This window comes from Hydrogenophaga sp. (genome assembly GCF_018780385.1).
Classification (GTDB): domain Bacteria; phylum Pseudomonadota; class Gammaproteobacteria; order Burkholderiales; family Burkholderiaceae_C; genus Hydrogenophaga.
The window spans coordinates 1-49,960 of sequence record NZ_JADMJO010000006.1; the positions used below are offsets into that span (position 1 = coordinate 1).

The following is a 49,960-nucleotide window of genomic DNA, read 5'->3' on the forward strand; positions in this document are numbered from 1 at the left end:
ACGATCCTGGCCCGTACAAGTTCCCCGAAGGCACTGTTGCGCACGAATGGACCGGCGCACCGTTGCCCGCTGTCAGACCCAAAGCGGGTGCAGACACGACACCCGCCGCCGCCAACGCGGTCAAACCCAGTGGCTCATCCATGAAGCACTGATCAAGTCACTCACTTCTTGCCCTTCTCACCCAACCCGACCGTTCGACAAGGAACCTTCACATGCACATCACCAAAACCCTGATCGTGTCCGCCATGCTTGCAGCCTCTGCGGCCTCTTTTGCTCATGGCGACAAGGAGCACGCCAAAGGAGCCGCGCCCATGAAAATGGAGCAAAAGGAATGGGGCATCGGCGGCCACTCGAACGCCGTCAAGCGCACCGTGGAAATCCGCATGACCGACAACATGCGCTTCACGCCCGATCTCGTTGAGGTCAAGCAAGGCGAGACGATCCGATTCGTGCACGTCAACAACGGCAAGGTGATGCACGAGTTCGTCTTGGGAACCAGGAAAGAACTCGATGAGCACGCTGCGCTGATGAAGAAGTTTCCCAACATGGAACACGACGAACCCTACATGGCGCACGTTGGTGCAGGCAAAAAGGGCGAGATCGTCTGGAACTTCAACAAGGTCGGTGAGTTTGACTTCGCCTGCCTGCTCCCTGGCCACTACGAAGCTGGCATGGTCGGCAAGATCAAGGTCGTCGCCAAATAAGCATCTTCGTTGACAACATCTCAATCAAGGAAACACATCATGAACAAATATGCCCAAACCGCATCGCGACTTCTCGCGGCAGCAGCGCTCTCTCTGTCCTTGCCTTTGCTGGCACAGGCGACCATGGACCACAGCAAACCAGGCATGGACCCCGGCAAGATGGGCATGACGGCCGCACCCGGCATGACCGACGGCGAAATTCGCAAGATCGACAAGGAAAACGGCAAGGTCACGATCAAGCACGGCGAAATCAAGCACATGGACATGCCCCCGATGTCCATGGTGTTCAATGTCAAGGACAAAGCCATGCTCGACAAGGTTCAGGTGGGCGAGAAGATCCAGTTCATCGTGATTCAAGACGCCGGCAAGATGGTGGTCACTGACATCAAAGCGATGAAGTGATTCGACCAGGCTGACCCACTGGGTCGGTTGTGGTGAAGGGATCGGTTGTCTTGACCGATCCCTGTTTTTCTTCTATGTCGCTCACCCTTACCGGCAAGTCACCTGAAATGAAATCCATGGCCAAGCAGACAACTGGGTGGCAGGGTCGACTCGAACGCCGACCGCGACAAGGTCTCCTGACTTTGCGCTGACCGAGATGTAATGCATACGCAAGCTGCCGGTCAGGGGTGCCTCGCTACATTGAACTTGTACTTCGTACCGCATTGATTCACTCGAACAATGTGATTTGTTCTCAAAGGAGACCCCATGATTCGCAAGCTCAGCATCCTCGTCCTCTCAATGGCCGCACTGGCACCAGCATTCGCGATGGACGCCGCAAGGTCCGAGGCCAAGCAGGTCATCGCACTGCAAATCGGTGAGACGCTCTACGTCTTCAAGGACGGTCTGATGGCAAAGGAAAGCAAGTTCGGAAGCGTGATCCACCTCAGCAAGGGTGAAGTCGTCCAGACCACCGACGGCAAAAGCATCATGACAATGGGCAACGAAGTCGCGCGGCTGAATGCCCTGTTGAACAAGAGCCACGGGAACTGATCCCTGGATAGACCCTGAAAGGGCGGAGTCCGTATGGAAACGGACCGCACAGACCCTCTCTCCTTGGCTGGCGAGAGGGTTTTTTGTTTGGGCTGAAATCGACCAAGCAGGCTGCGCTTGGGTCACTTTTGAGCATCGAGGCAAATGGGTGTCAGCGCGGGACCGCGTGCCCATGTGTCATGGCGTGATGCTGACGCCGTTGGGGGCCTTGCCCACCCGGATAGTCTCGCGCCGGCCACTGCGGAAGAAGTCTCTGCGGGTGGCTCGGGTGCAAGGTATTGCAGCGGGTTCGCAGCAAACTTGCCCTGGCACTTGGCGCTGCAGAAATAGAAGGAGCGTCCCTCATGGGTCAACATGTGACCAGACTGCGCCGTGACGGTTGGCCTATTTCCTGTCTCTCTGGGTACGTCCAAAGTCGTGCGAATGGCGGCCATGCGCTCCGTGGCCGTTCCGGTGCATCAAGTGCATCAGCGGACACGCGAGCAAGAGCAGATAAGGCCAGTACCCCAGGACATGACCCCAGTGCTCTCGCAGGAGGTAGAAGCCGGCGATCAGGGCGACCGTGGTCAGCGCCATGCCGGCCGGGCGACGCCAGAACGATGGCTCGCTGGATTCGTTGTTGGAAGGGTTCATTGCCTCGCTCCTTCAGAGTTGCCTGAGAAGGGTGTGTGAGAAGGTCGTGCCCGGGGGAATCGATGTGCAGTTCAATCGCACCCGGGTTGAGCGGCGATGGCTTGTCACTTGCTGGCGGGAGAGGTGGCTGCACCCGGCATGCGCTGCATCATCATTTCCATCATGGTCTGCATCATGTCCATGCGCGCCTCCATCATCTGATGGCGCTTGGCCATTTCCATGGGCATCTCCTTCATGCCCGACATCCCTGACATGCCCCCCATTCCCTTCATGTCATTCATCGTCGCCATGCCTTCTTGCATGGTTTTCATGTGTTCGTTCATCAGGGCCTGCCGCTCGGCTGGCGTCTTGGCATTCATCATCTTGTCGTGCATGGCCTGCATGTCCCTCATGCGGTTTTGCATGGCGGCAGGTGCTGTGGACGATGCCGCCGCGGCTTGATGGGCGTTGTGTTCGTCAGCTTTGGCTGTCGACGTTGCGCCGGCTCCTGGCGCGCTCGGGTTTGCGCATGCCGTCAGCAAGAAGGCGGTGGAGATCGCAAGAATGGTGTGGAGGGTTTTCATGGTGGTGTTCTGTGAATGAATAAGAGATCCGCCGCGGGCGGCGACAAGGTGGCGGAAGCCAAAAACGGTACGGGGGGCCATCTGGCCCGACCAGAGTGCAGACGCACTCTTCGCAATGGACTGCGATGCGGTCTACAACGTCAACCGATGGGGTCGGGCCGCGATGGGCAAAGTCAGGTGCACGGGACTGGTGGCCTGCACCCGGACTTGAACGGCGATTGCCGAGGTCATGGATAGCCCCCATACCTGGTGCAGCATGCCCACCAACCCTGGACTGACATGGGCGATGGGCTGATCCACTTTGGTGATGGCCAGAGAGGCCTCATCGCAAAACTTCAAGCATCCGGCATCACCGGGATCGGCTTGTTGGCCATGATGGGTTTGGGCGACGGGTACCTCGTGGGGCATCGCCGTGAACGAAGAGTGACTGCCGCCGTTTGGTTCGCTCAACAGGCATGCGTTGGCCACCCCTGCGCCCAACGCAAACATCCACACCGCCAGAATCATCCAGATGGTATGGCGCAGCGAACGTCGGTGCAGGTGCATGTCAATCGGGCGAACAGTGGCAACGATCCAAGGCTAAACCTGGGCGCTTGAACAGCCTTGACGCAGATCAAGAAAGCAGGTCAAGAGAGACGATTCCAGGTTGAAACAGTGTGCGACCGCGCTCGGTGACGGTCGGTTCGTCTCCGAACAGAACGGATTGCTGCAGCAAAAATGACGCTTGGTCCCCTCAGTGCACGTCATGGTGAACGTGCACGCCGCGCATCCAGGCCATGAGGTCGATGGAGCTGGAGGTGCGGGCGCCAGTCACGTCGGCCTGGGCTCTGAATTTCCTGAGCTGTGGCTTTTGCACGGGCTGGTGCTTGGCCGGACTGCCGCGCGAGAGTTTTTCCAGGATGGCGCAGTGGGGCTGGTCGTTACCGCGGCAGGCCTTCACCAGCACCGAAAGTCCGGCCATCATCTGCTCGATTTCGCGGTGCTTTTCTTCCAGATCCGCCAGGTGGCGCTGCGCCACGGCCTTGACTTCGCGGCTCGTGCGCTGCGAATCGCTCCACAGGCCGATGAGCTCAGCGATCTGGGCCACCGAAAACCCGAGCTGGCGCGACTGCCGGACAAACCTCAACACCGAGACTTCGCGATCGCCATAGAGGCGGTAACCCGATCCGCTGCGCTGGGCTTCGGGCAGCAGACCAATCTGTTCATAGTGACGAATCATCTTGGCAGAGACGCCTGCGGCGGCGGCCGCTTCACCAATGTTCATGAGGGTGGTCATGGTGTGCTCCATGGGTTGAATGACTGCATGGATGGGAGGATGTAGCTTGTCATGGTGGGAAGGTCAAGGCCCTCACCGTGAGGGCCTTGACGTACGTGGATCAGAGGGGTGAATAACCGGCGTCAGCGAGCGCTTCGACCAAGGCTTCGCGGTCTTCACCGCTTTTCACGCTGACCAAGCGCCGTGGTAGATCGACCTGGATCTCGCAGGATGGATCAACCCGCTTGAGGGTGACATTCACCTTGGAGGCGCAATGGCCGCAGGTCATGTCGGGGAGGTGGAATTCGTGCATGGATGGCTCCGAAAAGGGTTGAGGGAATCTGCACTTTGGGCATTGCCACGGTGGCAATGTCAAGTTGCATCTACCGTTGCGCTTGCCACCGCGGGAAGGCCAACCATTCGCTCCTCCCTCAATCTCTGGAGCCCTTCATGAACACCGCCACCTTGTCGCTCATCGAGCATCAGTTTCCCATCGAAGGCATGACCTGCGCCTCATGCGCAGGCCGCGTTGAAAAGGCCTTGAAGGCCGTGGCCGGCGTTGAGGAGGTCAGCGTCAACCTGACCACCGAACGAGCCACGGTGAACGCAGCCTCTTCCACACTGGCTGCCAGCCTGGTGGCTGCGGTCCAAAAGGCCGGCTACAGCGTGGGCAAAGAGCCCAACGCGGAGCCGGGTGCCCAGCCCGCAAAAAGCAAGGGAGAACCCTGGTGGCCGGTGGTGCTGGCCGCCGCGTTGTCGCTGCCCCTGGTGCTGCCCATGTTTGCCATGCTGTTTGGCGTGGATTGGACGATCAATGGCTGGTTGCAACTCGCACTGGCCACACCCGTCCAGTTCTGGCTGGGCGCGCGCTTCTACCGCGCTGGCTGGAAGGCCGTGCGCGCCGGCGCGGGCAACATGGACCTGCTGGTGGCCCTGGGCACCAGCGCGGGCTACGGCCTGAGTGTGTATCTGCTGTTCAGGCATTCCGAGCACGGGACACCGCACCTGTACTTCGAGGCCTCGGCCGTGATCCTCACGCTGGTGCTGCTGGGCAAGTGGCTGGAGTCGCGCGCCAAGCGTCAGACCACCGCTGCGATCGCAGCGCTCAACGCCCTCAAGCCCGAGGTGGCGCGCGTGCGCATGCCCTATGGCGACGTGGACGTCGCCATATCACACGTAAAAGTGGGTGACACCGTGGTGATTCGCCCAGGTGAGCGCATTCCGGTGGATGGTGTGATCACCATCGGCTCAAGCCAGGTGGACGAATCGCTGATCACAGGCGAGAGCCTGCCGGTGGCCAAGCACGCGGGGAACAAGGTCACCGGCGGCGCCGTCAATGCCGAGGGTTTGCTGCTTGTGGAGACCACTGCTGTGGGCGCCGAGTCGACACTCTCGCGCATCGTTCGCATGGTCGAGTCGGCCCAGGCCAAGAAGGCCCCGATTCAGCGCATCGTGGACCGCGTGAGTGCTGTCTTCGTGCCCGTGGTTCTGCTGATCGCCGCGCTCACGCTGCTGGGCTGGGGCTTGGCCACCGGCAACTGGGAGCAGGCCATTTTGAACGCTGTGGCGGTGCTGGTAATCGCCTGTCCGTGTGCGTTGGGCCTGGCCACCCCCACCGCCATCATGGCCGGCACCGGGGTGGCCGCGCGCCAGGGCATCCTGATCAAGGACGCCGAAGCACTGGAGGTCGCGCACCGCATCGACACCGTCGCGTTCGACAAGACGGGCACGCTCACCGAAGGCAAGCCCACGCTGGTTGCGGCAGTGGCTGTCCCCGGTCACGACAACCACTTGCTGTCCTGGAGTGCAGCCATCCAGGCGGGCAGCGAACACCCCTTGGCACGCGCCGTGATGAATGCTGCGGAGCATGCTGGCCTGGCCCTGCTCTCCGCCGCCAAGGTGAGTGCCGTTCCCGGGCGCGGGATGTCGGCTGAGGTTCAAGGTCGTGCCTTGCGTCTCGGAAGCTCGCGTTACATGCAGGAATTGGGCGTGGACACATCGGTCCTGGCCAAGCCAGCGCGCCAGCTCGAAGACGACGGACGCACGGTGTCGTGGCTCGCTGATGTGACGGATTCACCTGTGCTGGTGGGCATGCTGGCCTTTGGCGATGCGCCCAAGGCCAGCGCCATCGCCGCCATCCAGAGCCTGCGGGCCTTGGGGATTCGCACGGTGATGGTCACCGGCGACAACATGGGCAGCGCAATCGCGGTGGGGAGCGTGCTGGGCATCGACCACATTGAGGCTCAGGTATTGCCAGCGGACAAGGCGGCCATCATGGACCGGCTCAAAGAGGGTGGCCGCTCGGTGGCGATGGTGGGTGACGGCATCAACGACGCACCTGCGCTGGCCTCGGCCGACGTGGGCATTGCCATGTCGACAGGCACCGACGTCGCCATGCAAGCGGCCGGAATCACGTTGATGCGGGGAGACCCTGCGCTGGTGGCCGACGCGATCGACATCTCGCGCCGCACCTACCGCAAGATCCGCCAGAACCTGTTCTGGGCTTTTGCCTACAACGTGATCGGCATCCCGCTGGCCGTGGCCGGCCTGCTCAACCCGGTGGTGGCCGGTGCTGCCATGGCGTTGAGCAGCGTGAGCGTGGTGAGCAATGCGCTGCTGCTTCGCGGGTGGCGGAGGAAAAACTGACGCTCATATGGGCAATGGCTGCGATGATTTTGGCCGTTGCAAAAACCCAACTCTCGTGAAAGCCACCGACTGGTTTATCCCTCGGTTAATCCTAGGAGAGCCGCAAAGAAAAACGGGTTAGCTCAGAACTGAGCTAACCCGTTGATTTTTTTGGTCGGCGTGGCGGGATTCGAACTCGCGACCCCTTGCACCCCATGCAAGTGCGCTACCAGGCTGCGCTACACGCCGACAAGCCTCGAATTATAGCTGTCAAAGAGGGCGTTTCAGGCCGCGTGACGAAGAAGCTCGCGTATTTCAAGCAGCTCGCGGCGCACCTCGTGAACCAGCAGCCCCGTGCCTGCAATCACTTCGTGAGCGCGCTCGTGTGACACGGTTGGGGCTTCGTCGTGGATCACCGCATCAAGATCGATCACGTCGATCGCTTCGTCCTCATCGTCACCACGGCGCTTTTCGCGCTCGGCCTGCACGAGTTCCTGCAACTTGTTGCGGGCACCGCTGATGGTGAAACCCTGGTCGTACAGCAGCTCACGGATGCGGCGGATCATGAGCACCTCGTGGTGCTGGTAGTAGCGCCGGTTGCCCCGCCGCTTCATGGGCCGCAGCTGCGTGAACTCCTGCTCCCAGTAACGCAGCACGTGCGGCTTGACACCACACAGTTCGCCCACTTCACCGATGGTGAAGTAGCGTTTGGCTGGAATGGGAGGGAGCGTTTTTTCCATGAAAATCAAGGCGGTACAGACCGAAGCTTGAATTTACTCTAACAAGCATGGCCGTGCGCAGGGGAAGGAGGATTTCTGTGGGAAATGTTGCAAACGCCACCGAGGTCAGAGCAGTTTGACCGTTCAGAGCCGTTAGCCGACCGTCTGGCACCGAGCGAGAAAGCCCTCCGGGCTTGACCTCAAAGGCGCAGCCGGATCAGTTTGAAAGCAGACTGTGGCCGGGTTCAACCACCGATGACGGCGGTCTGCACCTGTTCCTTGAGCTTGGGGCTGGCGTGGAACGTCACCACGCGACGGGCTTCGATAGCCACCGGCTCCCCGGTGCGCGGATTGCGACCAGGACGCGGAGCCTTGGTGCGGATCTGGAAATTGCCGAAGCCCGAGATCTTGACGTCCGTGCCCTCGACCAGGCTGTCGGTGACCAGATCGAAGAAGGCATCGATCATGTCTTTGGACTCCCGCTTGTTCAGACCGATCTGGTCAAACAGCATCTCGGCCAATTGGGCTTTGGTCAGTGCCGGTGTTTCCAGGCTTTCAACAGCGAGTTCCATGCGGGGCTTCTCCATCCTCGATCGATCAGGCGCGCAGCCGGGCGGCCACACGCGTTTGCAGGGATTCAAGGGCCGCTTTCACGGTGGCCTCGATTTCTTCGTCGGTCAGTGTAGCGTCGTCACGGTTGAGCACGAGTCGGACCGCCAGGCTTTTTTCGTCGGGCGCCAACGAGCCCGGCGCAGCGGCTTCCGACTGCTTCTTGGGACGGTAGACATCAAACAGCACCACGTCGCGCAGCCAGGCGCTGGCAGGCGCACGGATCGCATCGACCACGGCCGCGTGACTCACGCTTTCCTTCACCACAATCGCCAGGTCGCGCTCAACCGCCTGGTGGCGGCTCACGGCCTGATAGACCGGCACGTCCCGTCCCAACACTGCGTCCAGCTCCAGTTCGAACAACACGGGCGCCTGCGCGAGGTCATACGACTGGCGCCAACGGGGGTGCAACTCGCCCACATAACCAATGCAGCGGCCCTGCAGCCAGACGCTGGCGCAACGGCCGGGGTGCATGGCGGGATGCTCGCCAGCCTGGAACTCGGGCTTCATGGGTGCAAGCAAGGCCTGCACGTCGCCCTTGGCATCAAAGAAATCGGCCACCCGCTCGGCTGTGCCCCATTGCAGTGTGTCCACCGAACCAAAGCTCAGTCCAGCCACGCGCATGGGCTGGTGAAAACCAGCAACGCTGGTGTCGCTGTCGAGCACGGAGGCATCCTTGCGGAACACACGTCCCAATTCAAACAGACGCACGCGCTCGGCACGGCGGTCGAGGTTGAACTTGAGTACCGACACCAGACTTCCGATCAGGGACGAACGCATCACGCTCATCTGGCTGGCAATCGGGTTGAGCAGGCGGATCGGATCGGCGTTGCCAGCGAGTTCGCGCTCCCAGCGTTCTTCCACGAAGCTGAAGTTGATGGTTTCCTGGTAGCCGAGCTGGGCAAGCAGGCGGCGCACCGCGAACGGTCCACGCTTGGCTTCAGGCCGAATCTTGGCGGTGATCGGTGCCAGCGGCGGCGTCTCGGGCAGCTGGTTGTAGCCCACCACACGCGCGACCTCTTCGATCAGGTCTTCCTCGATCTGGATGTCGAAACGGTAAGCAGGTGGCGTGACCGTGATGGTGCCGTCGCCCTCTTCCAACGCCAACCCCAGCCGGCGCAAGGCGCCTGCGCATTGCGCCTGCGTGAGTGGCATGCCGATGACCTTGTTCGCACGCGCCACGCGCAGCGTCACTGCCTTGGGCACCGGCAGATTGACCACGTGGTCATCCATCGGCCCCACCTGACCACCGCAGATGTCCAGCACCAATTGAGTGATGTGCTCAATGTGTTCGATGGTGGTGGATGGATCCACGCCGCGCTCGAAACGGTGTCCGGCGTCGGTCGAAAAGTTGTAGCGGCGCGAACGGCCTGCAATCGCCTTGGGCCACCAGAAGGCTGCCTCGATGTAGATGTTTTGCGTGTCGTCGGACACGGCGGTTGCGTCGCCGCCCATGATGCCGGCCAGCGATTCAACGGCTTGGTTGTCGGCGATCACACCCACTTGTGCATCCACCGAGACGGTGTTGCCGTTGAGCAGCTTCAGTGTCTCGCCCTCGCGCCCCCAACGCACCTCCAGGCCACCGTGGATCTTGTCGAGATCGAAGATGTGCGAGGGCCGACCCAACTCGAACATCACGTAGTTGGAGATGTCCACCAGCGGCGAAACACTGCGCTGACCACAACGCGCGAGACGCTCGACCATCCACGCGGGTGTGGCAGCGCGGGTGTTGACGCCACGCACAACTCGGCCCGTGAAGCGACCGCACAGGTCGGGCGCGCTCACCGTCACCGGCAGGCGGTCGTGCAGTGACACGGCTGCGGCTGCAAACGTGGGCTCGATCAAGGGCGCGCCGGTGAGCGCGGACACCTCGCGCGCGATGCCGTACACGCTCAGGCAATGGGCGAGGTTGGGCGTGAGCTTGAGGGTGAACAACATGTCGTCGAGCAGCAATTGCTCGCGGATGTTGCGGCCCACCACCGCGTCGGCCGGCAGTTCCAGCAAACCACCGTGGTCTTCGCTCAGCTTGAGTTCGCGCGCCGAGCACAACATGCCCTGACTCTCAACGCCGCGCAGTTGCCCCAGTTTGATCAGAAACGGCTTGCCGTCTTCACCCGGCGGCAACTCGGCACCCACCAGGGCGCAAGGCACCTTGATGCCCGCCCGTGCATTGGGCGCACCACACACGATGTTGAGCAAACTGCCCTGCCCCACGTCTACCTGGCACACGCGCAGGCGGTCGGCATTCGGGTGTTGCTCTGCGGACTTGATTTCGCCCACGACGATGTGGGAGAACGGCGGCGCCACCGGCTGCAGCTCTTCCACCTCCAGACCGGCCATGGTCAGGGTGTCGGCCAACTGCTGGCTGGTCAGGGGCGGATTGCAAAAGGCACGAAGCCAGGATTCGGGGAATTGCATGTCGGTATCTCGGCGCGGTGGATCAGCGGAACTGGGCGAGGAAACGGACGTCGCCGTCGAAGAACAGACGCAGGTCGTTCACGCCGTAGCGCAGCATGGTCAGACGATCCGGGCCCATGCCGAAGGCAAAGCCGATGTACTTCTCCGGGTCCAGGCCCATGTTGCGCACAACGTTCGGGTGCACTTGGCCAGACCCCGCCACTTCGAGCCAGCGGTCGGCCAGCGGCCCGCTCTGGAACTGGATGTCGATCTCCGCGCTGGGCTCGGTGAACGGGAAGAAGCTGGGGCGAAAGCGCAGCACCAGGTCATTCGATTCGAAGAAGGTGCGGCAGAAATCGGTGAAGACGAACTTCAGATCCTTGAAGCTCACGTTCTCACCGACCCACAGGCCTTCGCACTGGTGGAACATCGGCGAATGCGTGGCGTCGCTGTCCACGCGGTAGGTGCGCCCGGGCGCAATCACGCGGATCTCGGGCATGGGCAGGCCTGCATCCAGCGCAGCGCGGTGGCGCTTGACGTGCTGCACCGCATGGCGGATTTGCATCGGGCTGGTGTGGGTGCGCAGCAGGTTGGGCGCTTTTTCGCTGCCACCTTCCACGTAGAAGGTGTCGTGCATCGAACGCGCCGGATGGTCCTCGGGCGTGTTGAGCGCGGTGAAATTGAACCAGTCGGATTCGATCTCGGGGCCCTCGGCCACTTCGAAACCCATGGAACCAAAGATCGCCTCAATGCGCTCCAGCGTGAGGCTCACCGGGTGCAGGCCGCCCGGTCCGCGTTGGCGGCCTGGCAGGGTCACATCGAGCGCCTCGGCCTTGAGCTGGATTTGCAACTCGGCATCGGCCAGCGCCTGGCGGCGCTCGGTCAGGGCTGTCTCGATAGCCTGTTTGGCGAGGTTGATCGCGGCGCCCCGGGTCTTTTTCTCGTCCACGAGCAAAGTGGCCATGCCCTTCATCAGCTCGGTGATGCGGCCCGACTTGCCCAGGTATTGGGCCTTGGCGTTTTCCAGATCGGCCGGGGTGGCGGCTTGCGCAAACCCTGCGCGGGCGCTGTCGACCAGTGCGTCCAACTCGTTCATGTGTGTACTTGAATCGTTGCAAACAAAAAAGGGGTTGAAGCCAGCGAGGGAGTTCCCTCAAGCTTCAACCCCTTTGAGCGACCGGAGATCACCGCGCTGACGCGGTGTCCCTGTCGTGAATCAAGCGGCCAGCTTGGCTTTGACTTGCTCCACGATGCTGCCAAAGGCAGCCGGGTCGTTCACGGCCAGATCGGCCAGAACCTTGCGGTCGATTTCGATCGAAGCTTTCTTCAGACCGTTGGCGAACTGGCTGTACGTCAAGCCGCATGCGCGAGCACCGGCGTTGATACGGGCAATCCACAACTGACGGAAGACGCGCTTCTTGGTGCGACGATCGCGGTAGGCGTATTGCCCAGCCTTCATCACCGCCTGTTTGGCGATGCGGAAGACGTTACCGCGGCGGCCGCGGAAACCTTTGGCCAGAGCCAGTACTTTTTTGTGTCGGGCGCGAGCCGTGACACCACGTTTGACGCGAGGCATGTGTATTCTCCTGTTCGTCGTTGATCAAATACCCATGCCGGGCAGCATCTGTGCCATGTGACCCATATTGGTCTCATGCACGGTGACTGCTCCACGCAGGTGGCGCTTGTTCTTGGTGGTCTTCTTGGTCAGGATGTGACGTTTGAAGGCTTGACCGCGCTTGACGGTGCCACCGGGACGAACGCGAAAACGCTTCTTCGCGCTGCTCTTGGTCTTCATTTTGGGCATCTTCATGCTCCTTTTCATTTGTGCTCGTGAGGCGCTGCGAACCTTCCGCAGACTTGTTGGCCCCGAGCCACTTTTATGGACAGCCTTTCAGCTCTCCGATTCGGCGCCTGGCTTTTCAGCCAGCGCCTCGGACCGGCAGGAGACTACCCTGCCCGTCCAATGCTGTTCTTCTCGCCGGCAGCCCTCAGGCCACCGATTTTCCCGCCTCAGGCACTGCTGCCACCTCGGCTGGTTTCGACGCGCCGCCACCGGTCTTCTTGCGACCGGGCGCGATCATCATGATCATCTGACGGCCTTCCAACTTGGGAAACTGCTCCACGATGATCGAATCGGCCAACTCGTCACGGATGCGGTTCAACAGGGCCAGACCCAGATCCTGGTGGGTGATTTCACGACCGCGAAACCGGAGTGTGATCTTGCACTTGTCACCATCGTCCAGAAAGCGCCGGATGTTGCGCATCTTGATGTTGTAGTCCCCGTCGTCGGTACCGGGTCGGAATTTGATTTCCTTGATCTCGATGACCGTTTGTTTGGCCTTGGCTTCCGCCGCCTTCTTCTGCTCCTGGTACTTGAACTTGCCGTAGTCCATCAGGCGACACACGGGAGGCACGGCTGTGGCCGCGATTTCAACCAGGTCCACGTCCAGTTCACCGGCCATGCGCAGCGCTTCTGACAGACTGACGATGCCGAGTGGCTCGTTTTCCGGGCCGTTGAGGCGAACCTCGGGGGCCATGATTTCACGGTTCAGTCGGTGTGCGCGCTCTTCACGTTGGCGGCGGTCGCGAAAGTTGGTAGCTATGGTGTGTTCCTTGATGTGGGCTGATCAGGTGAAAGGGCGGCCCCTCGGCCGCCCACATGCACATGAAGTGCGCCACGGCAGCGGGGGCATCAACCTGGATGTTTGAAATCAAACCTTGGATGAAACGTCTGCCGCAATGAGTTTGGAAAAGGCTTCCAGCGGCATGACACCGAGGTCTTTGTTACCCCGAGCCCGCACAGCCACGGCACCAGCTTCTTTCTCCTTGTCGCCCACGACAATGATAAAAGGCAGCTTTTGCAACGCGTGCTCTCGTATTTTATACGTTATTTTCTCGTTGCGCAGGTCTGTGATGACCCTAAGCCCTTGATTTTGCAATGATTTCGCGATTTCCCGACAGTAATCGGCCTGTGCATCGGTGATGTTGAGCACCGCCACCTGCACCGGCGACAGCCAGGTGGGCAACGCGCCGGCATGCTCTTCGATAAGAATGCCGATGAAACGCTCCAGGCTGCCGACGATGGCACGGTGCAGCATCACAGGGCGGTGGCGGGCGCCATCTTCACCCACGTATTCGGCGTCCAGGCGCTCGGGCATGGAGAAATCGACCTGCATGGTGCCGCACTGCCACTGGCGACCAATCGCGTCTTTCAGCGTGTACTCGATCTTCGGGCCATAGAAGGCGCCGTCGCCGGGCGAGATCTCGAATTCACAGCCCGAGGCACGCAGGCTTTCCATCAGCGCGTGCTCGGCCTTGTCCCAGACTTCGTCGGAACCGATGCGCGCATCTGGCCTTGTGGCCACCTTGTAGATGATGTTCTTGAAGCCGAAGTCGGCGTAGACCTTCTGCAGCAGCGCCGTGTAGGCCAGGCACTCGGGCAGGATCTGCTCTTCCGTGCAGAAGATGTGACCGTCGTCCTGCGTGAAGCCGCGCACGCGCATGATGCCGTGCAGGCCGCCGCTGGGCTCGTTGCGGTGGCACTGGCCGAACTCGCCATAGCGCAGCGGCAGGTCGCGGTAGCTCTTGATGCCCTGCTTGTAGATCAGGATGTGGCCCGGGCAGTTCATGGGCTTGAGGGCGTAGTCGCGCTTTTCACTCTCGGTGGTGAACATGTTGTCACGGTACTTGTCCCAGTGACCCGTTTTCTCCCACAGCGACTTGTCGATGATCTGCGGGCCCTTGACCTCCTGGTAGCCGTTGTCGCGGTAGACGCGCCGCATGTACTGCTCCACCTCCTGCCAGAGCGTCCAGCCCTTGGGGTGCCAGAACACCAAGCCGGGGGCGTGCTCGTCGATGTGGAACAGGTCGAGTTCACGGCCGAGCTTGCGGTGGTCGCGCTTCTCGGCCTCCTCGATCATCGTCAGATGCTGTTGCAGCTCTTCCTTGGTGGCCCAGGCCGTGCCGTAGATGCGCTGCAGCATCTCGTTGCGGTGGTCGCCGCGCCAGTAGGCTCCGGCCACTTTCATAAGCTTGAAGTGCTTGAGCTTGCCGGTGCTGGGCACGTGCGGGCCACGGCACAGGTCTTCGAAGGCGCCCTCACGGTAGAGGGACACGTCTTCGTTGCTCGGGATGCTGGCAATGATCTCGGCCTTGTAATGCTCGCCCATGCTTTTGAAATGCGCCACGGCTTCGTCGCGAGGCAACAAGCGGCGCACCACCGGCTCGTCTTTGTTGGCCAGCTCGGTCATGCGCTTCTCGATCGCCACCAGGTCATCTGGCGTGAAAGGCCGCTTGTACGAGAAGTCGTAGAAGAAGCCATGCTCGATCACCGGGCCAATGGTCACCTGCGCGTCCGGGAACAACTCCTTCACCGCATAGGCCAGCAGGTGGGCGGTGGAGTGGCGGATGACTTCCAGGCCGTCAGCATCCTTGGCGGTGACGATGGACAGTGGGCTGTCCTGCGTGATGAGGAAACTGGTGTCGACCACCTTGCCGTCGATCTTGCCAGCCAGCGCGGCCTTGGCCAGACCGCTGCCGATCGAGGCCGCGACGTCGGCTACGGTAACCGGGCCGGGAAATTCGCGTTGGGAACCGTCGGGGAGCGTGATGTGCAACATGGGGAGGTCCAGAAAACAAAAAAGCGCGGCAGGGGCCGCGCTGGTGTGGGTCAAAAGGGAATCGGGCAGGCGCGAACTGCAGGCCTCAAAGGGCCAGGGAGGACAACTCCTGAGTTCGCGGTGTCATAACCAGATTGCCTTTCTCGCTCTTGCTGTGTCAAACGACTTGAGATTTTCCCACAAAAAAGCCCGGGCGCGCCCGGGCTCCTGTCTCCTCGGCCTCTGCGGGCCCCCTTGAGCGTCAGATCAGTGGAACTGCTCTTCTTCGGTCGAGCCGGTCAGGGCCTTCACGCTGGAGGAGCCGCCCTGGATCACGGTGGTCACGTCGTCGAAGTAGCCGGCGCCGACTTCCTGCTGGTGCGACACGAAGGTGTAACCCTTGTCGCGTGCGGCGAATTCCGGCTCCTGCACCATGTTCGTGTAGTGCTTCATGCCTTCGCCGCGAGCGTAGGCGTGGGCGAACTGGAAGGTGTTGAACCAGTTGATGTGGATGCCGGCCAGCGTGATGAACTGGTACTTGTAGCCCAGCGCTGCCAGGTCTTCCTGGAACGAGGCGATCTGCTTGTCGTTGAGGTTCTTCTTCCAGTTGAACGATGGCGAGCAGTTGTACGACAGCAGCTTGCCGGGGCAAGCTGCCTGCACGGCCTGGGCGAATTCGCGGGCAAAGCCGATGTCGGGCACACCGGTCTCGCACCACACCAGGTCAGCGTAGGGCGCGTAAGCGATGCCACGGCTGATGGCTTGTTCCAGGCCGTTCTTGACGCGGTAGAAACCTTCCTGCGTGCGCTCGCCGGTCAGGAAGGGCTTGTCGTTGGCGTCGTGGTCACTGGTGATGAGGTTGGCGGCTTCGGCATCGGTGCGGGCCAGCACGATGGTGGAGACACCCATCACGTCGGCGGCGAAGCGCGCGGCGATGAGCTTTTCACAGGCCTCGTGGGTGGGCACGAGCACCTTGCCACCCATGTGGCCGCATTTCTTCACGGCGGCCAGCTGGTCTTCGAAGTGCACGCCAGCGGCACCGGCGGCGATCATGTTCTTCATCAGCTCGAAGGCGTTCAACACACCACCGAAACCAGCTTCGGCATCGGCCACGATCGGCAGAAAGTAATCGATGAACTCAGGGCTGCCCGGCTCGATGCCACGGCCCCACTGGATTTCGTCGGCACGCTTGAAGGTGTTGTTGATGCGGCGAACCATGGTGGGCACCGAGTCGTAGGCGTAGAGCGACTGGTCGGGGTACATGGTCTCGGAGGTGTTGCCGTCGGCGGCGACTTGCCAGCCCGACAGGTACACGGCTTCCAGACCAGCCTTGGCCTGCTGCATGGCCTGGCCGGCGGAGATGGCACCGAAGGCGTTCACGTAGCCCTTTTTGGAGCCGCCGTTGACCTTGTCCCACAGCTTCTCGGCACCGCGCTTGGCCAGCGTGTGCTCGATGTTCATGCTACCCCGCAGGCGCACGACGTCGGCGGCGGAGTAACCGCGCTTGACACCCTTCCAGCGTGGGTTGGTTGCCCAGTCTTTTTCCAGGGCTTCGATTTGTTGCTGGCGGCTCAGTTGCTCGGTCAGGGATTGAGGCATGGGGATACTCCGTGAGGTTGATGGAACAGGGTCGGCTTCGGGGTGGTGCAAGTTTGCTTGCAGAGCCGCAGCCAGTGCATTGACTTTAAGTCTTATAGAAGAGTTTTTGAAGCTCTTATGTCTTATATAAGAGAAAAACTTTTTCTTTGTTTATCAACGATATTTTTATAATTTTTCTCAATGCGGAATTATATTTCTTGTATTGAGGAATTTTTCCGCACCGCAGCAATCTTGAATTTCACAATAAGAAATTGCCAACTCTCATCCCGAAAAGTGGCGAAGCTGGGGCTTCGGGCATGATCCAGCCCACTTCCGAATCGATCGATCCAGTGAATCCCATCCCTCCCCTGAACCGCTGGTGGGCCTATGCCAGCCTCGCGCTGAGCATGTCACTTGTGGGCAGCTATGTCGCCCTGTCCAAGCCGCTGGTGCTTGTGTTTCCCATCTTCTTGCTCGCCTGGCTGCGGTTCGGCATTGGCGGACTGGCCATGGGGCGCTGGTTGAAGAAGCCGCCGGCCGAGCCGCCGATCACGCCGCACACGCGCTGGCTCCTGTTCCTTGAATCGTTCCTCGGCAACTTCCTCTTTTCCATCTGCATGCTGTTTGGCGTGAGCATGACCACGGCCGTGGCCGCCGGCGTGGTGATGTCGTCCATTCCGGCGGTGGTCGCGGTGCTGAGCTGGATCTTCCTGCGCGAGCGCATCGGCTGGCGCAGCGCAGCCGGTATCGCATGCGCGGCCATCGGCATTGGCCTGTTTTCGCTGCAGAAGGTTGACAGCGGTGTGGCGGTCGACAACAGCGGTCCGTTCGGCATCAGCCGAGCCCTCTTGGGCAATCTGCTGGTGTTCGCAGCGGTGGTGTGCGAAGCGTCTTACGTGGTGATCGGCAAGCGCCTCACCGAAGGCCTGGGCCCCAAACGCATATCGGCCATCATCAATTTGTGGGGCTTTGCACTGGTCACACCGTTCGGACTGTGGGCCGCGTGGTCGTTCGACTTCGGCACCGTGAGTTTGCCGATCTGGACCCTGCTGGTGTTCTACGCGCTGGCGGCCAGTGTGTGGACGGTGTGGCTCTGGATGACGGGCCTGAAGACCGTGCCGGCGTCTCAGGCGGGCGTGTTCACCGTGATGCTGCCGGTGAGCGCGGCGGCCATTGGCGTGCTGTTCATGGGCGAACGTCTCACCGCCATGCAGGTGGTTGCCTTTGGCATCGCCCTGCTCGGGCTCGTACTGGCCACTCTGCCCTCCCGGCGCCCGACACAGGCCTGAGTCACAGGCACCAGAGCCCGGTGGGCTGGGTGATGCCCATCCACAACGCCCACCCGGAGGTCACCGCCAGCGCCAGGCCGGCCAGCCGGATGCCCCAAGCGCCGGATCGCGCACCGTTCAGCCGCAGCAGCAGCCACGGAGCGGCGGTCAATGAGATCGAGGTGCCGATGGAAAACAACGCCATGATCGCCGCGCCCTCCAGCGCGTTGGCTGAGAGAGACGCCACCAGCAACGCCGAGTACAGCAAGCCGCAGGGCATCAGCGCCCAGGCCACGCCCAGCACCACCGGCGCGCGTTGGCCCATGGACATCAACACCGGACGTGCCTTGCGCCAGATGTTCTGACCCATGGTCTCGATCCAGGCCGGCTGGCGCGCGCGCCACAACAGCGTCATGCCCAGCAGCAAGGCCGCCACGTGGAACGAGGTCCACACCGGGCGGATCACCGTGGTGTTGGTGCCCAGCCAGGCCAAGCCTTGAACGGAGCCTGCAGCGAAAGCACCGAACAGCGCATAGCCGACCATGCGGCTGACCTGGAAGGTCCACAGGGCCTGTGTGCTGCGCACACCCGCGGCACGGCTGATGCCGGCGCAGGCCGCGCCGCACATGGCCACGCAGTGGGGGCCGCCCACCACGCCCATGAACAGGGCCGTGATCGCCATCGAGGTTTGCATGGGGCCAATGTAGTGCAGCTCAGATGATCCTGGAGAACCGCGCGCGGTCCTGGTCCACCCGCAGGTGTTTGTCGAACACCATGGCGATGGCACGCACCAGGTACCAGCCTGCCTCGGTCACCTGCAGCCCGGCCTCGTCCATGCGCACCAGCCCGTGCTCGGCCAAGCCCTCGAGGATCTCCAGCTCGGGCGCGAAATGGCTCCTGAAATCGATCAGGTGCCCGAGTTCGATCGACTCGAACTGCAGTTCGCCCTGGCACATCAAGGACATGATCACCGCGCGGCGCAGCAGGTCGTCGCGCGTGAGCGCCAGTCCGCGCACGATCGGCAGGCGGCCTTGGTCGAGCATGTCGCGGTACTCCTCCAGCGTCTTGGCATTCTGGCTGTAGGTGGCACCGATGCGGCCAATGGCCGAAACGCCGAGTGCGATCAGGTCGCAGTCGGGCTGGGTGCTGTAGCCCTGGAAGTTGCGGTGCAGCCGGCCCTGGCGCTTGGCCACGGCCAAGGCGTCGGTGGGCAGGGCAAAGTGGTCCATGCCCACGTACACGTAGCCAGCGTCCTGCAGGGCGTCGAGTGAAGCCGACAGCATGGACAGCTTGGCGCTGCCGCTGGGCAGCTCGGCAGCGATGATGCGCCGCTGCGGTTTGAAGCGCGAGGGCAGGTGCGCATAGGCGTAGAGCGCGATCCGGTCCGGGCGCAACTCATTGACCTGCGCGAGCGTGCGTGCAAAAGATTCGGGGGTCTGCAAAGGCAGGCCGTAGATCAGGTCGACATTGATCGATTCGAAGCCGATGCGCCGCGCCGCAGCCACCAAGGCGAACACCTGCTCTGCAGGCTGGATGCGGTGCACCGCCTTTTGCACAGTGGGGTCGAAATCCTGCACGCCGAAGCTCAGGCGGTTGAAGCCCAGACGGGCCAGCGTGCGCAACCGCTCTTCGGTCACGGTGCGCGGATCCACCTCGATCGAATACTCGCCGCCCGGCACCAGCGTGAAATGCGAGCGCAGCATGCTCATGAGGTCTTCAAGCTCGCTGTCCGACAGGAAGGTCGGCGTGCCGCCGCCCAGATGCAGCTGCGACACGTTCTGGCCCGAACCGACGTGTGCCACCTGCAGTTCCACCTCCAGCGCAAGGTAGCGCAGGTATTCGGCGGCTCGTTCGTGGTGCTTGGTGATCACCTTGTTGCAGGCGCAGTAATAGCAAACCGATTCGCAGAACGGAATGTGCACATACAGCGAGAGCGGCAACGCCATCGATCCCACCTTGCGCTGCTCAAGCGCCTGAACGTAGTCCTGCTCAGTGAAAGCTTCAACAAAGCGGTCGGCGGTGGGGTACGAGGTGTAGCGCGGTCCGGGGATGTCGAACCGGCGAAGCAAGTCATCGGAAATGGTGTGGCTCACAGGTGTCTCCCAATCAATGGGGCCACTGTGCAGCACCACAGCGCTGCAGCCCTTGATCTTCATCAACAGACGGCACGGCGAACGGCTCTTCTCCATGGACACCCCAGGGGGGTATGCTGTCACCTGTCACACATTCCCGGATTCTGTATGGATGCCCACACGATCAAAGTTGCCTGCTCCAGCTGCAACCTGCGCGAACTCTGTCTGCCCATGGGCTTGAACCCGGACGAGATGGACAAACTGGATCGCGTGATATCCACCCGCAAGCGCATCAAGCGCGGTCAACCGCTCTTCAACGTGGGTGACAAGTTCACCTCCCTCTACGCCGTGCGCTCGGGCTTTTTCAAGACCTGCGTGACCACCGCAGACGGCCGCGACCAGGTGACCGGCTTCCAGATGACGGGCGAGATCATCGGCATGGACGGCATCGTGAGCGACCACCACTCCTGCGACGCCATCGCGCTGGAAGACGCCGAGGTCTGCATCATGCCGTTCGATCAGGTCGAGGAGCTCTCGCGTGAATTCACCACGCTGCAGCACCACGTGCACAAGATCCTGAGCCGCGAGATCGTGCGCGAGCACGGCGTGATGCTGCTGTTGGGCAGCATGCGGGCCGAGGAACGGCTGGCTGCCTTCCTGCTCAACCTGGTGCAGCGCCTGCACGCGCGCGGCTTCTCACAATCCGAATTCGTGCTGCGCATGACGCGCGAGGAGATCGGCAGCTACCTGGGCATGAAACTGGAGACGGTGAGCCGCACGTTCTCCAAGTTCGTGGAGGACGGCATCATCGACGTGAAGCAGCGTTACGTGCACATCAAGAACGTCGACGCCCTCCGGCAGATCGTCAACCCTCAAACCTGTTCCTGAAGCCCCCACGCTGCGCCCCAAGGCGGATCCGTTCAAAGCTCCGACGGCGGCACGGCTAAAAGCGTGGTGAGCGCACTCGACGCCATCGTCAACCCCCAGAACACGAAAAACGCCAGCGTGTAGACCGCTTCACGCGAGAGCGCCAGCGGCGAGCCGAACCAGTGCAGGTCGCTCGGGTCCACCAGCGCAAACACGATCATCTCCAGCACGGCCGCCACCAGGAAGGCTGGCCATGCGATCCACATCAGGCGTTTTCCCCACATGGGCTGGTCTCCCTGTTGTTGTGGTGGCGGATCACTGGGCCGGGATGACCGGTGAAGCGGCGTTGTTGCGCGCCTGGTGGGCCGGCTGCAACTTGGCCAGCGCGTCGATGCGCGCCTGGCCTTGCAAGGCATGGGCGGCCTTGAAGTCGCGCTGGTAGTCGGCCTTGTTGAGCACCGGGTCGGCACCGTTGATGGCGAAGAAGGCGGCGGTGAGACTGGCTGCCACGCCCACCAGCGGCGCGCCCACCACCAGCCACATCTGCGGGGTGCGCCACCAGGCAGGGGCCGGGGCAGTCGTCATGGCATGGGATGAACTCATGGAAATCTCCTGAATAGGGGCTGGGTCAACGCGGCACGAGGAAGGCGGCCTTCTCGGTCACGCGGGCCACGTCGTCGCCGGTGGAACTGATGTTGAACTGGATCGGATGTGAGCCGCTCTCCGCCGTGCCGGGCGGGATCTGAACCCGCACCGCGGCCGAGCGCACCTCGGTGGGCAACACCTCGACCTCGGTCAGCGGGTCCAGCGTGATGCCCGGCAGGCCGGAGACGGTGATGGCGTAGCGCTGCGTCTTCTCGGTGGCGTTCATGATCTGCAGGCGGTACACGTTTTCGATGCGGCCCTGCTCCACCATGCGCGCCAGCGACCCGCGGTCACGCATCACGTCCACCCGCAGGGGCGTTCGCATGAACAGGCTCACACCCACCGCGGCGGTGATGGTCAACAGAATGGCCGAATACACCAGCACGCGCGGGCGCATCGCGCGCTTGAGCATCTGCTTCGTGTTCCAGCCCTGCTCCACGCCGTTCTGGGTTGAAAACTTGATGAGGCCGCGCGGGTAGTTCATCCTGTCCATCACGTCATCGCACACGTCAACACACGCTGCGCAACCAATGCACTCGTACTGCAGGCCCTTGCGGATGTCGATGCCGGTGGGGCAGACCTGCACACACAAGGTGCAGTCCACACACGAGCCCAGGCCCAGCGCCACCGGGTCGGCCTTCTTCGAGCGCGGACCACGCGGCTCGCCACGCTTCTCGTCGTAGGTCACGATCATCGTGTCCTTGTCGAACATCGCGCTCTGGAAACGCGCGTACGGGCACATGTATTTGCACACCTGCTCGCGCAGGAAGCCGGCGTTGCCGTAGGTGGCAAAGCCGTAGAAGAAGATCCAGAAGGTCTGCCAGGGACCGAGCGAGGCGGCCAGGGACAGGGCAGCGAGCTCGCGGATGGGCGTGAAGTAGCCGACAAAGGTGAAGCCGGTCCACAGCGCAAAGGTGATCCACAGCACCTGCTTGAGCACGCGTTTGCCGAGCTTGGAGGCCGACATGTTCGCCGCGTCCAGTCGCAGGCGGGCCGAGCGGTCGCCCTCCACCTTCTTCTCGATCCACAGGAAGATCTCGGTGTACACCGTCTGCGGGCAGGCAAAGCCGCACCACAGCCGCCCGGCCACCGCGGTGAACAGGAACAGCGAGAGCGCCGAGATGACCAGCAGGCCCGTGAGGTAAATGAAATCCTGCGGGTAAAGCACCAGACCGAAGATGTAGAAGCGCCGCACCTCCAGATCGAACAACACAGCCTGGCGCGCATTCCACTCCAGCCAGGGCAGACCGTAAAAAACGATCTGTGTTATCCACACCATGAGCCAGCGCCAGTTGGAAAACACACCCGAGACCGAGCGCGGATGGATCTTCTGGCTCGCCGCGTACAGCGACACCATCACATCGTCGTCTGCGGGCGCAGGCACGATGGGAATGACGGTGGCTGCGGGCTTGGCGGTGGACACGGGTGGATTCAACAGGACTCAGTTGGCCGCGCCAGGGGGCTTGTTGGACATGCCCCAGACATAGGCCGTCAGCACGTGAATCTGGTCGGCATTGAGCTTGCCCGCCTGCGCCGGCATCTGGTTGGTGAAACCATTGGTCACGGCGCGCGTGATGGCTTCTTCGCCCCAGCCGTGCAGCCAGATGCCATCGGTCAGGTTGGGTGCGCCCAGCGCGGTGTTGCCCTTGCCGTCGGCGCCATGGCAGGCGGCACAAACGGCAAACTTGGCGCGGCCTTGCGATGCGCGAATCGAGTCGTGCGGCGTGGCCGACAGGCTCAAGACGTAGTGGGCCACATTGCGAACGTCGTCGGGCGTGCCCACGGCAGCAGCCAAGGGGGGCATCATGCCGATGCGGCCCTGCGTGAGCGTGGTCTTGATGGCGGCGGGGTCCCCGCCGTGCAGCCAGTCACCGTCGGTGAGGTTGGGAAAGCTGCGGGCGCCACGCGCGTCCGAGCCGTGGCACTGCGCGCAGTTGTTCATGTACAGCCGCTCACCCACGGCCATGGCCGGCGCGTCACCCGACAGTTGCTCGGGCGAGAGGCCGTTGAATCGCGCGTAAATGGGGGCGATGTCCTGCTGAGCCTTGTCCACCTCGGCCTGGTGCTGGCCTTGCGACGTCCAGCCCAGCAGGCCTTGGTATTTGCCGAAGGTGGGGTACAGCACGCCGTAGACCAGCGCGAAGATCACCGTGATGATGAACAGGTAGACCCACCACCGTGGCAGCGGGTTGTTCATCTCTTGCAGGTCCTCGTCCCACACGTGGCCAGTGGTGTTGTCGGCCCGGGCCTTGACCTTGGTCGTGCCGCTGATCCACAGCAGGACCACGCAGGCCAGGATGCTGACCAGGGTCAGCCCGGCCACATACCAGGACCAGAATTCGCTGGTGAAATCACTCATGATGTTTCTCTTGTTCTGACGGGTTCGCGGGGTTCATTCATCCTGAAAAGGCAGCTGCGCTGCCTCATCGAAGCGGTCCTTGTTCCGCTTGGACCAGGCCCAGACCACGATGCCCAGGAAGGTCAGCATGCTGACCACGGTGACGATGCTGCGCAGGTCGTTGATGTCCATGGTGTCCTCCGTGGGGTTACTTGATCGCGGTGCCGAGCACCTGCAGATAGGCCACCAGCGCGTCGAGCTCGCTCTTGCCCTTCACGTCGGCAATGGAGGCTGCGATCTCTTCGTCGGTGTAGGGTGCGCCCAATGTGCGCAGCACTTCCATGCGTCGGGGAACACCCGCTTCGCTGACGGTCTTCTTCTCCAGCCACGGGTAGGCCGGCATGTTCGACTCGGGCACCAGATCGCGCGGATTGGTCAAGTGCACGCGGTGCCACTCGTCGCTGTAGCGCCCGCCCACTCGGTGCAGGTCGGGCCCGGTGCGCTTGCTGCCCCACTGGAAGGGCCGGTCGTACACGAACTCACCCGCCAGCGAGTAGTGGCCATAACGCAGCGTCTCGGCCTGCAGCGGACGGATCATCTGCGAGTGGCAGTTGTAGCAACCTTCCCGCACGTAGATGTCGCGCCCGACGATCTGCAGCGCGCTGTAAGGTTTGAGGCCCTCCACCGGCAGGGTCGTGGACTTCTGGAAGAACAGCGGAACGATTTCCACCAGTCCGCCGACCGCGATCACCAGCACGATGAGCACGATCATCAGGAAGTTGTTGGTCTCGATCCGCTCGTGCGTGAAACCTTGGGGCTTGTCTTGGTTGGCCATGGTGTTGTCCTCAGGCGTGAGCGGGGTTGAGCGCGGGAATGCGCACGTCCTGCGCCAACCCGGTCCTGACCGTCATGAACGTGTTCCACAGCATCACCACCATGCCGCCGAGGTACAGCAGACCACCCAGCAGGCGAATCACATAGAACGGGAAGGTGGCCTTGACCGACTCCACGAAGGTGTAGGTGAGACTGCCGTCGGGGTTGATCGAGCGCCACATCAGGCCCTGCATCACACCGGCGATCCACATGGCGGCGATGTAGAGCACGATGCCGATGGTGGCGACCCAGAAGTGCAGTTCGATCGCGGGCACCGAATACATCTTCTTCTGGCCGTACAGGCGCGGGATCAGGTAGTACATGGAACCCATGGTCACCAGACCGACCCAGCCCAGGGCGCCGGAGTGCACGTGGCCCACGGTCCAGTCGGTGTAGTGCGAGAGGGCGTTGACCGTCTTGATCGACATCATCGGACCCTCGAAGGTCGACATGCCGTAGAACGAGAGCGAGACGATCAGGAAGCGCAGGATGGGGTCGTCGCGCAGTTTGTGCCAGGCGCCCGAGAGCGTCATGATGCCGTTGATCATGCCGCCCCAGCTGGGCGCGAGCAGGATGAGCGAGAAGACCATGCCGACCGACTGTGTCCAGTCGGGCAGCGCGGTGTAGTGCAGGTGGTGCGGGCCGGCCCACATGTAGGTGAAGATCAGCGCCCAGAAGTGCACGATCGACAGGCGGTACGAGTACACCGGGCGCTCGGCCTGCTTGGGGATGAAGTAATACATCATCCCGAGGAAGCCGGCCGTGAGGAAGAAGCCCACCGCGTTGTGGCCGTACCACCACTGCACCATGGCGTCCTGCACGCCGGCGTAGGCCGAGTAGCTCTTGAACATGTCCACCGGCAAGGCAGCGGCGTTGACGATGTGCAGCATGGCCACGGCGAGGATGAAGGAGCCGAAGAACCAGTTGGCCACGTAGATATGACGCACCTTGCGCAAACCGATGGTGCCGAAGAACACCACCGCGTAGGCCACCCAGACCACCGCGATCAGGATGTCGATCGGCCATTCGAGTTCGGCGTATTCCTTGCCCTGCGTGAGGCCCAGTGGCAGCGTGATCGCGGCCAGCACGATCACCAGTTGCCAACCCCAGAAGGTGAAGGCCGCCAGGCCGTCGGAGAAGATTCGCGTCTGGCAGGTGCGCTGCACCACGTAATAGCTGGAGGCAAAGAGCCCGCAGCCGCCAAAGGCAAAGATCACCGCGTTGGTGTGCAGCGGCCGCAAGCGGCCGTAAGACAACCATTCAATGCCCAGATTGAGCTCGGGCCAGGTGAGCTGGGCGGCAATGATCACCCCCACCAGCATGCCCACCACCCCCCACACCACCGTCATGATGGCGAACTGCCGCACCACTTTGTCGTTGTAGACCGCCGACGGGCTGGCCTTGTTTGTCACGGACATACAGAACTCCTCGCAAATGTCACTGATGGAAGTGTCTTGCGCGCCAGAGCTCTGAGCCTTGACCTACATCAAGCGAGCTCAATCGCTTTTCAGGATCCGCTCACCTTCGCGCTCGATGTTGTCAAACTGCCCCGACTGCAAGGCCCACCAGAACACGCCGATGATTCCGAACACGAGCAGCACGGAGAGCGGAATCAGCAGATAGAGGATGTCCATGGGTGGTGGGCTCTCGGAATCGTTGGAAAGGTTCGGCTCATGCTACGCCGATGCGGGCGCGGCAACCGGGTTGGCTGGCGAGGAATCGGGGGTCTTTCCGGCCAGGCGCAGGGCGTTGCCGATCACCAGCAGCGAGCTGCCCGCCATGCCCAGGCCGGCCACCCACGGCGGCATCCAGCCCACCAGGGCCAGCGGCACGGCCACCACGTTGTAGGCCGCGGCCCAGATGAGGTTCTGCCGCACGACGCGCAGTGTGGCGCGCGCCTGCGTGAGCGTGTGCACCACGTCCATCACCCGCCCTCCCTGGATCACATAGTCCGACTGGGCCTGAGCGAGCGGCGCGGCCTGGCCCAGCGCAAACGAGGTGTCGGCGCGCGCGAGCACCGGGCCGTCGTTGAGGCCGTCACCCACCATGGCGATCGTCAAGCCCTGCGCTTGCAGGCGGGTCACTTCCACCAGCTTCTGCTCGGGTGTGGCGCCAGCGATCACATGGTCCACCCCCACCGCCTGGCCCACCGCCTCGGCGGCTGCTGCGCGGTCACCCGACAGCAGCCACGTGCGCACGCCCAGTGCGCGCAGTGCCTGCACCGCCTCGCGGGCGTCTTCGCGCAGCCCTTCTTCCAGCGTGAAGCTGGCCATCCAGCCAGCGTCGTCGCTCAGGTGGGCACGCGGTGCATCGTCCGGCGTGCCCGACGCGGGTGCGCCGCAGAACGTGGCCGAGCCCAGCCGCACGCCGGTGCCGTCGGCCAGACGGGCCTGCATGCCCTGCCCGGCCACTTCGGTCACATCCATCAGCGGCAGCCCCGACCCCTGGCTCGCCAGAGCACGAGAGACCGGGTGCAGCGAGCCCACCGCCAGAGCACCGGCCAGGGCCAGCGCCTGCTCGCGGCTCACGCCCGCCCGCGTGCTCACCTCACGCAACTCCAGCCGGTCGTGGGTCAGCGTGCCGGTCTTGTCGAAGACCACGGCGTTGACGCCGGCCAAAGTCTCGAACGCCTGTAGCCGGCGCACCAGCACGCCACGGCGCGCCAGCGCCCCGGCCGAACTCAGCATGGCCGCCGGTGTGGCCAGCGACAGCGCACACGGGCAGGTGACGATGAGCACCGCCACCGCCACGGCGAGTGCCCGCGTGTGATCGATCTGCCACCAATACACACCGGCCACGGCCGCTGCCAGCAACACCAGCAACAGAAATGGCGCGGCGACGCGGTCGGCCAGGATGGCCAGGCGCGGCTTCTCGGTGGAGGCCTGCTCCATCAGCTTGACGATCTGGGCAAAGCGCGTGTCGCGCCCCACCTGGGTCACGCGCATGCGCACCGGGCCACCCAGGTTGAAGCTGCCCGCCACCACGCCCTGCCCTTGCGCGCGGCTCAGCGGGCGTGACTCGCCGGTGAGCAGGGCCTCGTCCACCGTCGCGTGCTCGCTCAGCAGCTCACCGTCGGCCGGAAAAGCCTGCCCCGCCTGCACCCGCACGGCATCCCCCACCGCCAATCGGCGGATCGACACGGTCTCCAGTCCTTTCGCGGTTTCGCGCTCGCAGACCTCGGGCAGGCGGTTCATCAGGCTGTCGAGCGCGCCGGCCGTGCGGTCGCGTGCCTTGAATTCGAGGTACCGCCCGCCAAGCAGGAAGAACACGAACATGGTCAAGGAGTCGAACCAGACTTCCGCGCCCCAGGGGCCGGCTGGGTCAAAGGTGGCGGCCGAGCTCACCAGGAAGGTGACGAGAATGCCAATGGAAACTGGCGTGTCCATGCCCACGCGGCCATGTTTCAGGTCGCGCCAGGCGCTCTCGAAAAATGGACCGCTGGCGAAGAACACCACCGGCAGGCTGATCACCCAGCTCGCCCAGCGCAGCAGCTGGTCGATGTCGGCCGGGATCTCGCCCGGCTCGGTCACATACGCGGGCCATGCGTACATCATCACCTGCATCATGCAAAAGCCCGCCACGAACAGGCGCCACAAACCCTGGCGCGTCTCGCGCAGGCGTTCGCTGATGCCCAAAGCCTGTTGCATGGGCAACAAGCGGTAACCGCGCTCGCCCACCACCAGCGCCAAGGCCGACATGCGGGTGGCCTGTGGATCCCAGCGCAGTGTGAGCCGGCGCGTGGCCGCGTGCACGCGCGCCTGCACCACCCCCGGCAAGCCCTGCAGGGCCGACTCCACCGTGTCGGCGCAGGCCGCGCAATACATGCCCTGCACCATCAACACCGAGTCGGCCAGTTCGCCTTCGGCCTGCTCGATGCGCTGGGTGAAAGTCTCCTGCTCCACCGGGTCGTCGAGCACGGCGAAGTTGTCGGTGACGGTGAGCGCGCCGCGATGCTCGCCCAACCAACTGGCAGCAGGCGGGACAGGGGTGGGTTCGGCGAGCGTGGACCGCACCGGGAGCGTGGACACGGCCTGGTTCATGGCTGGAGGGTAAGCGGGGTGTTCTTTCATGGGCTTGATCCAAGTCAACCACGAAGCGTTCACCTGCGCTACCCTGCGGATTCGAACAACAACCTTGAAGGAGCAAGCCATGTACAAGCGCATCCTGGTGGCCACGGACGGCTCCAAACTCTCCAAGATGGCGGTGGAGCATGCCCTCACCCTGGCCGATCTCACCGGCGCCGAGGTCGTGGCCCTGAAGGTGATCCCCCGTTATCCACAAACCTATTTCGAAGGTGGCGTGGCGCTGGCAGCCGCGGAGATCGCGCGCATCGAAGCCCAGTGGAACGAGGAAGCCCTGGCCGTGGTGAACGCGGTGAAGTCGGCCGGGCAACTGCGCGAGGTGAAGGTCAAGCCGGTCACGGTGAAGTCGGACTTGATTGCCGAGGCCATCATCGCCACAGCCAAGCGCAGCAAATGCGACCTGATCGTGATGGCCTCGCACGGCCGCCGAGGCCTGAAGCGACTCTTGCTGGGCAGCGAGACCCAGCAGGTGCTGACACATTCGCACACGCCCGTTCTCGTGCTGCGATGACTTGACCTCGGCCTCACAGGCCTGAGAGGTCCGGTGTAGAGTGGGCGCGCATTCACGCCCACCCTCCATGCCGCCCTCACCTCAAGCCGCGCCGACCTTCGTCACCGGCTCCACGCTCAGACACGTCATCAACATGACCGCCACCGGCTCCATCGGGCTGGCGGCGGTTTTTTTCGTCGACGTGCTCAACCTCTTCTACATCGCGCAGCTCGGGCAGAAGGAACTGGCGGCGGCGGTGGGCTACGCGGGCACGCTGCTGTTCTTCCTCACCTCGCTGGCCATCGGCCTGTCGATTGCGGCCACGGCATTGGCCTCGCGTGCCCTGGGGCGCGGCGAACGCGAACAAGCGAAGCTGATCGCCGGGGCCTCGCTGGTGCTCATGGCGCTGTTCATGGGTGGCGCCGTTCTGCTGGTCTTCCCCTGGCTGGCCGAACTGCTCGCCCTGCTTGGCGCCACGGGCGACACCGCCTCGCTCGCGCTGCGTTTCACCCGCTGGGTGCTGCCCTCGGCCGTGCCACTGGGCTTGGGCATGTGTCTGGCGGCGCTGCTGCGTTCGCTGGGGGATGCACGCCGAGCCATGTTCGTCACGCTGGGCGCAGGCGCCGTCTCTGCCGTGCTCGACCCGTTGCTCATCCTGGTTGTGGGCTGGGGGCTGGATGGCGCGGCCGTGGCCACGGTGCTGGCGCGATGCTCCATGGTGGTCATTGGCGTGCAGGCGCTGCGGGTGCACGGTCTGTTTGCGTGGCCGAGTGCGCCAGTGCTGCGCGGCAGCCTGAAGCCTTTCCTGGCGATTGGTGTGCCGGCCGTGTTGACCCAGGTGGCCACACCGGTGGGCAACGCTTTCGTGACCGCGGCCATCGCACCGTTTGGCGACAACGCGGTGGCGGGCTGGGCGGTCATCGTGCGGTTGATCCCGGTGGCCTTCGTGGCCCTGTTTGCGCTCTCGGGTTCGGTGGGGCCCATCCTCGGGCAGAACCTCGGCGCGCGAAGGTTCGACCGCCTGCGCAGCACGGTGCGCGACAGCCTGAAGGTGACGCTGGTCTACGTGCTCGTGGTCTGGCTGCTCATGGCCGTGGGCAGCGGCTTCATTGCCGATGCGTTCGGTGCAGAGGGAGAGGCGCGCGAGCTCATCGTGTTCTTCTGCGTGTTCGTGGCCGGAAGTTTCTTCTTCAACGGCGCGCTGTTTGTGGCAAACGCGGCCTTCAACAACCTGGGCTTTGCCTTCTACTCCACCGCGCTCAACTGGGGCCGGGCCACGCTGGGTGTGGCGCCCTTCATCTGGATCGGCGCGCAGTGGTTTGGTGCGCGCGGTGTATTGGCGGGTTACGGCCTGGGTGTTGTGGTGTTTGGTTTGATGGGGGTGTGGTTGAGTCGGCGGGTGCTGAGGCGGTTGGAACGCGAAGCCTCTTCTTCAGTCGTTGTTTCCGGCTAACGGTGATTGCCTGCGCTTCGCAGACCAACGAGGTCGTCGGCAGCCGGGCTGACCGGAGCAACACAGGAAGAAACTCAGGCGAACAGACCTTTGTGCTGATCGCGAAGCAGATTCTTCTGCACCTTCCCCATGGTGTTGCGCGGCAACTCTCCCACCACAAAGCAGCGCTTGGGAATCTTGAAATTGGCCAGCCGCGACTTGAGTGAAGCCAGTACCTGAGCCGAGTCCACCTGCGCACCAGGCTTGGCAATCAGCAGCGCCACCCCCACCTCGCCAAAGTCCGGGTGCGGCACCCCGATCACCGCACTCTCGGCCACGCCGGGCATCTCGTTGATATAACCCTCGATCTCGGCCGGGTAGACGTTGTAGCCACCGGAAATGATGAGGTCTTTGCTGCGGCCGACGATGTTCACGTAACCACGCTCGTCGATGCGGCCCACATCGCCGGTCTTGAAGAAGCCGTCGGCGGTGAACTCCTCTGCCGTCTTCTCGGGCATGCGCCAGTAGCCCTTGAAAATGTTGGGGCCACGCACCTGGATACCACCGATCTCGCCCGGTTGCGCCGCTTGGCCATCGTCGCCCATCACGCGCAACTCCACGCCCGGCAACGGGAAGCCCACCGTGCCGCCGCGTCGTTCGGTGGCACCACCGTAGCGCGCGTCGGCGCTGCAGGGGTTGGAGGTCAACATCGCGGTCTCGCTCATGCCGTAACGCTCCAGGATGGTGTGACCCGTGCGGTCCTTCCATTCGTTGAAGGTCTCGATCAGCAGCGGCGCCGAGCCCGAGATGAACAAGCGCATGTGGGAGGCCTGCTGTTTGGAGAGCGTGGGCTCGGCCAGCATGCGCGTGTAGAGCGTGGGCACGCCCATGAACACCGTGGCTTCGGAAAACTTGTTGATAGCCAGTTTGGGGTCGAACTTCGACATCCAGAACATCTTGCTGCCGTTGATCAGCGCACCGTGCATGGCCACGAACAGGCCGTGCACGTGGAAGATCGGCAACGCGTGGATCAAGACGTCATCCGGGCGCCAGCCCCAGTAGGTCTTGAGCACCTCGGCGTTGCTGCGCAGGTTGCCGTGCGTGAGCATGGCGCCCTTGCTGCGCCCGGTGGTGCCGCTGGTGTAGAGGATGGCGGCGAGGTCTTCGTCGCGGCGCACGGCCGGCGTGTGCCTGTCGCTCATGTGGGACGCACGCTCCAGCAGGCTGCCGGTGCGGTCGTCACCCAGGGTGAACACATGGCGCGTGCCGGCGGTGAAGGCGATCTTGCTGACCCAGCCGAACTGGCCCGGGCTGCACACCACCACGGCGGGTTCAGCGTTGCCGATGAAGTACTCAATCTCCGCGCTCTGGTAGGCGGTGTTGAGCGGCAGGAACACGTGTCCCGCGCGCAGCGTGGCCAGGTACAGCACCAGCGCTTCGACCGACTTCTCCACCTGCACGGCCACGCGCGACTCGGGTGGCAGCGCCAGCGAATCCAGCAGGTTGGCCACCATGGCCGAGGCGCGGTCGAGGTCTCGCCAGGAGTAGTTCAGACCATCGTCGGTCTCGATCGCCACACGGTCGAGGTCCTGCGGAAAGGCCGCGCGCAGGGCAGCAAAGAGGTTGAGGTTGCTCATGTTCTGGTCAACAAAATGGTGTGACAAAAAAATCAGAAAGTCCGTCAGAAAACCGGCGAGCGCTTGGCGAGGAACGCTGCAATGCCTTCGCGGTGTTCGGCGCTGTCGGCATACCGGTAGGCGCCCTCGCCTTCGGCCGCCGTCGAGCCTTGTGTGGCTCGCAAGGCTTGCTTGTTCAGGCGCGCGGCCTGCGGCGACAGCGCGCTGATGCGCTGAGCGCGCGCCAGCACGGCGGTTGAGAGCGTGCCGTCAGGCAACACGGTGTTGAGGAAGCCACGCGCCTTCATCTCGGTCGCGTCGAACACCGCCGCCTCCAGCAACATCTCGCGCGCGGTGGCGGCGCCGGCCTCGCGGGCCACCAATGCGGCTTCGCGCGGCGCCATCGGAAAACCCAGCTTCGCGATGGGCGCACCAAAGCGCGCGCCGCTGGCCGCCACGCGGATGTCGCAGCAGCTCGCGATCTCAACACCCGCGCCCATGCAGTTGCCTTCAATCTGCGCCAGCAGCGGCACGTCACACGCCAGCATGGCGCCCAGGCCACCCCACACATCGTCTTCATGGAAGTCGCGCAAGGCGGCTTCAACGAAGCGAAAGCCGGGGTACTCGGCGATGTCACCGCCGGCGCAGAAGTGTCCGCCTTCGCCCACGACGATCACGCAGCGCACATCGGTGCGCGCCTGCAGGTCGACAAAGACCCATTTCAGTTCGCGCCACATCGCACGCGACATGGCGTTGAACTTGCCCGGATGGGACAGCGTCACCCGCGCCAGCGTGTGTTCGATGGCGAGGTGAACCCGGCCCGACATGCTCACGCTCAATCGAGCTTGGCGCCAGAGGCCTTGACCACCGCGGCCCACTTGCGGATCTCGCCCTTGATGAACGCGTCGAACTGTGGACCGCTCACGTTGGCGAACTCCGCGCCCTGACTGGCCCAGACGGCCTTGGCTTCGTCGGTGCTCACCGCCTTGCGAATCTCTTCGGTAGCGCGGGACTGCGCATCGGCCGGTGTGCCCTTGGGCGCCCACACGCCGTACCAGGTGGTCACGTTGTACTCGGGCAGCCCCAGTTCGGTCGCGCAGGGCACGTCACGAAAAGCCGGACTGCGCTTGTTGCCCGAGACCATCAGCGCCTTGATGCGACCGCCCTTGATGTGGCCAGCCGAGGAGCCCAGACCATCGAACATCATGTCCACCTGGCCGGCAATGAGGTCGTTGAGCGCCGGGCCTGCGCCGCGGTAGGGAATGTGCGTGATGAAGGTTTTGGACTGTTGCTTGAACAGCTCACCCGCAAGGTGGTGCGAGGTACCGCCTCCGGCTGAGCCGTAGTTCAACTTGCCTGGGTTGGCCTTGACCTGCGCCAGGAACTCCTTGAAGCCAGCGCCCGGGATGTTCTTGGGGTTGACCACCAGCACCTGCGGCACGCTGGCCACCAGGATCAGCGGGACCAGGTCCGTCTCGATGTTGTAGTCCAACTTGGGGTACATGCTGGGCGCGATGGTGTGGTGCACCGCGCCCATGAACAGCGTGTAGCCATCAGGCACGGCCTTGGCCGCGATGCCCGCGCCCAGCGTGCCGCCAGCGCCTCCACGGTTGTCGATCACCAGGCTCTTGCCCGAGAGGCGCGTGAACTGCGCCGCCATGGGGCGGGCAAACGCGTCGGTGCCGCCACCGGCGGGGAACGGCACGATCATGGTCACCGGCTTGGTCGGCCAGGTGGACTGGGCGTACCCGGTGGTGCTGTAAACGGCAGCACCCGCGACGGCCGCTCGCAGGATGTCCCGGCGGTTCAAGTTTTCGGTCATGTTTTGTCTCCTGTGGTTATGAAAAAGCAGCGTCAAAGGTACAGGTCTTCGATCGCTGGGGCTATCGGGATCTTTCCCTGCGCGAGCCAGGCGCGGTGTTTCTCCAGGCGTTTGAGGTCATAGAGGTAATTGACCATCAAGCCATACGATTGTTTGGTGCCTTTGTTCGACGGATCGCCCGCCCAGTTCAGTCGCTCCACACGGGCACCGTTGCCCAGGTGGAAACGCGCCACCGGGTCCAGCGGCTTGCCGCCCTGCATCTCGTTGCCCAGATAGCGCGCAGCCCAGCCCAGCAGCGCCTTGCGCTCGGGCGCGGCCTCGGAAAGGTCTTCCAGGTTCTCCCAGCTTTTGAGCAATTCGGCCGGTGCATTCTTGTTCAGCCAGGCGCGCAAACCCGGTATGGGCGAGAGCGTGACGAACACCTTGAGCTTGGGAAATTCCTGGTGCAGCGTCTCGACCACGCGCTTGATCAGCGAGTCGCCAAAGCTCACGCCACGCAGCCCGTTCTGGGTGTTGCTGATCGAATAGAAGATGGCTGTGTTGGCCTTGGCAATGTCGACCGGATCGGCCTCCTCGTCCAGCAGCGGCGTGATGCAGTCGGCGATCTCGTTCATGAGCGCCACTTCCACGAAGATCAGCGGCTCTTCAGGCAGGCGCGGGTGAAAGAAACCGTAGCAGCGGCGGTCGCCGTCGAGCCGGTTCTTCACATCGGCCCAGCTGCGAATGTCGTGCACGGCTTCGTACTTGATGAGCTTTTCCACCAGCGAGGCCGGCGAATCCCAGCTGATGCGGCGCAGCTCCAGAAATCCCACGTCGAACCAGGTGGAGAACATGTATTCCATCTCCACGTCGAGTGCGAGCAAGCGCTTGTCGCCCTTGAGGTGAGACTGCATCTCGGCACGCAGATCGACCAGAAAACGGATGCCCTCGGGGTGCGCGCTGAAGCGCTGCAATATGCGCCGACGGGGGGACACCGTGGCCCGGCGGTACAGCACCTCGGCAGCGGCCTCGTCTGGCGTGCCCACTGCGGCTGCAAACTGGGTCTGGGCGGCCTTGATCTGCTCGACGTCGGCCACGAACTGCTCGCTCATGAGCAGCCACAGGTCGCGCCGTTGCGGCGGTGTGGCCTTGGCGTACCAGGCCATCAGGTCTTGAGCGCGGCGCCCGCCCTCCACCTCGCTCAGAAGCGGATCGACGATGCCCTTGAGCTGGTCGAGCAGGTGGCGCAACTGGCGCGGCGACATCGCCTCGTCGTCATGGCGCAGCGCTCCCTTCAGGCGCTCCTGGGTCGACCGCACGCCCGCCTTGGCGCCCGGACGCAACATGGAAGCGCCTTTTTCCAACCATTCAGCGGTGTTCATGCCGTGATCCTCGAAGTGTTGCTGCGCGCAAGTTCGCGCAGGGCCACGCGTTGGCGCGTGAGGTGGGTGCGCATGGCGGCCTCGGCGCCTTCGGCATCGCGCGCCTTGAGCGCGGCAAACACCGCCATGTGCTCGGACAGACTCTGGTCCAACCGGCCCGGCGCGTGCAGTTGCTGCAGGCGCGCGAGCTTGACGATCTTGCGCAGGTCACCGATCACCTGGGCCAGCCAGCGGTTGTTGGCCAGGGTGATGATGGCTTCGTGGATGGCGAAGTTGGCCTGGTAGTAATCGTTGATGCGGCGCGCCTTGGCGCAGCGGTTCAGGCGGTCGTGCATCTGCTCCAGCGTCACCAGATCGGCGTCGGTGGCGTTGCTCGCGGCCTCGAATGCGCAACGGCCTTCGAGCAGGGCGATGACGGGAAAGATCTCGTCGAGGTCGCGCTCGGTGATCTGGTTGACGAAACATCCCCGCCGTGGCTCGTGGCGCACCAGGCCTTCGGCGGCCAGCACCTTGAGCGCCTCGCGCAGAGGCGTGCGTGAGATCGCCCATTCCCCGCAGAGCCCCAGTTCGTCGATGAAGCTGCCAGGCGCCAGCACACCGTCGAAGATGCGCTCGCGAAGCTTCGCGGCCACTTCGTCGTGCAGGGAGTTGAGCACCAGTCGCATTGGCTTGGGTCCGTCCGTAATCACCTGTAATTACGACCAATTCTAAAAAATCCCCGGTCATCTGTCCCGGGGATTTACCCTTGCGGCGACGAAGGGTGAACAGATCCGCCGCCGGGCCGCCCCTAGGCGGATCAGCCCCCTCAGGGGGCAGCGACCCGCGAAGCGGTGAAGCGTGGGGGCAGCGACCCTAGCTGCGCCGGCCGAACCACCACCACATGAAGGCACCCGCCAGGACCATGGGCACACACAGCCACTGGCCCATGCTCATGCCCATCGAGAGCAGCCCCAGGTGGGCGTCGGGCTCGCGGAAGAACTCCGCGATGAAACGGAACACGCCATAGCCCATGAGGAACACGGCCGACACCCGACCGCGCGCACGTGGCTTGCGGGCGTAGAGCCAGAGCAGCACGAAGAGCAACAAGCCCTCGAGCAGGAACTGGTAGACCTGCGAAGGGTGGCGCGGCGCATCGCCCGCGCCGGGAAACACCATGCCCCAGGGCAATGACGGGTCGGCCACACGGCCCCAGAGTTCGCCATTGATGAAGTTGCCCACGCGGCCCGCGGCCAGACCGGTCGGCACGCAGGGCGCCACGAAGTCCATCACTTCCATGAACGGCCGCTGGCGGCTGCGCGCGTACCAGACCATGGCCAGCATCACGCCGATCAGGCCCCCATGAAAGCTCATGCCGCCCTGCCAGATCGCAAAAATCTCCAGCGGGTTGGCCAGGTAGTAGGCCGGCTTGTAGAACAGGCAGTAGCCGATGCGCCCGCCTGCCACCACACCGAGCACGCCGAGGAACAGGATGTCCTCCACGTCGCGCCGCGTCCACGGCGGGTTGGTGATGCCGACAAACGGCTGGTGGCGCAGGCGCAGATTGGCCAGCCACATGAAGAGGCCGAAGGCCGCCAAGTACGTGAGGCCGTACCAGTGGATGGCCAACGGGCCGATCTGCAGGGCGACGGGGTCGATTTGAGGGTGTTGGAGCATGGGTGGAATTGTGGCAGCGATCCGGCGCCGGGCCGCCCCAAGCCGGATCAGCCCCCTCGGGGGGCAGCGATCCGCGCAGCGGCGGAGCGTGGGGGCAGCGATCCGGCGCCGGGCCGCCCCAAGCCGGATCAGCCCCCTCGGGGGGCAGCGACCCGCGCAGCGGTGGAGCGTGGGGGCACAACATCCTGCTCCCGCGCAAAACCAATGAAATGCGCCAACGCCGGGCTCACCGCATCGGCGCGCCACACCAGGCTGGTCTCACACGCCGGCACCGCCCTGCCGCGCGGCCAAGCCACCGATCGGTACACCACGCCGGGGCGCTGGAACTGTCGCACGCTCTGCGGCACCCAGGCCATGCCCAACCCCGCCGACACCAGGTTCACGATGGTCTGCATCTGGATCGCTTCCTGCGCCACCTGCGGCACACGGCCGGCCGCGTTGTACAGCGCAAAGATCGCATCGAACAGCGAGGGCAGGATGCGCCGCGGGAAGATCACCAGCGGCTCGGCCAGCAGGCGCTTGAGCGCAGGGCGCTCCTCGGCAGCCAGGGGGTGCGATTCGGGCAGCGCCACCACCAGCGGCTCGGTGGCAATCAGGGCGTGGGCCAAACCCGGGGTGGTGAAGCCGGGTGAATGCAGAACGAAGCCGGCGTCCACCTCGCCACGGGCGAGCAGATCCAGCTGCACATCACCCGTGGCCTCGATCAGCTCCAGCGCCACCTGCGGCCACTGTTCGCGAAAGGCGCGCACCCAGCGCGGCAGCAACTCGAAACCGACCGTGGACACGAATGCGAGCCGCAACCGCCCCAACTCGCCGGCCGCGGCAGCGCGCGCCAGCTCGGGCAAGGCCTGCGCGCGGCTGAGCAAGTCGCGCACCTCGGGCAGCAGCGCCGCGCCGGCCGGCGTGATCTGCACGCTGCGCTGGGTGCGCTCGAACAGGCGCACGCCCAGCGCCGCTTCCAGTCCGGCGATGGCCTGGGTCAGCGGCGGCTGGGTCATGTGCAGGCGCGCAGCGGCCCGGCCGAAGTGCAGTTCCTCGGCCAGCGCCACGAACTGGCGCCATTGGCGCAATTCAATACGCAGCGATCTGGATGGAGCATTCATATGCCGAGCGTATCAAACCAGCCCCTCAAAGCAATTGGAAAGCTGCCGGGGGCTGCCGCATACTTGGCGCTCTTTTCCCCCACCCACGAGACAAGACCATGGCCGACAACAAAACCATCCCGATCAAGCCCATCAACAGCCGCAGTGCCAACATCACGCAAGGCAAGTCGCGCGCGCCCAACCGTTCCATGTACTACGCCATGGGCTACGAGGAAGGCGACTTCGTCAAACCCATGGTGGGCGTGGCCAACGGTCACAGCACGATCACACCGTGCAACTCGGGTCTGCAGAAGCTGGCCGACGCGGCCATCGCCGGCATCGAGGAAGCCGGCGGCAACGCCCAGGTGTTCGGCACGCCCACCATCTCCGACGGTATGGCCATGGGCACCGAGGGCATGAAGTACTCGCTGGTGAGCCGCGAGGTGATCTCCGACTGCATCGAGACCTGCGTTGGCGGCCAGTGGATGGATGGCGTGGTGGTGGTCGGTGGCTGCGACAAGAACATGCCTGGCGGCCTGATGGGCATGCTGCGCGCCAACGTGCCCGCGATCTATGTGTACGGCGGCACCATCCTGCCAGGCCGCTGGAAAGACCAGGACCTCAACATCGTCAGCGTGTTCGAGGCCGTGGGCCAGAATGCGGCCGGCAACATGAGCGACGAAGACCTGCGTGAGATCGAGATGCGCGCCATCCCCGGCACCGGCTCCTGTGGCGGCATGTACACCGCCAACACCATGTCTTCGGCGTTTGAGGCGCTGGGCATCTCGCTGCCCTACTCCAGCACCATGGCCAACCCGCACGACGAGAAGATGAACTCGGCCAAGGAGTCGGCCAAGGTGCTGATCGAGGCGATCAAGAAAGACATCAAGCCGCGCGACATCGTGACCAAAAAGGCCATCGAAAACGCGGTGGCGGTGATCATGGCCACCGGTGGCTCGACCAACGCGGTGCTGCACTTCCTGGCCATCGCGCACGCGGCCGAAGTCGAATGGACCATCGACGACTTCGAGCGTGTGCGCCAGAAAACGCCCGTGTTGTGTGACCTCAAGCCCAGCGGCAAATACCTCGCGGTCGACCTGCACAAGGCCGGCGGCATTCCGCAAGTCATGAAGGTGCTGCTCAACGCCGGCTTGCTGCACGGCGACTGCCTGACCATCAGCGGCCAGACGATTGCCGAGGTGCTCAAGGACGTGCCGGATGCACCGCGCGCCGACCAGGACGTGATTCGCCCGATCGACAAGCCCATGTACGAGCACGGCCACCTGGCCATCCTCAAGGGCAACCTCAGCCCCGAAGGCGCGGTGGCCAAGATCACCGGCCTGAAGAACCCGGTGATGACCGGCCCGGCGCGCGTGTTCGACGACGAGCAGTCGGCGCTGCAGGCCATCCTGGACGGCAAGATCCAGGCGGGCGACGTGATGGTGCTGCGTTACCTCGGCCCCAAAGGCGGCCCGGGCATGCCCGAGATGCTGGCACCCACGGGCGCGCTGATCGGAGCGGGCCTGGGCGAGAGCGTGGGCCTGATCACCGACGGCCGTTTCTCGGGCGGCACCTGGGGCATGGTGGTGGGCCACGTGGCACCCGAGGCCGCTGCCGGCGGCACGATCGCATTTGTGAACGAAGGCGACAGCATCACCATCGACGCGCACAAACTGCTGCTGGAGCTCAACGTGCCGGAGGCCGACATCGAGAAGCGCCGTGCGGCGTGGACGGCACCTGCGCCGCGCTACACCCGCGGCGTGCAGGCCAAGTTTGCGTTCAACGCTTCCAGCGCCAGCAAGGGCGCCGTGTTGGACAACTACTGACGAGGTTTCAGCGCGAGCGGCGCTTGGTCTTCATGCCAAGGTTCTCGCGCTGTTTGTCGATGCGGCCCTGCTTTTTCTTGTCCATCTTGTCCATCTCGCGGCGCTTGGTGTAGCCGGTGGCGTCGGCCCAGGCCCACCAAACCACGGCCAGGGCAAAGGGCGTCAACACCCACCACCATGAGAGATCGGCCACGAAGCCCACTTCGAGGTACTTCATCAGCATCAGGATCACGCCCAGGATCAGCAAATACATCACACGCTCCAGTAAAGGTCCGACAAAGTGGGGCAAGAATCTGTAAGCGATCGTTTCACCATGGCCTTGCATCGTTAAAATCCACTCCGTGCTGGCATCAGCATTCACTCACAAGGACAACCCCATGAAACGCGCTCTCCTGATTATGGCCGCCATGACCACGCTGGCGGCTCCTGCTTTCGCCGACGAGGCTCTGGCCAAAAGCAAGAACTGCATGGCCTGCCACGCAGTGGACAAGAAGCTGGTGGGCCCTTCCTACAAGGACGTGGCCAAGAAGTACACCGGCGACGCCAAGGCAGTCGATGCATTGGCCGTCAAGATCGTCAAGGGCGGTTCCGGCGTGTGGGGCGCGATCCCCATGCCCGCCAACACGCAGGTGAGCGAAGCCGATGCCAAGAAGCTGGCGGCCTGGGTCCTGAGCCAGAAGTAATCTCTGGTTCCTCCAACAAAAAACCCGCTGGATTCCAGCGGGTTTTTTGTTGCCGGCACGGGACCGCAGTCCCGGGCGATCAGTTGTTCTCCGACAACTGATCCAGGATGGCCGGGTTCTCCAGCGTCGACGTGTCCTGCGTGATGGCCTCGCCCTTGGCGATCGAGCGCAGCAGGCGGCGCATGATCTTGCCGCTGCGGGTCTTGGGCAGGTTGTCACCGAAGCGGATGTCCTTCGGTTTGGCGATCGGGCCGATTTCCTTGCCCACCCAGTCGCGTAAGATCTTGGCGATGGCCTTGGCCTCCTCACCGGTGGGGCGCGAGCGCTTGAGCACCACGAAAGCCACGATGGCCTCGCCCGTGAGGTCGTCCGGACGACCCACCACGGCGGCTTCGGCCACCAGATCGGTCTTGCTCACCAGGGCCGACTCGATCTCCATCGTGCCCATGCGGTGGCCCGACACGTTGAGCACGTCGTCGATGCGCCCGGTGATGCGGAAGTAGCCGCGGTCGGCGCTGCGCACCGCGCCGTCCCCGGCCAGGTAGTAGCCCTTGAGCTCGTCGGGGAAGTAGCTCTTCTTGAAACGCTCGGGGTCGCCCCAGATGGTGCGGATCATCGAAGGCCAGGGCTTCTTCACCACCAGGATGCCACCCGAGCCGTTGGGCACATCGATGCCGGCTTCGTCGACGATGGCCGCGGCAATGCCGGGCAGCGGCAACGTGCATGAGCCCGGCACCAGCGGCGTGGCGCCCGGCAGCGGCGTGATCATGTGGCCACCGGTCTCGGTTTGCCAGAAGGTGTCCACGATGGGGCAACGCTCGCCACCCACGTGTTTGTAGTACCACATCCAGGCCTCGGGGTTGATGGGCTCGCCCACCGAGCCGAGCAAGCGCAGGCTGGTCAGATCGGAGCGTGCCGGATGCACTTTTTCATCGCCTTCGGCCGCCTTGATCAGCGAGCGGATCGCCGTGGGCGCGGTGTAGAAAATGGTGCACTTGTGCTTCTCGATCATCTGCCAGAAACGACCGGCGTTCGGGTACGTGGGCACGCCCTCGAACACGATCTGCGTGGCGCCGGCGGCCAGCGGGCCGTAGGTCACGTAGGTATGACCGGTGATCCAGCCGATGTCGGCCGTGCACCAGAAAATGTCGTCGGCCTTCAAGTCGAAGGTCCAGTTCATGGTGAGATTGGCCCACAGCAGGTAGCCGCCGGTGCTGTGCTGCACGCCTTTGGGCTTGCCAGTGGAGCCGGAGGTGTAGAGCACGAACAGCGGGTGCTCGGCGCTCACCATTTCGGCGGGGCACACATCAGACTCGCTGGCCATCACCTCGTGCATGAAGCTGTCGCGCCCGGCCACCATGTTGCAGGCGGTGGGCGTGCGCTGGAACACGATCACATTCTTGATGCACTCGCAGCCGCCCATGGTGATGCCGTCGTCCACGATCGCCTTGAGCGGCAGTTCCTTGCCACCGCGCAACTGGTAGTTGGCGGTGATCACGGCCACGGCACCCGCGTCCTGAATGCGCTCCTGCAGCGCCTTGGCCGAGAAGCCGCCAAACACCACACTGTGGGTGGCGCCAATGCGGGCACATGCCTGCATGGCCACCACGCCTTCAACCGTCATGGGCATGTAGATGACGACACGGTCGCCCTTCTTCACGCCGCGCGCCTTGAGCGCATTGGCAAAGCGCGAGACCTTGGCCAGCAGTTCCTTGTAGCTGACCTTGGTGACCTCGCCACCGTCGGCTTCAAAGATGATGGCAGTCTTGTTCTCCACCGGCGTGCCCATGTGGCGGTCCAGGCAGTTGTACGAGGCGTTGAGCTCGCCGTCCTCGAACCATTTGTAAAACGGCGCGTTGGAGGAGTCCAGCGTCTTGGTGAAGGGCGTGGCCCATGTCAGCGTCTCACGGGCCAGACGCGCCCAGAAACCCTCGAAGTCCTTGTCGGCCTCGTCGCACAGTGCCTGGTAGGCTGCCATGCCCGACACCCGGGCAGCCTTGACGGTTGCTGCGGTGGGTTCAAAAACGCGGTTCTCGACCAGAGTGGATTCGATGGACGTCGACGGTGCGGACATGGGCAGTCTCCTCAGATGTTGTGGATTCGGATCAACCGATGACTGTGGGCAAAGGCTCTTACGAGCCACTTACATGGCGGGCAACACGCCCGTTCGGCCGACCCGGTACATCGGTACAAACCCGGACTCAGCGCAACGGCCACCCTACAATACACCGGCTTTGTGGCCGCCCGTCCCGGGCACCCGGCGCATTGCCTCTCCCATGACCGATCCTGTCAAAACTCCTGTCCCGGTTCGCGCCTTGCCCAACCTGATCTTCGCCAGCCGCTGGCTTCAGTTGCCGCTCTACATTGGCCTGATCGCAGCGCAATGTATCTACGTCTTTCACTTCTGGGTCGAACTGGTCCATCTGGTCGAAGCGGCCTTTGGCAGTCAGGTGGCGCTCGAAAAACTCGTCAGCAGCATTGGCTACAAAAGCGATGTGCAGCTGACCGGTTTGAACGAGACGGTGATCATGCTGGTGGTGCTGGCCCTGATCGACGTGGTCATGATCTCCAACCTGCTGATCATGGTGATCATCGGTGGCTACGAGACTTTCGTGAGCCGGATGAATCTGGAGAACCACCCGGATCAACCCGAGTGGCTGAGCCATGTGAATGCCTCGGTGCTCAAGGTGAAACTGGCCACGGCCATCATCGGCATCAGCTCGATCCACCTGCTGAAGACCTTCATCAACGCCGCCAACTACGACGAGAAGGTGCTGATGTGGCAAACCATCATCCACGTGGTGTTCCTGCTCAGCGCCATGGCCATTGCCATGACCGACAAGCTGATGCAGCAACCCGTGGGCTCCAGGCACTGAGGAGCGCGTCAGCGCCCCACCATCTGCTCGGGCCGCACCCACTGGTCGAACTGCTCGGCCGTGACGAAGCCCAGCGCCAGCGCCGCCTCGCGCAGGCTGCTGCCCTCCTTGTGCGCCTTCTTCGCGATCTGCGCCGCCTTGTCGTAGCCGATGTGCGGATTGAGCGCGGTCACCAGCATCAGTGACCGGTCCACCAATTCGGCGATGCGTGCGCGGTTGGGCTCGATGCCCACGGCGCAGTGGTCGTTGAAGCTCTTCATGCCGTCGGCCAGCAGCCGAACGCTTTGCAGGAAGTTGTGCGCCACCATCGGGCGGAACACATTGAGTTCGAAGTTGCCCGAGGCACCGCCGATGTTGATGGCCACGTCGTTGCCCATCACCTGGGCGCACAGCATGGTCACCGCTTCGCTCTGCGTGGGGTTGACCTTGCCGGGCATGATGGACGAGCCCGGCTCGTTCTCCGGGATGCTCAGCTCGCCGATGCCGCTGCGCGGCCCGCTGGCCAGCCAGCGCACGTCGTTGGCGATCTTGTTCATGCTCGCGGCCAGGGTTTTGAGCGCACCGTGCGCATGCACGAGGGCGTCGACGCTGGCCATGTTCTCGAACTTGTTGGGTGCGCTCACCAAGGGCAACCCGGTGAGCCGGGCCAGCTCGGCCGCCACCGCCTCGGCGTAACCCTGGGGCGCGTTCAGGCCGGTGCCAACGGCCGTGCCGCCCAGAGCCAGTTCACACAGGTGCGGCAGCGCATCGCGCACATGCCGTGCGCAGTGGTCCAGTTGCGCGACGTAGCCCGAGAACTCCTGACCCAGCGTGAGCGGTGTGGCGTCCTGCAGGTGGGTGCGGCCGATCTTCACGATGTCGTTGAAATCGGCGGCTTTCTGCCCCAGCGTTGCGCCCAGGCACGCGATGGCTGGCAGAAGCCTGTTGGTGATCGCGTCGACCGCCGCCACGTGCATGGCCGTGGGAAACACATCGTTGCTCGACTGGCTGCGGTTCACGTCATCGTTGGGGTGCACCAGTCGGCCTTCGCCGCGCGATCCCCCCAGCAACTCGCTGGCGCGGTTGGCGAGCACCTCGTTGAGGTTCATGTTGGTCTGTGTGCCCGAACCGGTCTGCCACACCACCAGCGGAAACTCGGCCTCGTGCTGCCCGGCGATCACCTCGTCGGCCGCAGCGACGATGGCACCGGTTTTCTTCTCGTCCTGCAGCCCGAGCGCGCGGTTCACCACGGCGGATGCACGCTTGACCTGCGCCAATGCGCGGATGAGTTCACGCGGTTGGCGCTCACCCGAGATATCGAAGTTCTGCAGCGAGCGCTGGGTCTGGGCGCCCCACAGCCTCTCAGCGGGCACGACAACCTCGCCCATGGTGTCGCGTTCGATCCGGGTCTTCATAGCGCTCTCCTGTGTCAGCTGGCGTTGGGACGACCTGTCAAAATACCGGCTGGCCCACCGTAGCAGACTATGCGCCGCCACGGCCACTGCGGCAACGGCCCACCCGACCACAACCTCCCCCACCGCCATGACCACGAGCATCCGCCAGAACGACCTGATCGAATCCGTCGCCGCCGCCCTGCAGTACATCAGCTACTACCACCCGGCCGACTACATCGCCCACCTGGCCCGCGCCTACGAGCGCGAGCAAAGCGCCGCCGCCAAGGACGCGATCGCGCAGATCCTGACCAACAGCAAGATGAGCGCCACCGGCCACCGCCCGATCTGCCAGGACACCGGCATCGTCAACGTGTTCCTGAAGGTGGGCATGAACGTGAAGCTCGACGGCTTCACCGGCAGCCTGGAAGACGCCATCAACGAAGGCGTGCGCCAGGGCTACAACCACCCCGACAACCAGCTGCGCGCCTCGGTTGTGGCCGACCCGCAGTTCGCACGCAAGAACACCAAGGACAACACCCCCGCCGTGATCTTCACCGAGCTCGTGCCCGGAGACACGGTGGAAGTGACCGTGGCGGCCAAAGGCGGCGGCAGCGAGAACAAGAGCAAGATGATCATGCTCAACCCCGGTGACTCCGTGGTCGACTGGGTGATGAAGACCGTGCCCACCATGGGCGCCGGCTGGTGCCCCCCGGGCATGCTGGGCATCGGCATCGGCGGCACCGCCGAGAAAGCCGTGCTGATGGCCAAGGAAAGCCTGATGGACGACATCGACATGTACGAGCTGCAGGCCAAAGCCTCCAAGGGCGAGAAGCTCAGCCAGGTCGAAGAACTGCGACTGGAACTGTTTGACAAGGTCAACGCGCTGGGCATCGGCGCGCAGGGCCTGGGTGGTCTCACCACCGTGCTCGACATCAAGATCAAGATGTACCCCACGCACGCGGCCAGCAAGCCGGTGGCCATGATCCCCAACTGCGCCGCCACGCGCCACGCGCACTTCGTGCTCGACGGCAGCGGCCCGGTGTACCTGGAAGCACCCAGCCTGGACCTGTGGCCCAACGTGAACTGGGTGCCCGACACGCAGAAGAGCCAGCGCGTGGATCTGAACAAGCTCACCAAGGCCGAGGTGGCCAGCTGGAAGCCCGGCCAGACCCTGCTGCTCAACGGCAAGATGCTCACCGGCCGCGACGCCGCGCACAAACGCATCCAGACCATGCTGGCCCAAGGCGAAAAGCTGCCGGTGGACTTCACCGACCGCGTCATTTACTACGTCGGCCCGGTCGACCCGGTGCGCGACGAGGCCGTGGGCCCTGCCGGCCCCACCACCGCCACGCGCATGGACGGCTTCACCGACATGATGCTTGAGCAAACCGGTTTGATCGCCATGATTGGCAAGGCCGAGCGCGGCCCGGTCGCCATCGAATCCATCAAGCAGCACAAGAGCGCGTATCTCATGGCCGTCGGCGGCGCCGCCTACCTCGTGTCCAAGGCCATCAAGCACGCCAGGGTGGTGGGCTTCGAAGACCTGGGCATGGAAGCGATCTACGAATTCGACGTGGTCGACATGCCGGTGACGGTGGCAGTGGATTCGGGTGGCACCAGCGCCCACATCACCGGCCCGGCCGAGTGGCAGAAGCGCATCGCCACCGGCGAGTTCAAGGGCATCAGCGTCGCCGCTGCTTGAAAACCGTCGGCGTGTTCGACAGCGGGGTCGGCGGCCTGAGCGTGCTGCGCGCCCTGCTGACCGAGCTGCCGGGCGTGCGCTTCGTGTACGTGGCCGACAGCGCCTACGCCCCGTATGGCGAGCGCACGGTCAGCGAGATCACCGACCGATCGGAACGCATCACCGCCTGGCTGCGCCACACCCATCACATCGATGCCCTGGTGGTCGCCTGCAACACCGCCACCGCGCTCGCCATCGACAGCCTGCGCGCCACCCACCCCGAGCTCCCCATCGTGGGCGTGGAGCCTGCGCTCAAGCCCGCCGCGGCCATGAGCCACACGCGTCACATCGGTGTGCTCGCCACGCGCGGCACGCTCAACAGCGAACGTTTCGCGCGCCTGCGCTCGCAACTGGAAAGCGCGGCTTCAAGCCCCGTGCATTTCATCTGCCAGCCCTGCGATGGCCTGGCCGACGCGATCGAGCGTGACGACCTGCAGACCCAACAGACCCTGTGCGCACGCTACGTGGTGGCGCTGCGCGAGCACGCTCCCGGGGACATGGACACCGTGGTGCTGGGTTGCACGCACTACCCCTTTGCGGCCGATGTACTGGCGCAGCTTCTGGGGCCGAATGTGACGCTGGTCGACACGGGCATCGCTGTCGCACGCCGCACACGCGACGTGTTGGGCATGTCCATCGAGACCGTGACCCATGCAACGCCCCCCCTGCTGTTATCGACCGGTGATCCAGAAAAGCTTTCGCAGGCGGCCAGCCGCTGGCTCGGCCTGCGCACCCGCGCCGACCAACTAGTGGCTTGAGGCACCGATCGTTTGAAGCGCAGCCTCCCGGCCGCGCTTCATGTTGACCGGGATCAGCAGCACCAGTCCAATCACGAACAACACGGCGGTGGACCCGATGGCCAGCCGCTGATTGCCCCCCGTCATCCAGGTGATCGCGCCGTAGCTCAGCGGCCCGATGATGCTGGCCACGCGCGTGGCAAAAGTCCACAGACCGAAGAACTCGGCCAGTTGCGCCGGTGGCGCCAGCATGCCGGCCATGGCGCGGCCCGACGACTGGCTTGAGCCCATGCACACCCCCGCAATGGCAGCGGCGTACCAGAAGCCGCCCTTGGTGGTGGTGATGGCCGCGATGATGCAGGTGGCGACCCAACCCACCAGCGTGATGCCTAGCGCCAGCTTGTGGCCCAGGCGGTCCTGCCAGTAGCCGAAGGCGAACGCACCCACCATGGCGGCGATGTTGAGCACAAAGATCAGCGCCATGGTTTCCTGCTGTACGAAGCCGATCACCTGCTCGGCGTAGATGGCCGCCAGCGTGATCGCCACCGCCACGCCGCCCTGGTAAGCGGTGGCGCAGGCCAGCAGCCACATGAAGTCCTGGTAACGCCGTGCCTGCTGGAACGTGTTTCGCAACTGACGGTACGACTGCCTCCAGGCCGAGCCTGTGGTAACACTGGTCTGAGGCCTTGCGCGCTCGCGCAGCAGAACCAAGGTGAACAACGACGCAACCGCGAACACGGCAGCCGTGATCAGCATGGTCACCGGCACGAACTCGGCTGCCTTCTGCCCTTGCGCCTGCGCCCACAACACATAGGCCAGGCTCAAGCCCAGGGCCAACATGCCACCGCAGTAACCCAGGCTCCAACCCCATCCGCTCACCCGACCCATCGCCGACGGCCTGGCCAGCTCCGGGAGGAATGCCGCCACGAGGGACTCGCCCCAGGCAAAGAACACGTTGGACACCACGATGAGCAGCATGCCCAGCACGACCGCCCCGGGCCCTACCAGGGCCAGCGCCGCTGTGGCAAGCACACAGCCCGCGGTGGTGAACATCAGGAGCCGCTTCTTGGCCGCGTGCTGATCGGCCCAGGCGCCCATGGCCGGGATGGTCAGCATCACGATCAAGTGCGACACGCTCAAGGCCGCGGTCCATGCGAACGCGGCCCACTCGGCACCGTCTGCAACAGCGCCCACGAAGTAGGCGGCGAACACCGCGGTCAACACCACCGTGGTGTAGCCCGAGTTGGCGAAGTCAAACATCGCCCAGCCAAACACCTCGCGCTTGCGCACGCCGGGGTTCAGGGCATCGGTGGAAAAAAAAGACATGGACGCTCCGGGCGGCGGGCTGGGGTCCCGCCATGCAGCGCAGTCTAGGGCCTGTGGATGTCAGGCCGACGCATCCCGTCGCGGATCAGTGAAGGTGACGCGGCTTGCGCGGGCCACCATGGCCCGAGGGACCACCGTAGCCACGCGGGGGTTTGCCCAGTTGCATGGAACTGACCAGGGCATCAAAGCGCTGTGTGAAGAGCTTGTCGATCGAGCCCACTACGTCGCCCAGTTCGGCGGCATCGAAGTGGCGCTCCATGACGTGGAGCACATCCTGGACCAGCAAGTCGCGTTGCACCTGCATGATGGCGGCCGGCGTGGGCCCGACAAAGCACATCAGGAAGTCATCGCGCGCTTCTTCCTCGGAGGATTCGTCTTCCTCGTCGAACTCGGCATCGTAGAACGACACCTCCAGCGGTGCACCGGTGGCCGCAATGTCGTTGAGGCCCATGCAAGCCTCTTCGATCACCTGGCGAAAGTCCTCGTCGCCGGGCACTGTCCAGCAGATTTGCAGCACGTGGGCTTCGGCGTCAAAGCGGATGCCCGGTTCGTCTTCGTAGCTGCTCTCCGCCGCAGCCGCCAGCGACTTGGCACCGGCATACACCCACACGGGTTTGAGGGCGTCCTGGATCTGCGCATAGACCACGTCCTCGCGCAGGGGCACGTCGCCATGCACGTGGATTTCGAAGGGCGCGTTGTATCGGGTCATGAAAACTCACTGTACCGGCGAAACCGGAAAAAACCTAGTGCTGGTGCCTCGAACCGGGGTCGAACCGGTACGCTCCCTTTCGGGATGGCGGCGGATTTTAAGTCCGCTGTGTCTACCAATTTCACCATCGAGGCCGAGAGCGGATTGTCGCAGGTGGAGTCACCTTGCAAGCGAGCGAGCCTCATGGACCGAACGGCTGAAATGAAACAACCCCGGCAACGTTCTAGTTGGCGGGGTTGCGGATGATCTGGAGGCGCGATCCGGAGTCGAACCGGACTAACCGGATTTGCAATCCGGGGCATAACCGCTTTGCTATCGCGCCATCAGGGCCGGTACCAACGCACCGATCTGAAAAGGCTACAAAAAAGGGAAGCAGAGCTTCCCTTTTTGAATCTGGAGCGGGAAACGAGACTC

General features: G+C 63.7%; 50 protein-coding genes and 3 tRNA genes. 13 read left to right on the forward strand and 40 right to left on the reverse strand.

The window, feature by feature from the left end:
- Positions 1-212 precede the first annotated feature (212 nt).
- The 3 genes from IV113_RS05415 (at position 213) to IV113_RS05425 (ending at position 1,697) form a co-directional block, all read left to right on the forward strand.
- The gene (locus tag IV113_RS05415) at positions 213-704 is read left to right on the forward strand and encodes a cupredoxin family protein (protein ID WP_291081628.1); all 492 of its coding nucleotides are present in this window, start codon (positions 213-215) and stop codon (positions 702-704) included.
- A gap of 39 nt (positions 705-743) precedes the next feature.
- Positions 744-1,106 (forward strand): copper-binding protein, encoded by a 363-nt coding sequence (locus IV113_RS05420; RefSeq protein WP_291081629.1) that lies wholly within the window; start codon positions 744-746, stop codon positions 1,104-1,106.
- Positions 1,107-1,412: 306 nt separating this feature from the next.
- Positions 1,413-1,697, forward strand: a complete 285-nt coding sequence (locus IV113_RS05425; protein WP_291081630.1) for a CopK family periplasmic copper-binding protein — start codon at positions 1,413-1,415, stop codon at positions 1,695-1,697.
- A gap of 384 nt (positions 1,698-2,081) precedes the next feature.
- On the opposite strand, the gene IV113_RS05430 is transcribed toward IV113_RS05425, so the two are convergent.
- From IV113_RS05430 to IV113_RS05450, 5 genes are all read right to left on the reverse strand, one after another.
- Complete coding sequence (locus IV113_RS05430) at positions 2,082-2,330, reverse strand: DUF2933 domain-containing protein (RefSeq protein WP_291081631.1); 249 nt, start codon at positions 2,328-2,330, stop codon at positions 2,082-2,084.
- Positions 2,331-2,434: 104 nt separating this feature from the next.
- On the reverse strand, positions 2,435-2,893 hold the full coding sequence (locus IV113_RS05435; protein WP_291081632.1) for a hypothetical protein: 459 nt from the start codon (positions 2,891-2,893) through the stop codon (positions 2,435-2,437).
- A 132-nt stretch (positions 2,894-3,025) separates the two neighbouring features.
- A complete protein-coding gene (locus IV113_RS05440) occupies positions 3,026-3,439 on the reverse strand; it encodes a hypothetical protein (protein WP_291081633.1) in 414 nt (137 codons plus the stop codon).
- Positions 3,440-3,626: 187 nt separating this feature from the next.
- Complete coding sequence (gene cueR, locus IV113_RS05445; RefSeq protein ID WP_363318585.1) at positions 3,627-4,169, reverse strand: Cu(I)-responsive transcriptional regulator; 543 nt, start codon at positions 4,167-4,169, stop codon at positions 3,627-3,629.
- Positions 4,170-4,269: 100 nt separating this feature from the next.
- Entirely contained in the window at positions 4,270-4,461 is a 192-nt protein-coding gene (locus tag IV113_RS05450) for a heavy-metal-associated domain-containing protein (protein ID WP_291081634.1), read from the reverse strand.
- A gap of 137 nt (positions 4,462-4,598) precedes the next feature.
- Between IV113_RS05450 and IV113_RS05455 the strand changes: the two genes are divergently transcribed.
- On the forward strand, positions 4,599-6,794 hold the full coding sequence (locus tag IV113_RS05455) for a heavy metal translocating P-type ATPase (protein WP_291081635.1): 2,196 nt from the start codon (positions 4,599-4,601) through the stop codon (positions 6,792-6,794).
- Positions 6,795-6,945: 151 nt separating this feature from the next.
- Here the strand turns inward: IV113_RS05455 and IV113_RS05460 are convergent.
- The 10 genes from IV113_RS05460 to aceA form a co-directional block, all read right to left on the reverse strand.
- A tRNA-Pro gene (locus IV113_RS05460) sits at positions 6,946-7,022 on the reverse strand.
- A 35-nt stretch (positions 7,023-7,057) separates the two neighbouring features.
- A complete protein-coding gene (locus IV113_RS05465; RefSeq protein WP_291081636.1) occupies positions 7,058-7,513 on the reverse strand; it encodes a MerR family transcriptional regulator in 456 nt (151 codons plus the stop codon).
- A 224-nt stretch (positions 7,514-7,737) separates the two neighbouring features.
- Entirely contained in the window at positions 7,738-8,064 is a 327-nt protein-coding gene (locus tag IV113_RS05470) for an integration host factor subunit alpha (protein WP_056274982.1), read from the reverse strand.
- A 25-nt stretch (positions 8,065-8,089) separates the two neighbouring features.
- Entirely contained in the window at positions 8,090-10,519 is a 2,430-nt protein-coding gene (gene pheT / locus IV113_RS05475; protein WP_291081637.1) for a phenylalanine--tRNA ligase subunit beta, read from the reverse strand.
- 22 nt (positions 10,520-10,541) lie between these two features.
- Complete coding sequence (gene pheS / locus IV113_RS05480; RefSeq protein WP_291081638.1) at positions 10,542-11,594, reverse strand: phenylalanine--tRNA ligase subunit alpha; 1,053 nt, start codon at positions 11,592-11,594, stop codon at positions 10,542-10,544.
- A gap of 120 nt (positions 11,595-11,714) precedes the next feature.
- Positions 11,715-12,074 (reverse strand): 50S ribosomal protein L20, encoded by a 360-nt coding sequence (gene rplT, locus IV113_RS05485; RefSeq protein ID WP_056274988.1) that lies wholly within the window; start codon positions 12,072-12,074, stop codon positions 11,715-11,717.
- Positions 12,075-12,098: 24 nt separating this feature from the next.
- Positions 12,099-12,302 (reverse strand): 50S ribosomal protein L35, encoded by a 204-nt coding sequence (rpmI, locus tag IV113_RS05490; RefSeq protein ID WP_066151481.1) that lies wholly within the window; start codon positions 12,300-12,302, stop codon positions 12,099-12,101.
- 184 nt (positions 12,303-12,486) lie between these two features.
- The gene (gene infC, locus IV113_RS05495; protein WP_291081670.1) at positions 12,487-13,101 is read right to left on the reverse strand and encodes a translation initiation factor IF-3; all 615 of its coding nucleotides are present in this window, start codon (positions 13,099-13,101) and stop codon (positions 12,487-12,489) included.
- Between the two features lie 108 nt (positions 13,102-13,209).
- Entirely contained in the window at positions 13,210-15,117 is a 1,908-nt protein-coding gene (thrS, locus tag IV113_RS05500) for a threonine--tRNA ligase (RefSeq protein ID WP_291081639.1), read from the reverse strand.
- A gap of 246 nt (positions 15,118-15,363) precedes the next feature.
- The gene (aceA, locus tag IV113_RS05505; RefSeq protein WP_291081640.1) at positions 15,364-16,695 is read right to left on the reverse strand and encodes an isocitrate lyase; all 1,332 of its coding nucleotides are present in this window, start codon (positions 16,693-16,695) and stop codon (positions 15,364-15,366) included.
- Between the two features lie 296 nt (positions 16,696-16,991).
- On the opposite strand from aceA, the gene IV113_RS05510 reads away from it, so the two are divergent.
- On the forward strand, positions 16,992-17,963 hold the full coding sequence (locus IV113_RS05510; protein ID WP_291081641.1) for a DMT family transporter: 972 nt from the start codon (positions 16,992-16,994) through the stop codon (positions 17,961-17,963).
- A gap of 1 nt (position 17,964) precedes the next feature.
- On the opposite strand, the gene IV113_RS05515 is transcribed toward IV113_RS05510, so the two are convergent.
- Together IV113_RS05515 and hemN are read right to left on the reverse strand one after the other, a co-directional pair.
- Positions 17,965-18,636, reverse strand: coding sequence for a sulfite exporter TauE/SafE family protein (locus tag IV113_RS05515; protein WP_291081642.1), 672 nt, complete (start codon positions 18,634-18,636; stop codon positions 17,965-17,967).
- 19 nt (positions 18,637-18,655) lie between these two features.
- Entirely contained in the window at positions 18,656-20,035 is a 1,380-nt protein-coding gene (hemN, locus tag IV113_RS05520; protein ID WP_291081643.1) for an oxygen-independent coproporphyrinogen III oxidase, read from the reverse strand.
- A 147-nt stretch (positions 20,036-20,182) separates the two neighbouring features.
- Here hemN and fnr point away from each other — a divergent pair, with 147 nt between their 5' ends.
- Positions 20,183-20,902: a fumarate/nitrate reduction transcriptional regulator Fnr gene (gene fnr, locus IV113_RS05525; protein ID WP_291081644.1), complete on the forward strand. Its 720-nt coding sequence runs from the start codon at positions 20,183-20,185 to the stop codon at positions 20,900-20,902.
- A 32-nt stretch (positions 20,903-20,934) separates the two neighbouring features.
- On the opposite strand, the gene IV113_RS05530 is transcribed toward fnr, so the two are convergent.
- From IV113_RS05530 to IV113_RS05570, 9 genes are all read right to left on the reverse strand, one after another.
- A complete protein-coding gene (locus IV113_RS05530; protein WP_291081645.1) occupies positions 20,935-21,165 on the reverse strand; it encodes a hypothetical protein in 231 nt (76 codons plus the stop codon).
- Positions 21,166-21,196: 31 nt separating this feature from the next.
- Entirely contained in the window at positions 21,197-21,484 is a 288-nt protein-coding gene (locus IV113_RS05535; RefSeq protein WP_291081646.1) for a hypothetical protein, read from the reverse strand.
- A gap of 25 nt (positions 21,485-21,509) precedes the next feature.
- Positions 21,510-22,883: a cytochrome c oxidase accessory protein CcoG gene (gene ccoG / locus IV113_RS05540; RefSeq protein ID WP_291081671.1), complete on the reverse strand. Its 1,374-nt coding sequence runs from the start codon at positions 22,881-22,883 to the stop codon at positions 21,510-21,512.
- A gap of 84 nt (positions 22,884-22,967) precedes the next feature.
- Positions 22,968-23,885: a cytochrome-c oxidase, cbb3-type subunit III gene (gene ccoP, locus IV113_RS05545; protein WP_291081647.1), complete on the reverse strand. Its 918-nt coding sequence runs from the start codon at positions 23,883-23,885 to the stop codon at positions 22,968-22,970.
- Between the two features lie 33 nt (positions 23,886-23,918).
- Positions 23,919-24,056 carry a cbb3-type cytochrome c oxidase subunit 3 gene (locus IV113_RS05550; RefSeq protein WP_291081648.1) on the reverse strand — a complete coding sequence of 46 codons (138 nt, stop codon included), beginning with the start codon at positions 24,054-24,056 and terminating at the stop codon, positions 23,919-23,921.
- Between the two features lie 16 nt (positions 24,057-24,072).
- Complete coding sequence (gene ccoO / locus IV113_RS05555) at positions 24,073-24,699, reverse strand: cytochrome-c oxidase, cbb3-type subunit II (RefSeq protein WP_291081649.1); 627 nt, start codon at positions 24,697-24,699, stop codon at positions 24,073-24,075.
- 10 nt (positions 24,700-24,709) lie between these two features.
- Positions 24,710-26,155, reverse strand: a complete 1,446-nt coding sequence (ccoN, locus tag IV113_RS05560) for a cytochrome-c oxidase, cbb3-type subunit I (RefSeq protein WP_291081650.1) — start codon at positions 26,153-26,155, stop codon at positions 24,710-24,712.
- 78 nt (positions 26,156-26,233) lie between these two features.
- Positions 26,234-26,371, reverse strand: a complete 138-nt coding sequence (ccoS, locus tag IV113_RS05565) for a cbb3-type cytochrome oxidase assembly protein CcoS (RefSeq protein WP_159606574.1) — start codon at positions 26,369-26,371, stop codon at positions 26,234-26,236.
- Between the two features lie 42 nt (positions 26,372-26,413).
- Positions 26,414-28,807, reverse strand: a complete 2,394-nt coding sequence (locus tag IV113_RS05570; RefSeq protein WP_291081651.1) for a cation-translocating P-type ATPase — start codon at positions 28,805-28,807, stop codon at positions 26,414-26,416.
- A gap of 79 nt (positions 28,808-28,886) precedes the next feature.
- Here IV113_RS05570 and IV113_RS05575 point away from each other — a divergent pair, with 79 nt between their 5' ends.
- Both IV113_RS05575 and IV113_RS05580 read left to right on the forward strand, forming a co-directional pair.
- Positions 28,887-29,330 carry a universal stress protein gene (locus tag IV113_RS05575; protein ID WP_056275014.1) on the forward strand — a complete coding sequence of 148 codons (444 nt, stop codon included), beginning with the start codon at positions 28,887-28,889 and terminating at the stop codon, positions 29,328-29,330.
- 67 nt (positions 29,331-29,397) lie between these two features.
- Positions 29,398-30,762: an MATE family efflux transporter gene (locus IV113_RS05580; protein ID WP_291081652.1), complete on the forward strand. Its 1,365-nt coding sequence runs from the start codon at positions 29,398-29,400 to the stop codon at positions 30,760-30,762.
- 74 nt (positions 30,763-30,836) lie between these two features.
- Here the strand turns inward: IV113_RS05580 and IV113_RS05585 are convergent, their stop codons facing one another.
- From IV113_RS05585 to IV113_RS05615, 7 genes are all read right to left on the reverse strand, one after another.
- A complete protein-coding gene (locus IV113_RS05585) occupies positions 30,837-32,378 on the reverse strand; it encodes a malonyl-CoA synthase (RefSeq protein WP_291081653.1) in 1,542 nt (513 codons plus the stop codon).
- Positions 32,379-32,422: 44 nt separating this feature from the next.
- On the reverse strand, positions 32,423-33,184 hold the full coding sequence (locus IV113_RS05590) for an enoyl-CoA hydratase-related protein (protein ID WP_291081654.1): 762 nt from the start codon (positions 33,182-33,184) through the stop codon (positions 32,423-32,425).
- A gap of 8 nt (positions 33,185-33,192) precedes the next feature.
- Positions 33,193-34,179 carry a tripartite tricarboxylate transporter substrate binding protein gene (locus IV113_RS05595; RefSeq protein WP_291081655.1) on the reverse strand — a complete coding sequence of 329 codons (987 nt, stop codon included), beginning with the start codon at positions 34,177-34,179 and terminating at the stop codon, positions 33,193-33,195.
- 32 nt (positions 34,180-34,211) lie between these two features.
- The gene (locus tag IV113_RS05600) at positions 34,212-35,540 is read right to left on the reverse strand and encodes a malonyl-CoA decarboxylase (RefSeq protein ID WP_291081656.1); all 1,329 of its coding nucleotides are present in this window, start codon (positions 35,538-35,540) and stop codon (positions 34,212-34,214) included.
- Positions 35,537-36,205, reverse strand: coding sequence for a GntR family transcriptional regulator (locus tag IV113_RS05605; protein ID WP_291081657.1), 669 nt, complete (start codon positions 36,203-36,205; stop codon positions 35,537-35,539). The genes IV113_RS05600 and IV113_RS05605 overlap by 4 nt, the downstream gene beginning before the upstream one ends.
- A 187-nt stretch (positions 36,206-36,392) precedes the next feature.
- Positions 36,393-37,193 carry a prolipoprotein diacylglyceryl transferase gene (gene lgt, locus IV113_RS05610; protein WP_291081658.1) on the reverse strand — a complete coding sequence of 267 codons (801 nt, stop codon included), beginning with the start codon at positions 37,191-37,193 and terminating at the stop codon, positions 36,393-36,395.
- Between the two features lie 128 nt (positions 37,194-37,321).
- Positions 37,322-38,296, reverse strand: a complete 975-nt coding sequence (locus tag IV113_RS05615; protein WP_291081659.1) for a LysR family transcriptional regulator — start codon at positions 38,294-38,296, stop codon at positions 37,322-37,324.
- Positions 38,297-38,394: 98 nt separating this feature from the next.
- On the opposite strand from IV113_RS05615, the gene ilvD reads away from it, so the two are divergent.
- Positions 38,395-40,101 carry a dihydroxy-acid dehydratase gene (gene ilvD / locus IV113_RS05620; RefSeq protein ID WP_291081660.1) on the forward strand — a complete coding sequence of 569 codons (1,707 nt, stop codon included), beginning with the start codon at positions 38,395-38,397 and terminating at the stop codon, positions 40,099-40,101.
- Between the two features lie 7 nt (positions 40,102-40,108).
- Here the strand turns inward: ilvD and IV113_RS05625 are convergent, their stop codons facing one another.
- Positions 40,109-40,354, reverse strand: a complete 246-nt coding sequence (locus tag IV113_RS05625) for a TIGR04438 family Trp-rich protein (protein ID WP_291081661.1) — start codon at positions 40,352-40,354, stop codon at positions 40,109-40,111.
- Positions 40,355-40,478: 124 nt separating this feature from the next.
- Here IV113_RS05625 and IV113_RS05630 point away from each other — a divergent pair, with 124 nt between their 5' ends.
- Positions 40,479-40,784: a c-type cytochrome gene (locus IV113_RS05630; protein ID WP_291081662.1), complete on the forward strand. Its 306-nt coding sequence runs from the start codon at positions 40,479-40,481 to the stop codon at positions 40,782-40,784.
- Between the two features lie 79 nt (positions 40,785-40,863).
- Here the strand turns inward: IV113_RS05630 and acs are convergent, their stop codons facing one another.
- Complete coding sequence (acs, locus tag IV113_RS05635) at positions 40,864-42,858, reverse strand: acetate--CoA ligase (RefSeq protein ID WP_291081663.1); 1,995 nt, start codon at positions 42,856-42,858, stop codon at positions 40,864-40,866.
- Positions 42,859-43,060: 202 nt separating this feature from the next.
- Here acs and IV113_RS05640 point away from each other — a divergent pair, with 202 nt between their 5' ends.
- The gene (locus IV113_RS05640; protein WP_291081664.1) at positions 43,061-43,660 is read left to right on the forward strand and encodes a TIGR00645 family protein; all 600 of its coding nucleotides are present in this window, start codon (positions 43,061-43,063) and stop codon (positions 43,658-43,660) included.
- 8 nt (positions 43,661-43,668) lie between these two features.
- Here the strand turns inward: IV113_RS05640 and fumC are convergent, their stop codons facing one another.
- Positions 43,669-45,054 (reverse strand): class II fumarate hydratase, encoded by a 1,386-nt coding sequence (gene fumC / locus IV113_RS05645; RefSeq protein WP_291081665.1) that lies wholly within the window; start codon positions 45,052-45,054, stop codon positions 43,669-43,671.
- Positions 45,055-45,181: 127 nt separating this feature from the next.
- Here fumC and IV113_RS05650 point away from each other — a divergent pair, with 127 nt between their 5' ends.
- Together IV113_RS05650 and murI are read left to right on the forward strand one after the other, a co-directional pair.
- Positions 45,182-46,735, forward strand: a complete 1,554-nt coding sequence (locus IV113_RS05650) for a fumarate hydratase (RefSeq protein WP_291081666.1) — start codon at positions 45,182-45,184, stop codon at positions 46,733-46,735.
- The gene (murI, locus tag IV113_RS05655; protein WP_291081667.1) at positions 46,732-47,532 is read left to right on the forward strand and encodes a glutamate racemase; all 801 of its coding nucleotides are present in this window, start codon (positions 46,732-46,734) and stop codon (positions 47,530-47,532) included. Before IV113_RS05650 ends, murI begins: the two co-directional genes overlap by 4 nt.
- On the opposite strand, the gene IV113_RS05660 is transcribed toward murI, so the two are convergent.
- From IV113_RS05660 to IV113_RS05675, 4 genes are all read right to left on the reverse strand, one after another.
- Positions 47,521-48,837: an MFS transporter gene (locus tag IV113_RS05660; protein WP_291081668.1), complete on the reverse strand. Its 1,317-nt coding sequence runs from the start codon at positions 48,835-48,837 to the stop codon at positions 47,521-47,523. The two genes, murI and IV113_RS05660, sit on opposite strands and share 12 nt — an antisense overlap.
- Before the next feature lie 85 nt (positions 48,838-48,922).
- A complete protein-coding gene (locus IV113_RS05665; protein ID WP_291081669.1) occupies positions 48,923-49,546 on the reverse strand; it encodes a DUF6806 family protein in 624 nt (207 codons plus the stop codon).
- 41 nt (positions 49,547-49,587) lie between these two features.
- A tRNA-Leu gene (locus IV113_RS05670) sits at positions 49,588-49,680 on the reverse strand.
- 114 nt (positions 49,681-49,794) lie between these two features.
- A tRNA-Cys gene (locus IV113_RS05675) sits at positions 49,795-49,868 on the reverse strand.
- Between the last annotated feature and the right edge of the window lie 92 nt (positions 49,869-49,960).

Excerpts from the sequence above, each read along its gene's own strand:
- IV113_RS05415 (WP_291081628.1), top strand. The coding sequence starts at position 213 with ATGCACATCACCAAAACCCTGATCGTGTCCGCCATGCTTGCAGCCTCT.
- IV113_RS05420 (WP_291081629.1), top strand. The coding sequence starts at position 744 with ATGAACAAATATGCCCAAACCGCATCGCGACTTCTCGCGGCAGCAGCG.
- IV113_RS05425 (WP_291081630.1), top strand. The coding sequence starts at position 1,413 with ATGATTCGCAAGCTCAGCATCCTCGTCCTCTCAATGGCCGCACTGGCA.
- IV113_RS05430 (WP_291081631.1), bottom strand. The coding sequence starts at position 2,330 with ATGAACCCTTCCAACAACGAATCCAGCGAGCCATCGTTCTGGCGTCGC.
- IV113_RS05435 (WP_291081632.1), bottom strand. The coding sequence starts at position 2,893 with ATGAAAACCCTCCACACCATTCTTGCGATCTCCACCGCCTTCTTGCTG.
- IV113_RS05440 (WP_291081633.1), bottom strand. The coding sequence starts at position 3,439 with ATGCACCTGCACCGACGTTCGCTGCGCCATACCATCTGGATGATTCTG.
- cueR (WP_363318585.1), bottom strand. The coding sequence starts at position 4,169 with ATGACCACCCTCATGAACATTGGTGAAGCGGCCGCCGCCGCAGGCGTC.
- IV113_RS05450 (WP_291081634.1), bottom strand. The coding sequence starts at position 4,461 with ATGCACGAATTCCACCTCCCCGACATGACCTGCGGCCATTGCGCCTCC.
- IV113_RS05455 (WP_291081635.1), top strand. The coding sequence starts at position 4,599 with ATGAACACCGCCACCTTGTCGCTCATCGAGCATCAGTTTCCCATCGAA.
- IV113_RS05465 (WP_291081636.1), bottom strand. The coding sequence starts at position 7,513 with ATGGAAAAAACGCTCCCTCCCATTCCAGCCAAACGCTACTTCACCATC.
- IV113_RS05470 (WP_056274982.1), bottom strand. The coding sequence starts at position 8,064 with ATGGAACTCGCTGTTGAAAGCCTGGAAACACCGGCACTGACCAAAGCC.
- pheT (WP_291081637.1), bottom strand. The coding sequence starts at position 10,519 with ATGCAATTCCCCGAATCCTGGCTTCGTGCCTTTTGCAATCCGCCCCTG.
- pheS (WP_291081638.1), bottom strand. The coding sequence starts at position 11,594 with ATGAACGAGTTGGACGCACTGGTCGACAGCGCCCGCGCAGGGTTTGCG.
- rplT (WP_056274988.1), bottom strand. The coding sequence starts at position 12,074 with ATGCCTCGCGTCAAACGTGGTGTCACGGCTCGCGCCCGACACAAAAAA.
- rpmI (WP_066151481.1), bottom strand. The coding sequence starts at position 12,302 with ATGCCCAAAATGAAGACCAAGAGCAGCGCGAAGAAGCGTTTTCGCGTT.
- thrS (WP_291081639.1), bottom strand. The coding sequence starts at position 15,117 with ATGTTGCACATCACGCTCCCCGACGGTTCCCAACGCGAATTTCCCGGC.
- aceA (WP_291081640.1), bottom strand. The coding sequence starts at position 16,695 with ATGCCTCAATCCCTGACCGAGCAACTGAGCCGCCAGCAACAAATCGAA.
- IV113_RS05510 (WP_291081641.1), top strand. The coding sequence starts at position 16,992 with ATGATCCAGCCCACTTCCGAATCGATCGATCCAGTGAATCCCATCCCT.
- IV113_RS05515 (WP_291081642.1), bottom strand. The coding sequence starts at position 18,636 with ATGCAAACCTCGATGGCGATCACGGCCCTGTTCATGGGCGTGGTGGGC.
- fnr (WP_291081644.1), top strand. The coding sequence starts at position 20,183 with ATGGATGCCCACACGATCAAAGTTGCCTGCTCCAGCTGCAACCTGCGC.
- IV113_RS05530 (WP_291081645.1), bottom strand. The coding sequence starts at position 21,165 with ATGTGGGGAAAACGCCTGATGTGGATCGCATGGCCAGCCTTCCTGGTG.
- IV113_RS05535 (WP_291081646.1), bottom strand. The coding sequence starts at position 21,484 with ATGAGTTCATCCCATGCCATGACGACTGCCCCGGCCCCTGCCTGGTGG.
- ccoG (WP_291081671.1), bottom strand. The coding sequence starts at position 22,883 with ATGGTGTCGCTGTACGCGGCGAGCCAGAAGATCCATCCGCGCTCGGTC.
- ccoP (WP_291081647.1), bottom strand. The coding sequence starts at position 23,885 with ATGAGTGATTTCACCAGCGAATTCTGGTCCTGGTATGTGGCCGGGCTG.
- IV113_RS05550 (WP_291081648.1), bottom strand. The coding sequence starts at position 24,056 with ATGGACATCAACGACCTGCGCAGCATCGTCACCGTGGTCAGCATGCTG.
- ccoO (WP_291081649.1), bottom strand. The coding sequence starts at position 24,699 with ATGGCCAACCAAGACAAGCCCCAAGGTTTCACGCACGAGCGGATCGAG.
- ccoN (WP_291081650.1), bottom strand. The coding sequence starts at position 26,155 with ATGTCCGTGACAAACAAGGCCAGCCCGTCGGCGGTCTACAACGACAAA.
- ccoS (WP_159606574.1), bottom strand. The coding sequence starts at position 26,371 with ATGGACATCCTCTATCTGCTGATTCCGCTCTCCGTGCTGCTCGTGTTC.
- IV113_RS05570 (WP_291081651.1), bottom strand. The coding sequence starts at position 28,807 with ATGAAAGAACACCCCGCTTACCCTCCAGCCATGAACCAGGCCGTGTCC.
- IV113_RS05575 (WP_056275014.1), top strand. The coding sequence starts at position 28,887 with ATGTACAAGCGCATCCTGGTGGCCACGGACGGCTCCAAACTCTCCAAG.
- IV113_RS05580 (WP_291081652.1), top strand. The coding sequence starts at position 29,398 with ATGCCGCCCTCACCTCAAGCCGCGCCGACCTTCGTCACCGGCTCCACG.
- IV113_RS05585 (WP_291081653.1), bottom strand. The coding sequence starts at position 32,378 with ATGAGCAACCTCAACCTCTTTGCTGCCCTGCGCGCGGCCTTTCCGCAG.
- IV113_RS05590 (WP_291081654.1), bottom strand. The coding sequence starts at position 33,184 with ATGTCGGGCCGGGTTCACCTCGCCATCGAACACACGCTGGCGCGGGTG.
- IV113_RS05595 (WP_291081655.1), bottom strand. The coding sequence starts at position 34,179 with ATGACCGAAAACTTGAACCGCCGGGACATCCTGCGAGCGGCCGTCGCG.
- IV113_RS05600 (WP_291081656.1), bottom strand. The coding sequence starts at position 35,540 with ATGAACACCGCTGAATGGTTGGAAAAAGGCGCTTCCATGTTGCGTCCG.
- IV113_RS05605 (WP_291081657.1), bottom strand. The coding sequence starts at position 36,205 with ATGCGACTGGTGCTCAACTCCCTGCACGACGAAGTGGCCGCGAAGCTT.
- lgt (WP_291081658.1), bottom strand. The coding sequence starts at position 37,193 with ATGCTCCAACACCCTCAAATCGACCCCGTCGCCCTGCAGATCGGCCCG.
- IV113_RS05615 (WP_291081659.1), bottom strand. The coding sequence starts at position 38,296 with ATGAATGCTCCATCCAGATCGCTGCGTATTGAATTGCGCCAATGGCGC.
- ilvD (WP_291081660.1), top strand. The coding sequence starts at position 38,395 with ATGGCCGACAACAAAACCATCCCGATCAAGCCCATCAACAGCCGCAGT.
- IV113_RS05625 (WP_291081661.1), bottom strand. The coding sequence starts at position 40,354 with ATGTATTTGCTGATCCTGGGCGTGATCCTGATGCTGATGAAGTACCTC.
- IV113_RS05630 (WP_291081662.1), top strand. The coding sequence starts at position 40,479 with ATGAAACGCGCTCTCCTGATTATGGCCGCCATGACCACGCTGGCGGCT.
- acs (WP_291081663.1), bottom strand. The coding sequence starts at position 42,858 with ATGTCCGCACCGTCGACGTCCATCGAATCCACTCTGGTCGAGAACCGC.
- IV113_RS05640 (WP_291081664.1), top strand. The coding sequence starts at position 43,061 with ATGACCGATCCTGTCAAAACTCCTGTCCCGGTTCGCGCCTTGCCCAAC.
- fumC (WP_291081665.1), bottom strand. The coding sequence starts at position 45,054 with ATGAAGACCCGGATCGAACGCGACACCATGGGCGAGGTTGTCGTGCCC.
- IV113_RS05650 (WP_291081666.1), top strand. The coding sequence starts at position 45,182 with ATGACCACGAGCATCCGCCAGAACGACCTGATCGAATCCGTCGCCGCC.
- IV113_RS05660 (WP_291081668.1), bottom strand. The coding sequence starts at position 48,837 with ATGTCTTTTTTTTCCACCGATGCCCTGAACCCCGGCGTGCGCAAGCGC.
- IV113_RS05665 (WP_291081669.1), bottom strand. The coding sequence starts at position 49,546 with ATGACCCGATACAACGCGCCCTTCGAAATCCACGTGCATGGCGACGTG.